Source organism: Fibrobacter sp. UWOV1 (assembly GCF_900142495.1).
Classification (GTDB): domain Bacteria; phylum Fibrobacterota; class Fibrobacteria; order Fibrobacterales; family Fibrobacteraceae; genus Fibrobacter.
This window is the reverse complement of record NZ_FRBA01000005.1, coordinates 115,344-173,014: the sequence shown is the minus strand read 5'-3', so window position 1 is coordinate 173,014 and position 57,671 is coordinate 115,344. Positions and strand designations below refer to the sequence as shown.

44 protein-coding genes (2 of these 44 cut by a window edge) are annotated in these 57,671 nt (G+C 52.0%); 33 read left to right on the top strand and 11 right to left on the bottom strand.

Annotation, left to right across the window (positions count from 1 at the left end; genetic code table 11):
* Positions 1 to 483, bottom strand: the 5' portion of a protein-coding gene (locus tag BUC02_RS08950; protein ID WP_073321548.1) for a LysR family transcriptional regulator. It extends 423 nt beyond the left edge of the window; 483 of the gene's 906 nt are visible here — the first part of the coding sequence; the start codon lies at positions 481 to 483; its stop codon lies beyond the left edge, outside the window.
* A 218-nt stretch (positions 484 to 701) separates the two neighbouring features.
* Here BUC02_RS08950 and metE point away from each other — a divergent pair, with 218 nt between their 5' ends.
* The 3 genes from metE (at position 702) to BUC02_RS08935 (ending at position 4,425) form a co-directional block, all read left to right on the top strand.
* Entirely contained in the window at positions 702 to 2,966 is a 2,265-nt protein-coding gene (gene metE, locus BUC02_RS08945; RefSeq protein WP_073321545.1) for a 5-methyltetrahydropteroyltriglutamate--homocysteine S-methyltransferase, read from the top strand.
* A 94-nt stretch (positions 2,967 to 3,060) separates the two neighbouring features.
* A complete protein-coding gene (locus tag BUC02_RS08940; RefSeq protein WP_073321542.1) occupies positions 3,061 to 4,044 on the top strand; it encodes a hypothetical protein in 984 nt (327 codons plus the stop codon).
* Positions 4,045 to 4,101: 57 nt separating this feature from the next.
* Positions 4,102 to 4,425: a hypothetical protein gene (locus BUC02_RS08935; protein ID WP_139261085.1), complete on the top strand. Its 324-nt coding sequence runs from the start codon at positions 4,102 to 4,104 to the stop codon at positions 4,423 to 4,425.
* Between the two features lie 59 nt (positions 4,426 to 4,484).
* On the opposite strand, the gene folD is transcribed toward BUC02_RS08935, so the two are convergent.
* Together folD and BUC02_RS08925 are read right to left on the bottom strand one after the other, a co-directional pair.
* A complete protein-coding gene (gene folD, locus BUC02_RS08930) occupies positions 4,485 to 5,324 on the bottom strand; it encodes a bifunctional methylenetetrahydrofolate dehydrogenase/methenyltetrahydrofolate cyclohydrolase FolD (protein WP_073321536.1) in 840 nt (279 codons plus the stop codon).
* Positions 5,325 to 5,472: 148 nt separating this feature from the next.
* Complete coding sequence (locus BUC02_RS08925; RefSeq protein WP_073321533.1) at positions 5,473 to 5,694, bottom strand: hypothetical protein; 222 nt, start codon at positions 5,692 to 5,694, stop codon at positions 5,473 to 5,475.
* A gap of 318 nt (positions 5,695 to 6,012) precedes the next feature.
* On the opposite strand from BUC02_RS08925, the gene BUC02_RS08920 reads away from it, so the two are divergent.
* The 4 genes from BUC02_RS08920 to BUC02_RS08905 all read left to right on the top strand — a co-directional run bounded on the left by BUC02_RS08920 (position 6,013) and on the right by BUC02_RS08905 (position 10,919).
* Positions 6,013 to 7,086 (top strand): FKBP-type peptidyl-prolyl cis-trans isomerase, encoded by a 1,074-nt coding sequence (locus tag BUC02_RS08920; RefSeq protein WP_073321531.1) that lies wholly within the window; start codon positions 6,013 to 6,015, stop codon positions 7,084 to 7,086.
* 158 nt (positions 7,087 to 7,244) lie between these two features.
* The gene (locus tag BUC02_RS08915; RefSeq protein WP_073321528.1) at positions 7,245 to 7,748 is read left to right on the top strand and encodes an RNA polymerase sigma factor; all 504 of its coding nucleotides are present in this window, start codon (positions 7,245 to 7,247) and stop codon (positions 7,746 to 7,748) included.
* Positions 7,745 to 8,539, top strand: a complete 795-nt coding sequence (locus BUC02_RS08910) for a hypothetical protein (RefSeq protein WP_073321525.1) — start codon at positions 7,745 to 7,747, stop codon at positions 8,537 to 8,539. Before BUC02_RS08915 ends, BUC02_RS08910 begins: the two co-directional genes overlap by 4 nt.
* A 10-nt stretch (positions 8,540 to 8,549) precedes the next feature.
* Positions 8,550 to 10,919, top strand: a complete 2,370-nt coding sequence (locus BUC02_RS08905; RefSeq protein WP_073321522.1) for a caspase family protein — start codon at positions 8,550 to 8,552, stop codon at positions 10,917 to 10,919.
* Positions 10,920 to 10,927: 8 nt separating this feature from the next.
* Here BUC02_RS08905 and BUC02_RS08900 read toward each other — a convergent pair whose 3' ends face one another.
* Positions 10,928 to 11,272, bottom strand: a complete 345-nt coding sequence (locus tag BUC02_RS08900; protein ID WP_073321519.1) for an Hpt domain-containing protein — start codon at positions 11,270 to 11,272, stop codon at positions 10,928 to 10,930.
* Positions 11,269 to 12,972: a putative bifunctional diguanylate cyclase/phosphodiesterase gene (locus BUC02_RS08895; RefSeq protein ID WP_073321516.1), complete on the bottom strand. Its 1,704-nt coding sequence runs from the start codon at positions 12,970 to 12,972 to the stop codon at positions 11,269 to 11,271. The genes BUC02_RS08900 and BUC02_RS08895 overlap by 4 nt, the downstream gene beginning before the upstream one ends.
* 124 nt (positions 12,973 to 13,096) lie before the next feature.
* On the opposite strand from BUC02_RS08895, the gene BUC02_RS08890 reads away from it, so the two are divergent.
* The 6 genes from BUC02_RS08890 (at position 13,097) to BUC02_RS08865 (ending at position 25,275) form a co-directional block, all read left to right on the top strand.
* Positions 13,097 to 13,372, top strand: a complete 276-nt coding sequence (locus BUC02_RS08890; protein WP_073321513.1) for a response regulator — start codon at positions 13,097 to 13,099, stop codon at positions 13,370 to 13,372.
* A gap of 4 nt (positions 13,373 to 13,376) precedes the next feature.
* Complete coding sequence (locus BUC02_RS08885; protein WP_073321510.1) at positions 13,377 to 16,301, top strand: amino acid permease; 2,925 nt, start codon at positions 13,377 to 13,379, stop codon at positions 16,299 to 16,301.
* 20 nt (positions 16,302 to 16,321) lie between these two features.
* The gene (locus tag BUC02_RS08880) at positions 16,322 to 19,408 is read left to right on the top strand and encodes a response regulator (protein ID WP_073321506.1); all 3,087 of its coding nucleotides are present in this window, start codon (positions 16,322 to 16,324) and stop codon (positions 19,406 to 19,408) included.
* Positions 19,409 to 19,566: 158 nt separating this feature from the next.
* Positions 19,567 to 22,041 (top strand): TonB-dependent receptor plug domain-containing protein, encoded by a 2,475-nt coding sequence (locus BUC02_RS08875; RefSeq protein ID WP_254794170.1) that lies wholly within the window; start codon positions 19,567 to 19,569, stop codon positions 22,039 to 22,041.
* A 56-nt stretch (positions 22,042 to 22,097) separates the two neighbouring features.
* Complete coding sequence (locus BUC02_RS08870; protein ID WP_073321499.1) at positions 22,098 to 23,507, top strand: sodium-dependent transporter; 1,410 nt, start codon at positions 22,098 to 22,100, stop codon at positions 23,505 to 23,507.
* Positions 23,508 to 23,631: 124 nt separating this feature from the next.
* Complete coding sequence (locus BUC02_RS08865; RefSeq protein WP_139261084.1) at positions 23,632 to 25,275, top strand: hypothetical protein; 1,644 nt, start codon at positions 23,632 to 23,634, stop codon at positions 25,273 to 25,275.
* Here BUC02_RS08865 and BUC02_RS08860 read toward each other — a convergent pair whose 3' ends face one another.
* Positions 25,276 to 26,412 carry a S66 peptidase family protein gene (locus BUC02_RS08860; protein WP_073321492.1) on the bottom strand — a complete coding sequence of 379 codons (1,137 nt, stop codon included), beginning with the start codon at positions 26,410 to 26,412 and terminating at the stop codon, positions 25,276 to 25,278.
* A gap of 186 nt (positions 26,413 to 26,598) precedes the next feature.
* Here BUC02_RS08860 and BUC02_RS08855 point away from each other — a divergent pair, with 186 nt between their 5' ends.
* The 16 genes from BUC02_RS08855 (at position 26,599) to BUC02_RS08780 (ending at position 48,615) form a co-directional block, all read left to right on the top strand.
* Positions 26,599 to 27,435, top strand: a complete 837-nt coding sequence (locus BUC02_RS08855) for a DUF3450 family protein (protein WP_073321489.1) — start codon at positions 26,599 to 26,601, stop codon at positions 27,433 to 27,435.
* Positions 27,435 to 29,048, top strand: a complete 1,614-nt coding sequence (locus BUC02_RS08850; RefSeq protein WP_254794169.1) for a MotA/TolQ/ExbB proton channel family protein — start codon at positions 27,435 to 27,437, stop codon at positions 29,046 to 29,048. Before BUC02_RS08855 ends, BUC02_RS08850 begins: the two co-directional genes overlap by 1 nt.
* A gap of 53 nt (positions 29,049 to 29,101) precedes the next feature.
* A complete protein-coding gene (locus tag BUC02_RS08845) occupies positions 29,102 to 29,785 on the top strand; it encodes a MotA/TolQ/ExbB proton channel family protein (RefSeq protein ID WP_073321486.1) in 684 nt (227 codons plus the stop codon).
* 59 nt (positions 29,786 to 29,844) lie between these two features.
* A complete protein-coding gene (locus BUC02_RS08840; RefSeq protein ID WP_072798016.1) occupies positions 29,845 to 30,249 on the top strand; it encodes an ExbD/TolR family protein in 405 nt (134 codons plus the stop codon).
* A gap of 182 nt (positions 30,250 to 30,431) precedes the next feature.
* Complete coding sequence (locus BUC02_RS08835; RefSeq protein WP_254794167.1) at positions 30,432 to 31,013, top strand: energy transducer TonB; 582 nt, start codon at positions 30,432 to 30,434, stop codon at positions 31,011 to 31,013.
* 145 nt (positions 31,014 to 31,158) lie between these two features.
* Complete coding sequence (locus BUC02_RS08830; RefSeq protein WP_371340981.1) at positions 31,159 to 32,226, top strand: tetratricopeptide repeat protein; 1,068 nt, start codon at positions 31,159 to 31,161, stop codon at positions 32,224 to 32,226.
* Positions 32,227 to 32,314: 88 nt separating this feature from the next.
* On the top strand, positions 32,315 to 33,211 hold the full coding sequence (locus BUC02_RS08825; RefSeq protein WP_212668291.1) for an HD-GYP domain-containing protein: 897 nt from the start codon (positions 32,315 to 32,317) through the stop codon (positions 33,209 to 33,211).
* Positions 33,212 to 33,237: 26 nt separating this feature from the next.
* Complete coding sequence (locus tag BUC02_RS08820; RefSeq protein WP_073321480.1) at positions 33,238 to 34,149, top strand: MBL fold metallo-hydrolase; 912 nt, start codon at positions 33,238 to 33,240, stop codon at positions 34,147 to 34,149.
* A gap of 21 nt (positions 34,150 to 34,170) precedes the next feature.
* Positions 34,171 to 35,337, top strand: a complete 1,167-nt coding sequence (locus BUC02_RS08815) for a deoxyguanosinetriphosphate triphosphohydrolase family protein (RefSeq protein WP_073321477.1) — start codon at positions 34,171 to 34,173, stop codon at positions 35,335 to 35,337.
* A gap of 93 nt (positions 35,338 to 35,430) precedes the next feature.
* Positions 35,431 to 36,447: a hypothetical protein gene (locus BUC02_RS08810; protein WP_073321474.1), complete on the top strand. Its 1,017-nt coding sequence runs from the start codon at positions 35,431 to 35,433 to the stop codon at positions 36,445 to 36,447.
* 23 nt (positions 36,448 to 36,470) lie between these two features.
* Complete coding sequence (locus tag BUC02_RS08805; protein WP_073321471.1) at positions 36,471 to 39,995, top strand: exodeoxyribonuclease V subunit gamma; 3,525 nt, start codon at positions 36,471 to 36,473, stop codon at positions 39,993 to 39,995.
* Positions 39,982 to 43,560, top strand: a complete 3,579-nt coding sequence (locus BUC02_RS08800) for a UvrD-helicase domain-containing protein (protein WP_083564523.1) — start codon at positions 39,982 to 39,984, stop codon at positions 43,558 to 43,560. The genes BUC02_RS08805 and BUC02_RS08800 overlap by 14 nt, the downstream gene beginning before the upstream one ends.
* Positions 43,557 to 45,524: an AAA family ATPase gene (locus BUC02_RS08795; RefSeq protein WP_073321456.1), complete on the top strand. Its 1,968-nt coding sequence runs from the start codon at positions 43,557 to 43,559 to the stop codon at positions 45,522 to 45,524. The genes BUC02_RS08800 and BUC02_RS08795 overlap by 4 nt, the downstream gene beginning before the upstream one ends.
* Before the next feature lie 194 nt (positions 45,525 to 45,718).
* Entirely contained in the window at positions 45,719 to 46,582 is an 864-nt protein-coding gene (locus tag BUC02_RS08790) for a TIGR02147 family protein (RefSeq protein WP_254794164.1), read from the top strand.
* Positions 46,582 to 47,820 carry a hypothetical protein gene (locus BUC02_RS08785; protein ID WP_073321453.1) on the top strand — a complete coding sequence of 413 codons (1,239 nt, stop codon included), beginning with the start codon at positions 46,582 to 46,584 and terminating at the stop codon, positions 47,818 to 47,820. Before BUC02_RS08790 ends, BUC02_RS08785 begins: the two co-directional genes overlap by 1 nt.
* Before the next feature lie 24 nt (positions 47,821 to 47,844).
* The gene (locus tag BUC02_RS08780; RefSeq protein ID WP_073321450.1) at positions 47,845 to 48,615 is read left to right on the top strand and encodes a methyltransferase domain-containing protein; all 771 of its coding nucleotides are present in this window, start codon (positions 47,845 to 47,847) and stop codon (positions 48,613 to 48,615) included.
* Here the strand turns inward: BUC02_RS08780 and BUC02_RS16190 are convergent.
* Entirely contained in the window at positions 48,599 to 49,807 is a 1,209-nt protein-coding gene (locus BUC02_RS16190) for a hypothetical protein (RefSeq protein WP_073321447.1), read from the bottom strand. The two genes, BUC02_RS08780 and BUC02_RS16190, sit on opposite strands and share 17 nt — an antisense overlap.
* A 234-nt stretch (positions 49,808 to 50,041) precedes the next feature.
* Here BUC02_RS16190 and rpmH point away from each other — a divergent pair, with 234 nt between their 5' ends.
* From rpmH to BUC02_RS08755, 4 genes are read left to right on the top strand one after another with little or no spacing between them, the layout of a single operon-like run.
* A complete protein-coding gene (rpmH, locus tag BUC02_RS08770; RefSeq protein ID WP_072979488.1) occupies positions 50,042 to 50,197 on the top strand; it encodes a 50S ribosomal protein L34 in 156 nt (51 codons plus the stop codon).
* 18 nt (positions 50,198 to 50,215) lie between these two features.
* On the top strand, positions 50,216 to 50,566 hold the full coding sequence (locus BUC02_RS08765) for a ribonuclease P protein component (protein WP_233144200.1): 351 nt from the start codon (positions 50,216 to 50,218) through the stop codon (positions 50,564 to 50,566).
* Positions 50,544 to 50,801, top strand: a complete 258-nt coding sequence (gene yidD / locus BUC02_RS08760; RefSeq protein ID WP_073321444.1) for a membrane protein insertion efficiency factor YidD — start codon at positions 50,544 to 50,546, stop codon at positions 50,799 to 50,801. The genes BUC02_RS08765 and yidD overlap by 23 nt, the downstream gene beginning before the upstream one ends.
* Positions 50,798 to 52,663 carry a YidC/Oxa1 family insertase periplasmic-domain containing protein gene (locus tag BUC02_RS08755; RefSeq protein ID WP_073321441.1) on the top strand — a complete coding sequence of 622 codons (1,866 nt, stop codon included), beginning with the start codon at positions 50,798 to 50,800 and terminating at the stop codon, positions 52,661 to 52,663. The genes yidD and BUC02_RS08755 overlap by 4 nt, the downstream gene beginning before the upstream one ends.
* Before the next feature lie 66 nt (positions 52,664 to 52,729).
* Here BUC02_RS08755 and BUC02_RS08750 read toward each other — a convergent pair whose 3' ends face one another.
* The 4 genes from BUC02_RS08750 to BUC02_RS15685 form a co-directional block, all read right to left on the bottom strand.
* Positions 52,730 to 53,662 carry a rhamnan synthesis F family protein gene (locus BUC02_RS08750; protein WP_073321439.1) on the bottom strand — a complete coding sequence of 311 codons (933 nt, stop codon included), beginning with the start codon at positions 53,660 to 53,662 and terminating at the stop codon, positions 52,730 to 52,732.
* Positions 53,663 to 53,766: 104 nt separating this feature from the next.
* Positions 53,767 to 56,169 (bottom strand): ribonuclease R family protein, encoded by a 2,403-nt coding sequence (locus tag BUC02_RS08745; protein WP_073321437.1) that lies wholly within the window; start codon positions 56,167 to 56,169, stop codon positions 53,767 to 53,769.
* Position 56,170: 1 nt separating this feature from the next.
* Entirely contained in the window at positions 56,171 to 56,914 is a 744-nt protein-coding gene (locus tag BUC02_RS08740; protein WP_073321435.1) for a lysophospholipid acyltransferase family protein, read from the bottom strand.
* A 741-nt stretch (positions 56,915 to 57,655) separates the two neighbouring features.
* Positions 57,656 to 57,671: the end of an FISUMP domain-containing protein gene (locus tag BUC02_RS15685; protein ID WP_083564520.1), read on the bottom strand. The gene runs 1,100 nt beyond the window's last position; the window shows 16 of its 1,116 coding nt (coding positions 1,101-1,116); the start codon falls outside the window, past its right edge — the gene reads right to left on this strand; it ends in the stop codon at positions 57,656 to 57,658.

The following is a 57,671-nucleotide window of genomic DNA, read 5'->3' as shown; positions in this document are numbered from 1 at the left end:
GTTCTTTTGAATAAGTTTTTTGATGACTTTTTCGTTCTTGTCGCTCAAATAAAGTACGCCAATTTCGCTTTTTAGCTTCGCAATATCGTCAATAATTTCGTTAGTTTGGGTTTCCCGGAGCGTGAAATCGTAGCTCGGACCGCCGAATTTTCGAATGACGTCGACGAATGCGTTGACCGCAAAAGAGTAGTGCTGGCAGCTCACGGAAAAGATGGTGTTACCGCCTTTGCCTCCCTTGTAGCGGTCTTCCATGAGGGTTGCTTGTTCCAAGACTTGCCTTGCGTAAGAAAGAAATTCGTCGCCCTCGTTAGTGATCGTGACGCCTTTATTGGAGCGGTTGAAGATGGTAACGCCCATTTCTTCTTCGAGCTCATGAATGGCTGCCGTAAGGCTCGGTTGTGATATGAACACCCGCTTAGATGCTTCGGTGATATTGCGTGTGTCGGCGATGGCGATAGCGTATTTAAGTTGTTGTAAAGTCATGGTAATTCGGATTTCAGATTTCGGAATTCGGAGTTGTGGAATAAAATAGAAAATCGTTGATAGAAATTTTTTATGACTGGTTATAAGAATTTCTTTTGTTCACTCCATAGGAAAAATCTATGGTGAATGCGAAAAAAATAGTATTTTACCGATGGTGAAAAAGGAGATATATTTGGCGGCGTAATCGAAAAACAAACAAAAAAGGTAGGTTAAACACTATGAGTAATAAAAAAACATCTGTAATCGGTTTCCCGCGTATTGGTAAGGCCCGCGAACTCAAGTTTGCAAGCGAAAAGTTCTTCAAGGGCGAAATCTCCGAAGCGGAGCTCCAGAACGTCGCCAAAGAAATCCGTCAGTACGGTTGGGCAAAACAGAAGGCCGCCGGCATTGACTTTATTCCCTCGAACGATTTCTCGTTCTACGATAACGTTCTCGATACCGCATTCTTGTTCGGCATTGTTCCGGAACGTTATAAAAACCTCGACTTGAGCGTACTCGAAAAGTATTTCGCAGCCGCTCACGGTTACCAGGGTGAAAAGGGCGACGTGAAGGCCCTCCCCATGAAGAAGTGGTTCAACACAAACTACCACTACATTGTTCCGGAAATTGATGACGCCTCTGAATTTAAGGTAGACGATTCCAAGCCGGTGCAGGAATATAACGAAGCGAAGGCTGCTGGAATCCAGACCGTGCCGACTTTGATTGGCGCTTACACGTTCCTCCGCTTGGCCCGCTACAACGGCCAAAAGAAGGCCAAGGATTTTGTAGCCTCTGCAGTCGCTGCTTACGCGAAGGTCGCCGAATTGCTCGCCGCTGCCGGTGCCGAATGGATCAGCTTCGCCGAACCCGCTTTGGTGTTTGACGTGACCGCCGAAGAAAAGGAACTTTTTAAATCTATTTATGTGGAACTTATCAAGAAGGTGCGTGCTGCAGGCCTCAAGGTTGCATTGCAGACTTACTTTGGCGATATCCGCGATGTGTACCAGGATGTGGTCGCCCTCGGTTTCGATGCCATCGGTCTTGATTTTGTGGAAGGCCTCAAGTCGCTGGAACTCGTCAAGTCCGGTTTCCCGAAGAACACGCTCTTGCTCGCCGGTATCGTGAACGGCAAGAATATCTGGCGTGCCGATTACGCGCAGAAGAATGCTCTGCTCGCCGAAATCGTGAGTGCTGTCGGTGCCGAAAACGTGGTGGTCGGAACTTCTTGCTCGCTGTTGCATGTGCCGTATACGGTTGCTGCCGAACAGAAACTCCCCGCCGAAACGCTCCGTCACTTTGCCTTTGCCGAAGAAAAGCTTGCGGAACTGGCTGAAATCGCAAGCGGTGACGTTAACGCCCTCGAAAAGAACAAGGCCTTGTTTGCAACTCCGCGTGTGCAGGCAAACGCCAAGGTGCAGGCAGAACTGGGCGCCCTCACCGCCGCTGATTTCGAACGCAAACCGAGCCGCCTCAAGCGCCGCGAAGTGCAGAAGGCTGAATTCAAACTGCCCGCATTCCCCACGACTACCATCGGTTCTTTCCCGCAGACGGCTGAAGTCCGCGCGAACCGCGCCGCATTCCGCAAGGGTGAAATTTCCAAGGAACAGTATGTGGAATTCAACCGCAAGAAGATTGCCGAATGCATCAAGCTGCAAGAAGAAATCGGCCTCGACGTGATTGTGCATGGTGAATTCGAACGCAACGACATGGTGGAATATTTCGGCTCGAAGATTGACGGATTCGTGTTTACGCAGAATGCCTGGGTGCAGAGCTACGGCACCCGCTGCGTGAAGCCGCCTGTAGTTTGGGGCGACGTGAGCCGCAGTGCTCCGATTACCGTTGAATGGTCTGTATACGCTCAGAGCTGCACCAAGAAGCCGGTGAAGGGCATGCTTACGGGTCCGGTAACGATTCTCAACTGGTCGTTCCCGCGTGAAGACGTTTCGCTGAAGGTGCAGGCACAGGAAATCGGCTTTGCTATCCGCGACGAAGTCCTTGACCTCGAAAAGAACGGCATTCGCATTATCCAGATTGACGAAGCCGCTCTCCGCGAAAAGTTGCCGCTCCGCAAGAGTGACTGGCACAAGGAATACCTCGACTGGGCAATTCCGGCATTTCGCCTAGTGCACGCGAAGGTCAAGCCCGAAACGCAGATTCACACGCACATGTGCTATAGCGAATTCAACGACATCGTGCGCGATATCGACAACATGGATGCCGACGTAATCACCTTCGAAGCGAGCCGTTCCGACCTCAAGTTGCTTGACGCCCTGAACGAAGCCAAGTTCGAGACGCAGGTGGGCCCGGGCGTGTATGACATTCACTCTCCGCGCGTTCCCTCGGAACAGGAAATTGTGGACGCACTCCACAAGATTATCGCGAAGGTCCCGCGGCAGAATGTGTGGGTGAACCCCGATTGCGGCCTCAAAACCCGCGGCGAAACCGAAACCACGGCAAGCCTCAAGAACCTTGTGGCAGCCGCAAAGAAATTGCGCGCCGAATAAGCCGTAAGGAACATTTCTGGATTGATGCGTCTCACGTTTTTGGCGTGAGGCGTTTTTTATTGCACTTCCGCTGAAATTATTATACATTAAGGGTATGGATATCGCATCGAGTACATACCGCCGCATTTTTGTGCTGGGTTCTGGATTCAGCAAGTCGTTTTGTCCGCAAATGCCCACGCTGCGCGACTTGAACGAACTGATTCCTTTTGGAATTTCAGACGAGTTCCCGCACCTGCGTGATTACTGCAGGCGGTTTCTGGAACTTTGCAATAACCAGGCGGAATACCTGAATATCGAAACGCTTTCGACTTCAATTCTGTCGGCGCAGATTTTCCCCGGTGTGCGCGAAAGTCTTTACCATTCGAGCCTGCGTTTTGAACTGTTGCGTTTTATTGCGGGCTCGATTCGTCATGACCATGCGGTAGATTCCCAGTCGGCGGCCATTCTCCGCAAGTTCTTGGCGGGCTGCGTGAATTGCCCGAGCGAGGGCGTGCGCGATACCTTGCTGCTCAGCTTTAATTACGACACGCTGATTGAAAATATTATTGCTGCTGATTCTGAAATGGGTGCGAACGTGGCGGTGGATTACGGGGTGCGTATTGACCCGGCTGACCGCAGTGCGGTTCGTGCGCCGCGGACTCATTCGATTGATTTGCTCAAGCTGCATGGCTCGCTGAACTGGTACCCGGTCAAGGGCGCTTCTGATCCGCTTGATTTAAAGAATGTGTGCCAGGTGGAACCTTGCGACCGCAGTTTTCCGATTTACCGCGAAGATACCCCGATTTATATTCCGATGGCGCACGCTAAGGAATCTTTCTTGCGCGGGAGCCTGTTTAATTTGTTGTGGAGTAAGGCCGATTACTATCTCAAGAATGCCGAAGAGATTTTCTTCTTGGGCTATGGATTCCCGAAGTCCGACATGAACAATCTGGAATTCTTGTTGCGCCATCGTGACCGCTTCAAGAAGGTCGTAGTGTTCGAACGCGAAGGCCACCCTGATTTGGAACGCCTGCGGGCGCTGTTGGGCGATACCCTGGTGCAGTCCATGGATGCCAAGGAATTCTTGACTAAGTTCTAGGGGCGCGTAATTCGCGTTGCCGAGGTCTTGCTATATTTTGCACCGAAGGGTGCAAAAATGAAACTTTTTGGATTGGCCATATTTATGCTTGCGGGCATTGCATGTGCCCAATTGGTGCAAAAGAAGGCTCCTACGGCAGCCGATAGCATTGATCTTGGCGACAAGAAAGGCCCGATTGTCTATTCGGACCCTAAAGAAAACGAAAAGTCTGCCATAAAAGATGCGACTGTCGAAATGGACAGTCGCAAGATTTCAAACGATTCTACCGTCGGGACGTTGATAGGTGTCGGCGCTGAATTCGTAGGCGACATCATGAAAGGCATGCTTTCGCCCAATTCTGCTGAAACCGACGCCGTCGAGTTAGAACGAACCAGAAGGTAACCAAAACTGATGTGGAATGTGAAATGTTTAATTACTCATCTCACATTTCTCATTCTTAATTATCCCAAATACTTCTCGCCGGATTCTACGCTCTGGTAGATGAGCGTGTTGATGGTCATGGGGCCTACGCCGCCCGGAACCGGAGTGTAGGCGCTGGCCACGTCTTCGAGACCTTTTTCGATATCGCCTACGCCACCCGGATGGTAACCGGCATCGACCACGACGGCGCCCTGCTTGATCCATTCCTTCTTGATAAATTCGGGCTTGCCGACCGCACCGACCAAAATGTCCGCCTGCTTCACGTATTCGGGCAGGTTTTCGGTCTTGCTGTGGCAAATGGTTACGGTGCAGTCTGCGTTCAAAAGCATCATGGCCATGGGCTTTCCAAGAATGGCGCTGCGGCCTACAACCACGGCGTGCTTGCCCTTGAGCGGGATGTTGTAAGCCTTCAGGAGGCGCATAATGCCAGCCGGCGTTGCGCAACCGTAGGCGGGTTCGCCCATAGCCATGCGGCCAAAGCCGAGGCAGGTCACGCCGTCCACGTCCTTGCGGGCGTCAATCGCTTCGAAAGCGGCGCGTTCGTCGATGTGACGCGGAACCGGGTGCTGCAGCAGAATGCCGTGCACGTCGTTGTTGTCGTTGAGTTCCTGAATCTTGTCGAGGAGTTCCTGCGTGGTGGTGTTCTTCGGGAGCACCACGCGGATGCTTTCCATGCCCACGCGGGCGCAGGCGTTGCCCTTCATCTTCACGTAAGTGGCGCTTGCCGGATCGTCACCCACCAAAATCGTTGCAAGGATCGGGGTCTTGCCCGTCTTTTCCTTGAGCTTTGCCACGCGGGCGCTGAGTTCTTCTTCAGTGGTCTTGGCAAGTGCCTTGCCGTCGAGGATGAGTGCTGCCATAAGTGTCTCCGGGGCGCAAAGTGCGCGATTGTTTGCCCCAAAGATAGAAAAGAGTCTGGGGTTAGTCATTAGTTTTGCGCCAAAGAAAAAAATAAAGCCCCGCGGAAGGCGAGGCTACAAAATTTGAAAAATGTAAGGTTCGTAAATCTTAGAACATGTCCTTGAGGGACGGGACCAAGGAGCAAACAATCACCCACGGGTAGGAAAGCGAACCCTTAAGCCAACCAGTCTTGGCAGGGCTCGGAACTGCACGAGCAGTGTTCGAGCTGACCATGCTATCGAGCTCGCTACGAACGCTCTCGATGGAGCTTTCGAAAGCCTGCTTGTTAGCGGAGGCCGAATTTATGAAATTTTCGAAACGGTAGTTCATACAATTTCCTTATATTTCTCACTCTTATGTGTAAATTTAGTAACAAAAATCTGTTTTAGCAACCCCTTTGTAAACCCCCGTTTACGGCAATTGTGTAAGCAAAGTTATTGTCTATTTGGATAAAAGTGTCTAAATTTTGCTAAAAACGCCGATTTTTGCTTAAAGATTTTTCTAAAAAGTCGGAATTTTGTACATTTTAGGGCGAAAAGATTGTTCTAAAAAGTGTTCACGACGCGTTCTTTAAAGTCTTTTCTATTTTTGGATGTGTTGGATATCACTGGAATTTGCGATGTAACTCGCTATAGATCAAGGAATTATATGAAGATAAACCATGTTTTTTCGGCTTCTTTGGCACTTTGCTCGGTGCTGGTTGCTTGCGGTGGCGGTCAAAAACCCGCTGTGGATCCCGAGGCTCAGACTGATTCTGCTGCTGCCCCCAAGTCTGCTTTGCCGGATTTGAATAACCCCACCGACCGTTACAGCTATGCGCTGGGTATGGACTTGGGCAAGGCAATTGCGAACGTGAACGTGCCGTTGAACATGGATGTGCTCATGGGCGCTATCAAGGACCAGGTGGATTCTACTCGCCCGGTGCAGATGGCCGATTCTACTGCGGAATCCGCCTTGCAGGATTTGCTTTTGCAGATGCAGAAGAAAAAGGAATCCGACGAAAAGGCCCAGGCCCAGAAGGCGCTTGATGAACAGACGAAGTTCCTTGCCGAAAATGCCAAGGATACGACTGTCAAGAAGACTCCGAAGGGCGTGCAGTATAAGGTGATTAAGGCCGGTGCAGGCATTAGCCCCAAGATGAGCGACAAGGTGCAGGTGCACTATATTGGAGCGCTCCTCGACGGAACGGAATTCGACAATAGCGTCAAGCGCGGTGAACCGCTAGAATTCCCGGTGAGTGCCGTGATAGAAGGCTGGCAGGACTTGCTGCAGGTCATGAAGGAAGGCGACAAGGTGAAGGCCTGGATTCCGAGTGCCCTTGCCTATGGCGAAGCGGGCGTGCCTCCGATGATTCCGGCGAATGCGATGCTTGTGTTCGAGGTGGAACTCTTGAAGGTTTATGCCGAAGTGCCTGCGGTTGACAGCACTGCTGTGCCCGCCGCCCCTGCTGCCGCTCCGAAGGCTGAAACGAAGCCTGCGGAACCAGCCAAGGCCGAAGCCAAGCCGGCAGAAAAGAAGGCCGAGGCTAAGCCCGCTGCTGAAAAGAAGCCGGAAACCAAGCCTGCAGAAAAGAAGGCCGAGGCTAAGCCCGCTGCTGAAAAGAAGCCGGAAACCAAGCCTGCAGAGAAAAAGGCAGAAGCAAAGCCTGCCGAAGCTGCAAAACCCGCTGCCAAGCCGGAAACGAAACCCGCCGAGGCGGCAAAACCCGCTCCTAAGAAATAGTTTCTGCTAAATAATTATACGTTTATTGCCCCGCGCAAGCGGGGCTTACTTTATTACAACCACTGCCTACCGCCTACTTCCTACTGTCTACTTTCTACTTCCTACTATTTTTTTAAATTTGCGGTGACACTTTTAATATTCTCCAGTGTTACAATGGTATGAACGGGAAAAATCTCCTTGACCGCATGGCTTTTTCGAAACTGTACGAGGCATATGCCCCGATGGTTTACAGACGCTGTGTGTTTTTGCTCAAGGACGATGCCGAAGCGAAGGATATGGTGCAAAACGTGTTTTTGCGCGTATACGAACGCATGGATACCTTGGATCTTTCGCAGCCGTCGAGCTTGTTGTGGAATACGGCGACCAGGCTCTGCCTGAATCGCATTCGCGACAAAAAGCGCCGCGGGCTAGATGTGGATTCGAGCGAACTCTTGCTCACCATCGCCTGCGCCGAAGAAGATGACGGAATCGAGGCCAGGGGCCTTTTGGCAAAGATTTTCTCGAAGGAGCAGGAATCGACCCGCACGATTGCGACGCTACATTATGTAGACGGCATGACGCTCGAAGAAACTGCTGAAACTGTTGGACTTTCGGTGAGTGGCGTGCGCAAGCGTTTGCGTACCCTGCAAGCCAAGATCAAGAATCTGGAGGTTGAAAGATGACATCTGTCAATAAAATTTCCGATTTCAAGCTGGAACGCTATCTGCTCGGGGAACTCTCCGAAAAAGAAATGCGTGAACTCCAGGAACGCGAATTGAGCGACGAAATCTTTGCCGCCCGCGTGGCTGAAATGCGCCTGCAGGGCAAGCGCTTTGTGGCGGAAAATCCGTTTGTGGCCCTGGAAGAACGCATCGATGCTGTTGGTGGCGTGGATTGCCATGTCGCTGACGCTCCTCGCAATGACGTAGGTGGGCGTAATACCTTGTGGCTCAAGGTGGCTGCCGCGTTGGTGATTGCGCTGGGCGTGTTTTCTATGGTGCTTTTGAATCGTAATGTCGAAACCTTCGATAGAAAGGACGCTGCGATGCAAGTTGCCATGGCCGATGTAGATGACGGCACGCGAATCAAGGGAATGCAGGCTTCTTTGGAAGTCTGGAAAAAGACGGGTGACAGCGCCGTGCAAATGGTGAACCTGGGCGATGCCCACGAAGGCGACGAAATCCAGTTGCGTTACCGTGTTCCGCAAAAGTGCTTCGGCATGCTTTTTAGCATGGACGGCAACGGAACCATTACCATGCACATGGGCGAAGGCAACAAGGCCATTGAACTGGAACCCGGCAAAATGACGACGCTTCCATTTGCCTACAAGCTTGATAACGCTCCGAAATTCGAAAAGTTCTTCTTGCTCACATCGCAGAATTCTTTTGAAATTGACGGCAACGATATTGACAAGAGCCTGAAGCAGGCAGGTGTAGAAAACGTTTCGTTTACGCTCCGCAAAGTTGGGAAATAAGGGGGAGAAAATGAAAAAGATTTTGGGTAAAATTTTATTCTGCGATTTTTTGTCAGGCTCGGCCATTTTCTGCCTAGTGTGCCTGGTGGCGATTTTGGCGGCTGCAAGCAATGCCCATGCCGCTGCGAATTCTGGCGAGATTGCGATTAACCGTTACGTGTTCGCGGTGAGTGCGAATAACGGCGGTAAGGGCCGCCCGGTGCTGCGCTATGCCGAAAGCGATGCCCGCGCATTTGCCAATGTACTTTCGCAGATGGGTGGCGTGCCCAAGCAGAATGTGTATCGAGTGACAGAACCGAGTGTAGCGACCTTGCAAAGCCAGCTGGAATCTCTCGATAAAAAGCTTGCCACTGCAAAGTCTGCAAAAGGCGCCGACGCCAGTTCCCGCGAAGAAGTGCTGGTGTATTACAGTGGTCACGCCGACGAAAAGGGACTTCGCCTCGGTGAAGAAATTTATAGTTGGAAAGAATTCCGCAGGCGTGTGGATGCCTTGAATGCCGACGTGAAGATTGCCGTGATCGATGCTTGCGGCTCGGGTGCTATCACTCGCGCGAAGGGCGGTGTCGCTGTGCCTGCGTTCATGGTCGACAAGAGCAGCGACATGAAAGGCTACGCCTTTATCACCAGCAGCACTCAAGATGAATCTAGCCAGGAAAGTGACAAGCTCAAGGGTTCCTTCTTTACGCATTCGCTGGTGAGCGGCCTTCGCGGCGCAGGCGATGCAAGCGGGGACGGCAAGGTGACGCTTTCTGAAGCTTACCAGTTTGCCTTCAATGAAACTCTCCAGAAGACCGAAGCCACCATGGGTGGCGCCCAGCACCCCAGCCGCGACATGAACTTGGCGGGCACCGGTGACGTGGTGATGACGGATTTGCGCAGCACGAGCGCAGGCCTTGATTTGGACGAAGATGTAGACGGTCACTTGTTCATTCGCGACGAAAAGGGTGAACTTGTCGCCGAACTTTACAAGAAGTCCGGTCGCGCCATGAGCCTCGGGTTCCCTGCCGGCAAGTACAGCGTACGCTTGGAACGCCCTGCCGAATATAAGGATGCATCGATCACGCTTTATGACAACAACCGTGCGCGTCTCGGCAAAAAGCAGTTCACGGCGGTCGCTGTCGAAAAGACGGCTCTTCGCGGCGAAATCAAGAGCGAACGTTCTTGCGCTAATGGCGATACGGCAAAATGCTCCCTAGATTCGCTTGACCGCAACGGAGTTTCTCGCACGACGTTTGGTTTTTACGATCGCGACAATGACCCGCGCAAGGGCGTGCAATTGGGCCTCTTTGCCACCAAGACGAAAGACTACATGGTCGGTTCGCAGGTGAGCCTGTTCGTGAACAGCGCCGACAAGGATATGCGTGGCCTTCAGGTAACGGGCCTCTTGAATATCGCGAACGAAAATATCGACGGTGCGCAGATTTCGGGTACCGTGAACTATGCCGAAAGTGTCGATGGTCTGCAGCTGTCCTATATCAACTGGGCGTCTGAAAAATCCGAAGCGGCGCAAATCGGTTTTGTGAATGCCGCTCTCGATACCATGCGCTATTTACAACTGGGTTTTGTAAACGCTTCTGAATACAGCGGAACTCATGTTGGCTTTGTGAACGCGAGTGTTGGCTCCAAGGTACAGGTGGGCTTTGTCGATGCCGCTAAGAATGCCGATGTTCAAGTGGGCTTTGTCAATGTGGCAAAAGACAACGACGTTCAAGTCGGCTTTACGAACGTGGCGGTCAATTCCCGTGTAGGCGTGGGCTTTGTAAATGTGTCGGCTTGGGAGGGCGGCACGCAGGTGGGTTACGTGAATGTCGCTACCAAGTCCGAGGGTCGCCAGGTAGGTTTTGTGAACGTGTGCGGGCAATGCGAAAAGACTCCGGTGGGCTTTATTAGCGTGGTCGGTAACGGTGTATGGTCTGCTACCACCTCCTTGAACGAAATGGGAGCTCTGGATCTTTCACTCCACTTGGGTACGGCTTATTTCTACACGGCATTCCAAGTGGCCCGCCCCTTCGAAAAGGGTAACGGATTCAAGCACTTTGAAGACCGCTACGAAAGCGGCTACGGTATCGGTACGCAGTTCGGCAAGTACGGTAACCACTTTGAATTGGAATACATGCTCCTGAACGCCCACGAAGCTGTCTCGTTCAGCGACGATACGAATGAAAATTACCACCACCGCCTGCGTTTAGGCTTTGTGCACAAGCTGTTCCCGGGTGTCGGCCTTGCGGTAGGCGGTACGCTGAATGTGGTGACGCTTGGCTATGCGGACAAGCTCTGGCCGAAGCCTTGGAACAACTACCACGACGACTTTGGTAGTGAAAAGCATAAAGGCCGTTTCTGGCCCGGATTCTACTCGGGCATTACTGTGGGTAGGTTCTAAAAGAAAAATTATTCCGCGCAAAGTCTACCGAGCTCATCCTTCTTTTCGAGGATGGTATCGAGCTGGCTTTTGTAATCCATGTCGGTATTGTTGCGGAGCAATTCGGTAATTTCTGCAACCGGCGTATAAATCGGCGTGAGCGAGAGGTTGCCGAGGACACCCTTTAGCGCATGGGCTGCCTCGAAGGCGGCTTTCAGGTCTTTCGCGGCAATGGAATCCTTGAGCTTGTCGAAGTTGCCCTCGCCGGGAATGGTCGCCACGAGTTTCAGGTACAGCGCCTCGTTCCCGAAGCAGCGTGCAAGCCCCTCGGCGGTATTTGCCCCAAAAGCGTTCAGTTTTTCGATGGTAATCATGCGCCCCTCCGGCGTTCAAGTTCCTTTTCGATGAAGGGTACAAAGTCCTTCGGCGGGACCGGCTTCGAGAAGAAGTATCCCTGGATAATCTGGCAGCCCATTCCCTTGAGGGTATCGAGCTGCGACTGCGTTTCTACGCCTTCCGCTACGGCAGGAATCTTGAGGAATTTCGCGATGCCCACCACGAGTTCCACGAGCTTCAGGTTGCGTTCGTCCTTTTCCATGTTGCGCACGAACGACATGTCGATTTTCAGGATGTCGATGGGGAGCGTTGTGATCATATTCAGCGAAGAATATCCGGCGCCGAAATCGTCCATCTCGATGCGGAATCCCTTCTTGCGCAAGTTCTTGATGACTTCGATAAGGCGCTCCATGTTCTCGCAGTAGGCGCTCTCGGTCACTTCGAGCATGTATTCTTCCGGGGAAAGGCCGTTTTCTTCGAGAAGGCGCATAAGTTTCGTTTCCAGTTCCGGATCCAGAATGTCGATGCGGGACACGTTCACGGAAACAGGCACCGTTACGCCGAATTCGTCCTTCCATTTGCGAATTTGCTTTGCCACTTCGTTCCAGACAAAGTTGTCTACTTTTTGTATAAGCCCGTTCCCTTCGAACAGCGGAATAAAGTCGCCCGGACTGATGAATCCGAGTGTCGGGTGTATCCAGCGGATAAGGGCTTCGGCGCTGGTGAGTCGCGGAATGTCACCTTCGATGTTAAACTTGGGCTGGTAATAGACAACCAGGTTCTTGTTGTCTATGGCGCTTTGCAAGTCGCGGATGAGTGTTTCCTCGAACATGTAGCGGGAATGCATCTCGTTGTTGTAGCGGGTAAACGCCTGGGTCAGGTCGCCACGGTTCTTGTCGCAGGCGGCTTTTGCGCGGTCAAACCAGGCCTCGATTTCCACGTTGCGGTCTACGTTTTCCCAGAGGCCAAAGCGCACGCGGATGTGGTTCACCTCGAAAAATTCTGTAAGGATTCCCTGGACTATGTTGCGGATGTTGTCGTAATTTTCCTGGTGCGTCGCAAAGATGTAGAAGGTGTCTGCGTCTGCACGGCAGGCGATGGCGTTCATGGGGGCGAGTTCATTCTTGAGCGCGCTACCGATTTCTGCAAGCAGGCGGTCGCCAAAGTCCCTTCCGCAGAACTCGTTCACCAAATGGAACTGCTCGATGTCGAAGACGATTGCGTCGCGCGGGATGTCCCTGCTCCACAGTTCTATCTGGCGGATGTATTCAAAGAAGTAGTCCTTGGTGTAGAGGCCGGAAATATGATCGCGCTCCGTCTGGCGGATAATGTCCTGGTCTTCGAAGAGTTCGATGATTCTTTCGCAGCGGGCGAGCACCACTTCGGGCATGTCGAAGGGTTTGGCGATAAAGTCGGCGGCGCCCAGCTTGAGGCTGCGGACTTCGGATTCCTTTTCGGAGGTCATCACGATGACCGGGATGCGCTTGAGTGTTTCGGTGGTTTCTCTTTTTTTCAGGAATTCAAACCCGTCCATCACGGGCATGAGCAGGTCGAGCAGGATAAGCGAGAACCGCTTGTCTTGCCTGGAGAGTGCTGCGAGGGCTTCCTTGGCGTTGTCGGCGTATTCGACCTCGTAGTTCACAGAAAGGATGTTACCCAGAATTTCTCGGTTTACCACCTCGTCGTCTACGATTAGGACATGTCTCTTGACGGTAGTGATCTGGCGTAGTTTTTTCATTGGAGAAAACTCCTTTTATCCGTGAATAAATATATGTAAAAAGAAATAAAAAGGTATCGGATTGTGCGACAAAGCAATTTTTTTAGATATCTTTAAAACAGAATTACTAGAATACGAGGTCCCCATGTTCGGTCGACACCTTCCCCTGAGCGAACAGGCTTTGCAAGTTATCGAGCAGATCGGCGAAGATATGCCGGGTGGCTTTTTTATTTACAAGGCGACTGCGGCCATCAGGGCCATGACGACCTATGCAAGGAGAATCCCCATCGTGGCGATGACCGCGAACGCCTTTGCAGACGACATCCGCAAGGCGAAGGAAGTCGGCATGAACGACCATATCTCCAAACCGCTGGACTTTAAGGAACTTGCAAAAATTTTGCAGAAGTGGATAAGGGTGTAGCGTTATGTTGTCTGAAAAACGCAAAAAATTGTCCGTTTTGAGTGCGTGGGCGCTCTCCTTCGGTTGTGCCGTAGGCTGGGGTGCATTCGTGATGCCCGCGACAACGCTCCTGCCGATTGCGGGCCCCCTGGGAACAGTTATCGCCCTTGTGCTTGGCGCCGTGCTGATGGGTGTTGTCGCCTACAATTTCCACATCATGATGAACCGCATTCCCGGCACGGGGAGCGTATTCTCCTTTACCAAGCAGCTTTTCGGCTACGACCATTCCTTTCTTTGCACCTGGGCTACGGCCCTTGCGTACCTGGCGGTATTGTGGGCCAATATGTCGGCTTTTGTGCTGTTTATCCGTTTCTTGTTCGGACCCGTACTGCAAAGGGGCTTCAGTTATACCATCATGGGCTACGAGGTCTGGGCAGGCGAGCTGTTTACCACGCTTGCAATTATACTTCTGTTCGGGTTCATCAGTTGCAGGAACACCAACGTGCTGCGCCTGGTGAATACGGTGCTTGCCCTCATATTCTTTGGCGGTGTGGTCAGCCTGTTTGCAATTATTGCCTGCAAGGGCGGGATTGATTTCTCGGATATGGGCCCGGCCTTTGCGACGGCGGGAGTCGCGAGGGACCATTCCCCCCTGATGCAGATCGTGAACGTGCTGGTGCTTGCCCCCTGGGCTTTTGTAGGCTTTGGCGTGGTGAGCTTTGCCTCTTCCACCTATGACTTCAAGCCAAAATACGGTTTCGCCATCATGGTGGCGGCTCTTGCAACCGGAGCGATCGTCTACGCCCTCATAGCTCTTCTTTCGGTTTCGGCAAACCCTGCTGGATCCGGCAATTGGGAAACCTATTTTACCAACCTGAAGAACCTCAAGGGCATTGAATCAGTCCCGGTATTCCACGCCGTTTTCAAGACCCTCGGTAACGGCGGCATTGTGCTGCTTGCCATCACCGTCATGGCGGCCATTTCCACAAGCCTTCTTGGACTTTACCGTTCGCTCGGGCGCATGTTCATGAGCCTTGCCAACGATTCCGTGATGCCGGCTTGGTTCGGGCATATCAACCGTCACGGCGCCACCAACTACGGCATTATCTACGTGATGCTCCTTTCCTGCATTATTCCGTTCTTCGGGAGAACGGCCATCGGCTGGATTGTGGACATCACCTCCATCAGTGCATCTATCATTTACCTGTATGTTTCTGCGGGAATAGTGAAAATTGCCCGCAGTGAAACCGGCAGACAAAAGACAGTGCTGAACTTTACCGGAATCCTGGGTGTCGTAATATCCGCCTTCTTCTTTTTCTTCCCGCTTACGCCGACGCTTTGGAACATGAACACCATCGCTACGGAATCCTTCATGATTCTGATGGCGTGGAGCATTGTGGGGTTCGTCGTTTACAGGGCCGTGTTCATGCGCGACCAGGAGAACCGTTTCGGTAAGTCGGCCATCATGTGGGTGACCATGCTGTTCATATTGCTGTTCTCGGCGGTGATGTGGGAACGCCAGGTCACCAACGACGAGGCCGAGAAAGTCATTGTGCATATCAGCGAGTTCCATACGGATCTGCATAAAAAGATGCATATTCCCATGACCGAAGCCCAGGTGGTACAGGAAAAGGACTTCATGGAAGAGCAGATGGACCTTGTCCGTGATTCCCAGCTGAAGAACAATTTGGTAGAAACGCTCTTCATTATCCTGTGCATTTTCATCGTGGTGAACATCTACCGCACGCAGCAGCAACGTGAACAGAAACTGGACCACGAAAAGCATATTGCCGAGGAATCCAACAGGGCAAAGACCATTTTCCTTTCGAACATGAGCCACGACCTGCGCACGCCCATGAATGCCATTATCGGCTACACCAACCTGGCGCGCAAACCGGAGGCGACCCCCGAGCAAATCCAGAAATACCTGACCAAGATCGATTCTTCGAACATGTACCTGATGGCCCTCATCAACGACATGCTCGAAATGAGCCGCATCGAAATCGGGAAGATGGAACTGGAAGAGCGGCCCACCGACCTGCGCAAAATGATGGACGAAATCCGCGATATGTTCGAGGCGCAGATGGTGGGCAAGAACATCGCCTTTGCCGTGAAATACGACGGCCTCAGGAACCCGGTGGTGCTCTGCGATAGGAACCGCATGAACCGCGTGATTCTGAACCTGGTCAGCAACGCATTCAAGTTTACTTCGGAAGGCGGGCACGTTTCCGTGACTCTCGCCGAAAAGGAATGCATCGAAGAGGGCAAGGCCGCGTTCGAAATCCGCGTCAAGGACGACGGTATCGGTATTTCGCCCGAGTTTGCAGACCGCGTGTTCGATGCCTTTGAGCGGGAACGCGTCTCGACTATCAGCGGCGTGCAGGGTACGGGCCTCGGGCTTGCCATTGCAAAGAACGTGGTGTCGTTGATGGGCGGGACAATCAAGTTTGAATCGACAGTCGGCAAGGGGACGGAATTCTTCGTGAATGTGGTACTGAAGACGGCCGCAGGCACGGATGTTCCCGAAGGCGGCGAGCGCAATATCTCCATCGCAGCCAAGGCGGATTTCACGAACATGCGCCTATTGCTGGTAGAAGACATGGAAGTGAACCGCGAGCTTGCAAAAATCATTCTCGAAAGTCTCGGGTTCAAGGTCGAGATGGCGGTAAACGGCAAGCAGGCGGTCGAGATGGTGGAGAAGAACCCTGCCGGTTACTACAACGGGATTATCATGGATATCCAGATGCCCGTGATGGACGGCTGCGAGGCGAGTCGCCAGATTCGATCGCTCTCCGATAAGAAGAAGGCGGAAGTTCCCATTATCGCCATGACCGCGAATGCCTTTGGCGATGACCTCAAGAAGTCGAAAGAAGCAGGAATGAACGCGCACTTGGCAAAGCCCATCGATGTCGGCATGCTCACGGAAACACTTGCGCAGTGGGTGCGGTAAAGCTTTAACAGGACAATGTTATGGAAACGAAAAAAAGAATCGGAATTGTCGGTGTCGCTACTATCGTGGCTCCCATCATCGTTATCATCCTTGTGCTGGGGACAATCTTCACGGGTCGCCATGCGAGCGGGGATACGGAAAAGGCCGTGCGCAACGTGACGCTCCTCTTTATGAACGAACTCGCGAACCGCCGCGAACAGGTGGTGGCGTCGAAATTGAACGGCTACATCAACGACCTGGATGTGGCGGTGGGCCTGCTTTCAAAAGAAGACCTCGCTAGTACCGCAAGCTTGCAGAGCTACCAGCTCCGCATGAAGCAACTGTACGGTCTAGAAAAGTTCGCCTTCGTGGACACTACGGGTCTCATCTACACATCCCGCGGTACGCGTACCGACATTGATCTCTATAATTTCGATTACAGGACCCTGGCAAAATCCGAAATTTCATTAAAGAAAAACAGTGAAGAAAAGAAGACTGTTGTCATTGCCGTGCCTGTGGACCGTCTTGCCTTTAATGGTCGGGTTTTGGTCGTGTGCTTCATGGAAATCGACATGAACCGCATGCTGGAAGGTATTTCGCTGGAATCCGACCGGCAGGGAATTACATTTTGCAACATCTACTCGAAGGCAGGCAATTCGCTTACGAACCTGATGCTAGGTGGGCTTGCGAGCGGCGACAATCTGCTTGCCGCCATGGAAAAAGCCAGCTTCGAAAAGGGGTTCTCCATGGAAAAGATGCGCTCCGACTTCGCGAACCACGAGGCGGGCGTCGTTTCCTTCGAGTATAACGGCATCCGTGAAACCATGTACTATGTTCCCATCCATTCTACGGACTGGATGCTGACCTACCTTATCCGCGAAAGCGTCATCTCTGAACAGATCGGTTCCATTTCGGAAGACATTTTGGAACGCAGCCTTCTGCTATCCGGAATTATCGCGCTAGTGCTCTTGATCGTGTTCCTGTTCCTCTTCATGCAAATCAGGCGTACCTCTCAACTCAAGTTAGAAAAAGAGGTGGCCGATGCCGAAAGCCGCATCAAGCAGGAAAAACTGGAAGAACAGCTTGCGCTCCAGCAGAAGTTGGTGGAAGAAGAACGCAAGAGGAACGAACAGCGTAACATGATTACCGCGCTGGCCTCGGATTACCGCAGCGTCTACTATCTGAACCTGGATACCGGAATGGCAATATGCTACCGCAAGGACGGCACCGTTCCGGCACCTTTCAAGGAAGGGGACGAAATCGGCTACCTGGAAAGTTTCAAAACCTATGCCGAAAAGTTTGTCGCACCGGAATCTCGCGAAAAGTTCCTCGCCTTTATACAGCCCGAAAACGTGCGCGCGGGTGTCGCGAAGAACAAGATCTATACCTTGCGCTACCTGGCAAACCATGGCGGCAAGGAAAGTTACGAAATGCTGCGCATGGCGGGCGTGCACAATGCCGGCGACGCCCCGGATGCACCGCTCCGCATTGTAGGTTTCGGATTTTCCGATATCGACGAGGAAATGCGCGATTCCCTTGCCAAGAACCAGGCGCTTTCCGATGCGCTCAAGACGGCAGAAGAGGCGAGCAAGGCGAAGACCATATTCCTCTCCAACATGAGCCACGAAATCCGCACGCCCATGAACGCGATTATCGGCCTCGACAGCCTTGCGCTGCACGAACCCGAGATTTCGTCGAAGACGCGCGGCTACCTGGAAAAGATCGGCTCCTCCGCAGAACACCTGCTGAGCCTCATCAACGAGATTCTGGACATGAGCCGCATCGAGAGTGGCCGTACCAAGATCAACAGCGAGGAGTTCTCGTTCCCCAAGCTTTTGGAGCAGGTGAACACCATCATCGATGACCAGAGCCGCACCAAGGGCCTGAACTATTCGTGCCATGTGGCGGGCAGTCTGGACGACCACTACGTCGGCGACGTCACCAAGATTCGCCAGATTCTCATCAACATCCTGGGCAATGCGGTCAAGTTCACCCCGAAGGGCGGAAACATCGACCTCAACGTGGAAAAGATTGCTGCGTTCGACAACAAGTCCACGCTCGTCTTCAAGATTAGCGATACCGGTATCGGCATCAGCAAGGAATTCCTGCCCAAGATTTTCGACACGTTCACCCAGGAAAACGCCACCACGGCTTTCAAGTACGGCAGCAGTGGCCTCGGCATGGCGATTACCAAGGGTATCGTCGACATGATGAACGGCAAGATCGATGTGGAAAGCGAAAAGGGCAAGGGGACCACGTTCTGCGTGACGCTCACCCTCAACGACAGCATGCGCAAGCAGGCGACCGACGACGAAATCGAAATCCACCCGAGCGAAATGAGCGTGCTGGTGGTGGACGACGACGAGATTGCCCTGGGGCACGCGAAACTCGTGCTCGGCAAGGCGGGAATCCTCACCGACACGGTGCTTACGGGCAAGGAAGCGGTGGAGATGGCAAAACTCCGCCACGCGAGACGCGAGCCCTACAACCTGATTGTGGTTGACTGGCAGATGCCCGAGATGAACGGCATTGAGACGGCGCGCGAAATCCGCAAGGTGACCGGCGACGAGTCCGCCATTATCATATTGACGGCCTACAACTGGGACGACATCCTGGACGAGGCCCTGGCAGCCGGCGTGGACTGCTTCATTTCTAAGCCCTTGTTCTCGGGAATCCTGCTGGACGAATTCAAGAACGCCCTCCGGCGCAAGAAAGAACACACCTCGCTTGCGAAGAACAAGGCGGAACTTGCCGGAAAGCGGGTTCTCCTTGCCGAAGACATGGATGTCAACGCGCAGATCATGATGGAAGTGCTGAAGATGCGGGACTTGCAGGTGGAACTGGCCGTAAACGGTCGCAAGGCCCTGGAAATGTTCCGCGACCATCCCGAAAGTTATTACGATGCCATCCTTATGGATGTGCGCATGCCCGAAATGGACGGTCTGGAAGCGACAGCCGCCATCCGCAAGCTGGATCGCGATGACGCCAAGAAGGTTCCCATTATTGCGCTCACGGCAAACGCCTTTGACGAAGATGTGCAGCGGAGCCTGCAGGTGGGCATGAATGCGCACCTGAGCAAGCCGGTAGAACCCGACGTACTCTTTGAGACGCTCGAGGAATTGCTGTAATCCATATTTTTTTAGGTGAAGGTAACACATTTCGTTCCCTCGGGTGTTACAATGGCAAATAGGGCCTCCTATTTGCTATTTTTGAGAGAACGCGAGCTATTTTGAAACGTTATATTGAAATTTTTGCTTTGTTGCTGGCTATGTTGAGTGTAGCCGCCGTGGCACAAGAACCTGTGCCCGATTCGCTTGCACCCCAGGGAATCACTTTTAACGGAATCGTGCAGGATTCCTCCTTTGCCGCGGGTGAAAAACTCAATGTCGAAATCCTGGAGTCGGGCGAGGCGCTGCAAACCACCGTGGGCGCGCCTTTTAGCGTGGTGCTCCCCGAAGATACGCTCTGGAACATTTGTGTTACGAATTCCGATACGGCGGGCGCCGAAAAAGAAAAATGCTACGAACTCAAGTACATTGGCGCTGAACGCAGTTTCTCGCAAGCGCTTGGCGAGGCTTTTGCAGAACCCGATTCTATAGTAGAAGGGGAAGGCCTTCCCCTCGCTGCTGCCGCTGACACGGCATCCGCTACCCCTTCTAGCGGGGGCGGGGACGCCCCGCAACGCCCCGACTCGCTTGCAAAAGATACTTTGGCAGAAGATTCCGCGAATAAAGACGTCAATGTGGATGCGCTCCTTGCAGGCGGCGACAACGCCAAGGTGACCGAACTCAAGAAAGTCGTGGTGCAGTTGCGCCGTCGCCCCAAGCGTAAGCCCGGCGAATCTGTAGTGTCGGCTAAGTCCATCAAGCGTATGCCCAGCCTCGCCGAAGCCGACGTTATCAAGAGCATCCAGGCGCTCCCGGGCGTGGTCGCCAGCTCCGATTTTAGCTCCAAGATTTATGTGCGCGGTGGCGCCGCCGACCAGAACCTCTTCCTGTTCGACAACGCTGTTGTTTATTCGCCGGTGCATTTCTTCGGGCTGTTCAGTACCTTCCTGGTCGAAGGCATCGATGACGTGCAATTCTACAAGAGTGGATTCCCGGCGCAGTACGGTAACCGTTTGAGTTCCGTGCTCAAGATGGATGGCCGCGCAGGTGGTCAGGATACCGTTGACGAATGGTTCAGCAAGTCCAGTATCAAGATCAGTACGTTTGCGGCGCAGGTTCATACTGAAGGCCACAAGGGGCCTGTTCGCTGGGTTCTCGCGGGCCGTACCACTTACATCGGTTACATGCTCGACTTGATGAACGCCCTTGACGTTATTGACTTGTCGTTGGATTATGAATTTACCGACTTGCAGGGAACGCTCATGTACGACTTTAGCGACGACACCCGCATGAAATTCAGTTATTATGTCGGTAAAGACCGCTTGAGTTTTGATCCGCTCTATATGGACTGGGGCAACGTGGCGATTCCGCTCGGATTTTACCACCGCTTTAATGGCGACTGGGACTACAACGCGACCCTTGCCTTCAGCGAATTTTATCAGACCATGAAAGTGAGCGACCTCATGTCGATTGAGATGTACCTTTATACATTCGCAGGCAAGCAGTGGGTCAATTACCGCGGCATTCCGAACCATACGCTCACTGCGGGTTACGAACTGGAATACGACTACGAACGTTATGGCGAACAAATGTCTACGCTTAGTATTGCCGATATTCAAAAACCGTTCCACCATGTGGGTTACCTGCAAGATGCCTGGAAACTTGCGCCCGATTACTTGTTGCAATATGGCTTGCGCTTTAATTACCAGACGGCCGCAGAACATTTTGGCGTAGAACCCCGTGCGTCGCTCAGTGTCAATATCGATGACGACAAGACGGTGGAATTCTATGGTGGCTACTACCTGCAGTATTTGAACTCGATTGTCTATACCGACCAGGAAACGCTAAACGAATTCTACTATCCGGCGACTACGACTACCAAGGGCAAGCACATCAAGCCGGCTTCTTCTTGGCTGTTTGCGGCCGAATACAGCCAGCGTGGCATTATGGAAGACTACGACGCCACCGTGGGTGTTTACTACAAGACTCAAAGTAACTTGAATACGTTTGTGGCAGTCCTCGACAGTAACGAAGAAACGGCTTCGGACGACTTTGTGGTGGCAGATGGATTCGGTACGGCGGAAGGCTATTCTTTCGGTTACGAACTTTCGCTCCGTAAAGATAAGGGCTGGTGGTTTGGCGGTATAAACTGGAGCCAGAGCATTAGTGTCATGAAGGTGGACGATGGTACCAAGCCCTATTTCCCGAGTTGGCACCAGCCCTACGCCCTCAAGATGGATCTGGGTATCAACTGGCGCGGCCCGGAAGATGCGTTGACCGTACACCCGACACAGAAAGATATGTATGTGAGGTCTTCTGTGATTATGAAATATTCGGCGGGCATGCCCATTAGCGAATACAAGGGTTACTACATCTCGGAACACCTCGGTCATCAGGAATATTCCGACGAAACGGTCGTGGTGCCGGGAAGCCGCAATGGCGCCCGTCAGACAGATTATTTCCGTATCGATGTGAAGGCGATTGACATCGGCCGCGAAGGCAAGTGGAACTTTAGTTGGACGATTATCAACTTGACCGATCATGAAAACATGTTCTTTACATTCTACGATACGGGCAAGAATCCCCCCGAAAAAACGGAGATTACACAGTTCCCGTTCTTGCCGATTATGCTCAGTTACGAGTATTATTTCTAGAATTTTGTATAACGTGGTGACAAGGATTGCGGAAATTTTCTATAGTTCCTGTTACTATGGAACGCGAAACCTTTAAATCAAGACTCGGATTTATCCTCATTGCCGCCGGTTGCGCCATTGGCCTGGGCAACGTGTGGCGATTCCCTTACATTGCCGGCCAGTACGGCGGAGCGGCCTTTGTGCTCCCGTACCTCGGCTTCCTGCTTTTCCTGGGCCTGCCCATCTTGATGGCTGAACTCGCCCTGGGTCGTGGAGGCCGAAGCGGTATCGCCCGCGCCTTCGACAACCTGGAACAGCCGGGTACCAAGTGGCACTGGGCCAAGTTCCCGCTGATTTCGGCCAACTATATATTAATGGCCTTCTACTCGGTGGTTACTGGCTGGATGTTCTATTACTTCTACAAGATGGTGACCGATCCCAAGTTCCTCTTGGGCACTCCTGATGAGATTGCGTCCGGCTTCGGCGAAATGCTTTCGAATCCGGGCCTCATGATTTTCTGGATGACGGTTGCCATTGTCATTGGCCTCTTTATCGTGTCGCTTGGCCTTCAGAAGGGTGTGGAACGCATCACCAAGATCATGATGATCTGCTTGCTTGTCATTATGGTGATTCTTGCGATTCGCGCCGTGACGCTCCCCGGCTCTACGGCTGGCCTCGAATTCTACCTGTTGCCGTCTTTGGAACGCCTTACGCAATCGGGCAAGGGTCTGGGCGAGGCTATCTTTGCCGCCTTTGCACACGCCTTCTTTACCTTGAGCCTCGGTATCGGTAGCATGGCTATTTTCGGTAGCTACATCGGAAAGAATCATTCCCTGGCAAAAGAAGCCACGAGCGTCTGTATTCTTGATACCGTCGTCGCCTTGGTCGCGGGCGTCATTGTGATTCCCAGCTGCTTTGCCTTCAACCAGTCTCCTGGTCAGGGCCCGGGCCTTATCTTCGTGACGCTTTCTAACGTGTTCGCCATGATGCCTGCCGGTAGATTCTTCGGTGCCGCATTCTTCCTGTTCATGTCGTTTGCGGCCATGTCTACCTTGATTGCCGTTTTCGAAAACCTGGTGTCGTTCTGGATGGACCTCAAGGGATTCAAGCGCCGCAAGGTCGCCTATTGGAACATCTTGATCGTATTCCTGCTTTCGCTCCCCTGTGCCCTCGGCTTCAACATGCTTTCGAGCTTTGAACCGTTCGGCCCCGGCAGCTGCGTTCTGGACCTCGAAGACTTTATCGTGAGCAACACCATGCTCCCGGCTGGTGGCATGTTCATCGCCATCTTCTGCTCTAGCCGCTATGGTTGGGGTCAGGAAAAGTTCTTTGCCGAAATGAATGCCGGTAAGGGTTACAAGATCCCTTACAATGCCGCCTTCAGAATCTACTTCAAGTGGATTTTGCCGGCTCTCGTTTCGATCCTCTTGATTCAGGGATACCTTTCCAAGTTTGCACCGGAACTCTGTGCAAAAATCTTTGGATAAGTCAATTCGATGCGACGAAGAACCGCTCCCTAAAAAGGGGCGGTTTTTTTTGTGAAAATTACTTGCGGTGGGTAACACTTTTTAGGGGTTTGGGTGTTCTAATTATGTAAATTTGAAGGACCCGATGAAGAATAAACTTGCAATCTGTTGCTCTTTGCTTTTGACCGCATTGTTCCTTGCGGCCTGTAGCGACTTTCATGGCCCCTGGGATTACTATCCTGAAAAGCGCGACGTGTACACGGGTATTTTCACTTACGGCACCATTGTGGCTGACGAAAATCCCGAAATCTGTTTTTCGAAAATCTATGAACTCGACGAAACGTCTTCTAAGGATTTTGCCTTTTATGATAGCGCCTACGTGACGGTGAAGGGCTATTTTAAAAGGACTACCAACGACGAAGATGTTGATACGACAATTGTTTTGTGGGCCTATAGAGACAAGCCGAATTGTTTTTCTTCGGATTACATGGGCGTGGTGGGCAAGTCCTACACCATGGATGCGTACTTTGAATGGGATAGTTCAGGCCATAAGGCTAAATCCAGGTACACGGCCGAGGCGACTATTCCGACTCCTGTAAGGATCAAGGGGTTGAATGTTCCTTTGCAAAATGGGGACTACGAGTGGCTCCCTTATGACGAAAAGAATCCTGAATTTAGAGTTAAGTTTCTGGAATTTCCGATGGATATGGAATTTGTCAAGTGTGCGGTGGATTTTGATCGCGAAGTAGCGGGTGCCATTTCGATTTTGCGTTACGGTATCAAGAATGCGGAATCGCAGAAGACCACTATTAATAACATGCTTAAAGGCTTTACAAGCGAAGATGACGAAGGGTATCGCGGTATTGCGATGCACGATCCGCTTGAAAGACGTGAGAATTTGGGCTTTTCCATGAACCGCTGGGTTGGCGGTTACAACATGCTCGATACGCTTTACCTGATGAACATGATGATGCCTTTGGGCGAAATCTATGTGGATTTCTATTCCACCGATGCGGCCTATGTCGATTACGAAACGAAGGTGACGGAGTCGTTCAATGATTCGCGTGTTGTTCCGGAATCAAACATCAAGAACGGTATGGGCGTGTTTAGCGGTATGTCCAAGACAACTATTAGCTTGTATGTGGAAGGCAACGGTGTTAGCATGAGTCATATTGCTTTAAGCAATTGCGATAATGCCAGTGGTGACAACTCCGATAGCTGGGATTCGAGAGGGTGCAGGTTGTATCAGGATGTTGCCTGCGCTTCTTTAGACTATGAATATGATGGTTATTATGACGATTTGATATCGCTGAATGAACGTGCGTATAAGGAATATAGGGATTCAGTCCATAACCGGCATCTAAAGACTTGCTATGCCTCGCACGTGAAGGCCGCCATGATGCTCGATACGACCAAGTGGTCGCTGTTCTTGCCCGACACGATTGGCGAAGGTGAAAAGTTTATGGCCTATTCCGATGGACTCAAGCGTTACTGCGTGGCGAGCAACTTTGAAAACAATAAAATTGCCGACTGTTACGGATTGTATCAGCAGTGTATCGAAAGTCCGGAAAAAAACAGCTGCAAGGAATATTTGTGGTTGTGGTGTGCAGACCGTGGCTGGCCCGATATGGAACAGTGCAAGAGTGCGCTTGTTAGCCGCTATTATTTGCAAGAGCAAAAGTCCAGCATTCTCCAGCGCAAAGTTCAGAATGTTTGCAATTATTATCACCCCGCTATTTGTGACAACTGGTGCGAAAAGCAGAAAGACGGCCACATGAAATGCCAGTAATTATTCAATATTGAAGGTCTTACCCGAAAGCATCAGGCGAATCGCATTCGAAAGGGTAGTCTTGTTTGTGAGTTTGTCTGTATCGACGTCTTTGTTTTTGCCGCCGATGTCAAAGGCGAGTGTGGCGCCTTTGTCGGTTACGTTCATCTCAACCTTTGCACCCATGACGAGCGGCAGGTTTACGTCGTCGTGACCGGCGGGGAACCCACACATGACAGGAATGTCGTATTTCTTGAGGTAGCTTGAAAGCATGGCTTCGGTGCTTTCGTAGTCGAGATCGGTGCCGGAATCTACGAATTCGCCGAGAATCACGCCACGTACATTTTCCATGACACCGTGCAACTCGATGGAATGGAACATGCGGTCGATGTTACGCAGGTTCTCGCCGATTTCTTCCATGAACAAGATGATTCCGTCGTTCTGGAAAACGTCGATGTCGCTTGCGCCGATGAGCGGTACGAAGGTGGTCATGTTGCCGCCCACGAGAATGCCTTCGGCTTTGCCCTTCTGGTTATACTTGTGCTTGGGGACTTTGTAAGTCGGCACTTCGCCCTTGAGCAAGTCGCGTAGGAGTGTGCTGTTGTCGTCTTTGCCTGCGGTTTTGGCGATGCTGGAACTCATGGTGCCGTGAATGCTCATGACGCCAGCCTTGGTCTGCATGGCGTGTAGCGTGGTGATGTCGCTATAGCCAATAAGCCACTTGGGATTTTTTTTCACGAGTTTCGGGTCAATGAGGTCGACCAGTTGAATGGTGCCGTAGCCGCCGCGGTTTGCAAGGATTGCCTTGATGCTTGTGTCCTTGAGGGCGGCGATAAAGTCATCGGCGCGTTCTTCGGCGGTGCCAGCGTATTTGCCAGCATCGAGTTTGTCTACATTCTTGCCGATAACGGGCGTGAATCCCCAGTCCTTGATGACGTCGGCGGTCTTTTGAATGTTGGAATCGGGAGTGGTGTACGAGGGCGAAATCAAGGCGATTTTGTCGCCTTTCTTGAGGAAGGCCGGCGCGTCGCATTCGGCGAGCGGAGCCGTTTTTTCGCCGGGCCATTCTATGGGGTCAGTAGAGCCGTGGTCGCTACAGGCGGAAAGGAAACATAGGGCAACAATAGCACTGAAAGTGCAAATTTTTTTAATATCCATAATCACCTTCTTAATTTTGTAAACATAAATATACCTTGAAGGCCGGTTCATGTCAATTAAAAAGGGGCGGAATGGGGCGCCGGATGGGGCCAAACGCTAAAGTTTTTTTGATATATCGGTAACACTTTTGTTTTGGCCGGGTGTTTTAATTATGTAATTTTGATGTCTCACTTATTGCGGAAAGTTATGAAACGACTGAAATTATTACCGTTGACGCTTGTCGTGATGCTCCTTTCGGGAGTGGCGTTTGCCGACCGCGACGCCGAAATTCGCGATTTGAAGCTGGAAAAAGACAAGCTGAATTCCGAAATCCAGAAATTGAACCGCCAGATTGCCTCGACCGATTCGATGCTCAAGGCGGACGATTCCCGCTACAAGACGTTGCAGGCCCGCTACAAGGCTGACACGGAACGCCGTCGTAGCGAAATCGATACCTTGAATGCGAAAATCAAGAACGTGGCCGCCGAACTCCAGACAGAGCGTGGCAAGCAGGCCCGCGCCAAGAACAAGAGCGACAATGTGGCCGCCAAGCGCAAGGCCCTGCGCGAAGAACTCGCTGGCATCAGCAAGCGATTAGAGGCGCAAGTCGCGCAGACGCTCCCGTGGGAACGCGAAAGCAGGCTTGACCGCGTCAAATCGCTTACCCGCGATATCGAAAGCGGTAACGCCAGCGAAGAAGAAGCCTTTTCTCGCCTGAAGTCGCTTATTGCCGAAGAAACCAAGTTCGGTGACGAGGTGGCAATCATCAACAGCCCGCTGACCCGTAAAGACGGTGAACTCATTAATGCGTCGATTCTGCGCATTGGTAACCAGTGGATGGTTTACAGCGACGACAACGGTACCGTTTTCGGAACGCTTGTGCGCAAGATAGTGGACGGCAAGATTGTTTACGAATGGAACGAAGACTTGAATCTGGAAGAACGTGCTGCGGTAAAACTCGCGCTCGACGTGAAGCAGGCGAAAAAGCCGCCTCAGGTCGTGAAACTGCCCGTAAGCCTTTCTGTGGTGGGGAGTGAAAGATAATGTTTAATGTGAAAATGTGTAATGGTGTCATCCTGAGCGAAGCCCGTCAGGGCGCAGTCGAAGGATCTAGAGCATTTTTGTTTGCGTCAATCCTGTTCCTCTCGGCATCTTCTGCATTTGCGTGGCCGTGGTCGGGTTCGGGCGAAAGCAAGGCCTCTGCCGAAGACCAGGCACGAATCAAGGATTCCCTGCAGACCGAAGAAGTTCGCAACTTGCAGCGCGAAGTAGAAGCTTTGACCCGCATTCGTCTGCAGAAGGCTGATTCGCTAGAAAAGCTTGAAGCCGAACACTGGCGCAAGCGTTATGCCGAATCCCAGTTGACCGAAGAACATCAGGCCGCCTCGCGCGAACTGGATGCCCGCTATTCCAAGCTCTCGACCGATCTTGGCCGCGTGAGCGAAGAAGTGGCGGCCAGCAAGAGCCTGACCGAAGAAGCCGAAGAGCGTGCGCAGTCCGAAGAATCGGCCTACGAGGCATTGAATACGCAGGTGAAACTTTCGATCGACAAGACGCTTGGCGATGCCATGGGCGATTACCCGGTGGGCATGAATGGCCGCCTGATTCGCCTGAAGCAAGCTTCTAACGAAGCCGAAAAGGCGACGCCGAATACGATTGGTGCGGTGCAGAGCTACATGGACGATTTGCTGATTCGCCATGAGCTGACTTATACGCAGTTCTATGGCCGCGAAACTTCGCAGGTGGGGAGCCGCCCCGATGTGAACGTGAACCGCTTGCGCCTGGGTACCGTGTTCCTCGGCGAAGTCGCGCAAGATAACGGCGACGTGCAGGCATTGCTGCGCTCTGGCGCCTTGCAGGGCAAGGTGTTTGAATGGAATGCGGCGCTCCCGCCCGAAATGGCTGGAAACGTGAAGCAGGCTGTGGTGCAGGCAGGTTCTGCTGGCGAAACTGCTTCGCCGACGGTCGTGATTCCGCTGGATGTGCTCCAGAATAAGGCAATCAAGAATGCGATTACCGATACCAAGGAACTCACGATGACTGAACAGTTCAAGGAATTCTTCAAGAAGGGCGGTATCGTGATGTACCCGCTCATGCTGGTGGCGATCTTTGCGTTGCTCCTTTGCCTGGAACGTTTCTTGGTGCTGACTTTCCGCGGACATTTGGGCCGCCGCTTCCTCAAAAAGTTGAATGCACTCGTGAAGGAATCCCGTTACGAAGATGCCGCAAACCTTTGCCTGAAAAAGGAAACAAGCCTTTCGCTGGTGCTGTTTGCAGTGCTGAACCGTGCCCGCGACAAGCGTGAAGATGCCGAACGCTCGCTGCAAGAAGCGATGTTGCGTGAACAGCCGAAATTGGAACGTCGCATGGGTCTGTTGGCGGCCATGGGGACGATTGCCCCGCTGCTTGGCTTGCTCGGAACGGTGACCGGTATCATTACGCTCTTTACCGTGATTACCGAAGTCGGTACGAACGACGCCCGCGTCTTGGCTGGCGGTATTTCCGAAGCCCTGGTGACTACGGAAACGGGCCTTGTGATTGCCATTCCGGTGATGATTTTACACGGCCTTTTGAGCGAAAAGATAGAAAAGGTCACGAGCGAAATGTATGTGCAGAGCACCTCGCTGTTGAACAGGATTTTCGGGAAGAAGGATTAAACGTCATTGCGGACGAAACAGTAAACGTCATTGCGAGCGAAGCGAAGCAATCTATGAGCAATACGCATTACATATTCCTGGAATCTCTGCAGAACACTTACCAGGCGGGTGGCGTGGTCATGCTCCCGATTCTCTTGGCAGGCGTTATCGGATTCTACTTTCTGTTTTCGAGCTGGTTCCGTATCGGGAGTGATTTCTTCCGTGCCGACATTCACAGGGTCATCAAGCGCATGCGTCTTGACTTGAACGGCGGTAACGAAGAATACGAAAAGAATGCCGAACCCCCGAGCGTCGAGAAGGCATTACGCAGGCTCCGCAAGCGTGGCGGACTTTTGGGCCGCGAATTGAGCTATGCGATTGATGTGGCAAAGAAAAATCCCGAAGGATTCCGCGACTACATGCAAGTGCGCATGATGAAAACGGTACGCTACATGGAACAAGGAAACCACATTGTGTCTGTGATGGCCACGGCTGCGCCGCTCCTGGGGCTTCTTGGAACCGTGACGGGCATGGTCTCGACTTTTGAGGTGATTACGCTTTACGGAAACCAGAACCCAGTGCTCATGGCCGATGGCATTTCCGAAGCGTTGATTTCGACGCAGAGTGGCTTGCTTGTCGCATTCCCGCTTACGCTCTTGAAACAGCGCCTGGATGAACGTGTTGAAATTTTGCGCCAGAAGATGGAACTCGGCGCGACTGTGATAGAGAATTATTTTGTGGAGAGTAAGTGCCCGTGATTCGTCATTGCGAGGCTTCGGAAGAAGCCGTGGCAATCCAGGAATGAAGGAATTGTATTATGGAATTCAACTTACCGAGAAGAAAGCAGAAAGACATGGGCATCGAAATGGGCCCGCTGATGGATATCGTGTTCATCTTGCTCATTTTCTTTGTGGTGACGTCTTCGTTTACGCGTGAAACGGGTGTTGACGTGACTAAGCCGCAGGCACAGTCTGCAAGCCAACTCGAAAAGGAAAACTTGCTGATTGCCATTACCCGCGAAGGCACGATTCACATGAACGAACGCCAGGTGGATTTGGCGAGCTTGCAGGATATCTTGAAGCAGTCGCTTGCAAAGGCTCCGGATCGCGAGGCGGTCGTGATTGCGGATAAGGGCGCCGAAACGGGTGTGCTTGTGCAGGTGATTGACATGTGCAACTTGGCTGGAGTCAAGAAGGTTTCGATTGCGGCGCAGGCGGAGTGACACGTAGTGTCATCCTGAGCTATACGAAACTTAGAACTTTAGTTCTGTAGTTGAGTTAGGTTCGCAGGAGCACGCGGAGCGCGTCGAAGGATCTAAGTAAGATTTTTTTTGATTGTATGTTTAGATATTTGAAAAAAATATTCAAGCGTTTTAGCATTTTGCTTGCGGCGGTTCTCGCGAGTATGCTTCTCGTGTTCTCGGTGACGATGGCGAACTTGTTCCTGACGGGCAAGGTGTTTCACGAAAAGAAATACAACAAGACCGAAATAGCCATCAAGAAAGTAGACGAAGTCGAGAAAAAGGTGGAAAAGAAAAAGCCCGCACGCAAGCCGAATCGCATGAAGTCGAATTCCCGCTCGCCCAAGGCGGGCCCGCGCTTTGCGATGAACTTGGGAGCTGCCTCAGGTAACGGTGGCGCAGCCGTCAGCCGCGACTTGGTGGCCGATTTCCGTGGCGGCGCGCTCTCGACGGAAAAAGGCGATGTGGACAAGAAACCCGAAAGCCGCAGCATGGCGAATTTCCAGGTGCCGCCCAAGATTCGCGACAACGAAATCGATGCGACGCTCCGACTCAGTTTTTGCGTGGATGTCAGCGGCAAGGCTTACGACATCAAGGTCCTGGAAGAATCTCCTGCTGGCTCTGGGCTTGCGCAGGCCGGTCGAGAGGCTCTTGGGCGCATGACGTTTAGCCCTGCCGAAAAGGCGGGCAAGGCGGTGCCCTTCTGTGGCATGGAACAACCGTTCGAAGTGAAGTTTAGGGACTGATGCGATGTGTAGTGTGTAATGTGGAATGGAAAGTAATGTATGGTGTCATCCTGAGCGGAGTCACGAAGTGACGTAGTCGAAGGATCCAATGGAATTTATGAATTTGTTCAAATTGATAAATATTTTTTATGAATTGAGACGAGGCTTGCGTGGGCATCTCACTGCCTATAATTCTCGTAGTCTCGTTGCCCGCGGTTCCTTGCTAGTCGCCTTACTCTTCGCAATACCTGCTTTCGCGGCGCAGTCCGCGTATGATTTGATGGAACGTGCGAATGCCCTTTACCGCGACGGAAAATTCAAGCAGGCCATTATGCTTTACCGCAAGGCTGAATCTCGCGGCGCGGACCCCGTCGCGACCAGTTTCAACATCGCGAACAGCTATTACCAGCTAGAAAAGTTGCCCGAGGCCGCCGCCACTTACCGCAAGGCGATTGATTTTTCGAATGGAGCATTTTCGCCCGCGCTCTTCAACATGGCGAGCGTGTATTTTCGACTCAAGCAGTATCCGGAATGCGTGGCGGCGTATCACCGCGCGTTGAAACTGGAACCGGAAAATGTTTCCGGTTGGCTTTACTTAGGCGAAGCCTACAGTAAAACCGGCGACGCGGTCGGCGCCCTGCGTGCCATCGAAAAGGCATACCAGCTCGACAAAGAAGACATCAGCATCGTGTACCAGCTTTCCGAAGCGAATATTTCGCTTAACGATTTTGAACGCGCCGTTGCCGTGATCCGCGAAGGCTATGCCGCCCACCCCGAAGAAATCGACTTCCTGGTTTATCTAGGTGACGTTTACCGTCTGAACAAACAGTACGAAGAAAGTGCTGCCGCCTACCGCGAAGCGTTGGGGGTGCGCCCCGATGACCCGGCGACCATGTACAAACTCGCCGATGTTCTTGCCGAAGACAACAAGCCCTTTGTCGCGATGGATGTGCTCAACAATCTCACGCAAATCAAGCCCGACTTTAGCGATGCCGCCATCTTCCTCGGGAACCTAGCCTACGACGCCAAATTCCTTGACCGCGCCGAATCCGCCTACGAGCTTGCCGCAAAGCAGGGTAACGCCGAAGCCGTATTCGGCTACAAGAACATGGCCTACGATGCCCACGCTCAAAAGCGCGACGACGAAGCCTTGCGCTTGTTGCGCGCTGCCCAGAGCTACTTCCCGGACGATGTCACCCTGCAGGCCGACATTCTGGAATTAGAGCGAAAATAAATGGCTAGCCCTAAAAAGGGGCTTTTTTCAAAGGCAATATTTTAAAATGCCTCCATTTTAAGCGGGAAAATTATATTTTCTACTTGAAATGACCCAAGACCATTTCATTACAGTTGCAATCCTTTGGGGATCGATTCTGATGGTGATAAACATCGTCAGGTATTTTCGATTCCTTAAAAATTCGCACGACGTCCTTTCTGCGGGTAGCCGTCGTGACCGCATCTGGAAAACGATTGCTGCTGTCCTGTTGATATTTTTCTTGTTGGGGTACTTGTTCAGTGCTTTCATTGGCGATCCCGACCTGGTGATGGCGTTGATTCTTTTGGGCGGCAGCGTTTTCGTGGCAATCGTACTCACGCTGATGTTCAACTTGATCGAAACGGCCAAGTCCAGAAGTATTGACATTGCGGAAGTGCTTGTGGGCGTTATCGATGCGCGTGACCCGAACTTGAACGGTCATAGTCGCCATGTGCAGCGGCTGACGATGCTTTTTTACGAATACTTGCCGAAATCAATAACGTACAAAATCAATCCCGTAAGCCTAGAATATGCGGCGCTAATGCATGATGTGGGAAAACTGGGTGTCCCGGAGGCTATCTTGAACAAGCCCGCAAAACTGGATCCGGACGAATGGATCGTCATGAAGCAGCATCCGAAAGTGGGCGTGAAAATTCTCGAGCCGCTACAGACTTTTGCGCATATCAAGAACTGGATTCTTTATCACCACGAACGTATCGACGGGCACGGTTATTATGACCAACCCGGTGACCAGATTCCGCTGCCGGCAAGAATTATTTCAATTGCAGACACCTATTCTGCCATTACGATGCGCCGTTCCTATAAGGCGCCCAAGACGCACGAAGATGCCATCCAGATTATCAAGGATGTGGCGGGAACTCAGCTGGATGCGGAACTCGTGAAGTATTTCCTCACGATTCCGCGTGAAAAACTGATCAAGTGCATTCCTGAACAAGTGAAATATTAACAACATGGCTTTAAACAGGAGTCCTTATGAAAAAGCGTTTTCTCCCTCTCTTTGCCTTGATGGCGTCATTTGTCGCTTTCGGCTGCAGCGACACCAAAAACCAAGTTGCCGAAAAAAATGCTGAACAGGCAAAGCCTGCTGCGGAATCGGCAGAAAATGCGGCCCCTGCAGAAGCAGCGAATGTCGTTCAGGTGGCAAAGACTATCACGCTTGCGAACGGAGCGAAAGTCACCTGGATTCAGGACAATCAGGGCGAAAAGCTAAACCCCCGCAGCCTCTTTAGCGACGCGAGCGATTCGCTGTTTGCAAGTTTGAACTTGCCCGACGGCATTCCCGCCTCGGTGAGCACGTTCCTGCTGCAGATCGATGGCAAGAACATCTTGTTTGATGCGGGCCTCGGCGCCTTCGGTGGCCAGACTTTGGATCGCTTCGCCGCTTTGGACGTAACTCCTGACAAAATCGATTTGATTTACTTGACGCATTTCCATGTGGACCACATCGCAGGCATGATTGCAAAAGACTCTGCTGGCAAAGACGTGAGGGTTTTCAATAATGCGACGGTTTATGCGGGCAAAGTGGAATACGATGCCTGGATGAACGATATTCCTAAAAATGATTTGCAGAAGGTGATTATGGGCATCTATAAAGATAGCCTGCACTTGTTCGCTTTTGGCGACACGTTGCCGCAGGGGGTGATTGCGCTTGACGCCGTGGGCCACACGCCCGGCCATACTGCGTTCCAGTTTAGCAACCTGCTCGTGATTGGCGACTTGATGCATGGTTATGCGCTGCAGAAGGATTACCCCGAAATCAATTCCAACTATGATATGGATAAGGAAAAATCCATCGAGAGTCGCAAGCGCCTAATGCAATACGCCCGCGACAATAAACTTACCATGGCCGGCATGCACCTGCCGCCGCCGGGATTTGCGGAATAGTTTTGAAATCAAGGATTTTCTATGCAATGGAATGCTGAAACAAGGGAGCGGATAGAAGCGCGGTTGAACAGTAAAGAGAACTCGCTTGCGCCTTACGCTTGCAAGTCTGCACAGGCGATTCGTTTTCACGAGTCGCAGGCTGATGTGCGTCCTAACTTTTTTCACGATTCCGACAAGATTATTCATTCTTATTGCTACAGCCGCTACATCGACAAGACGCAGGTCTTTTACCTGGTCGAAAATGACCACATTACGCACCGCGTGCTGCACGTGCAGCTGGTGGCGAAGATTGCAAGGACTATCGGGCGTTTTTTGAACTTGAACGAAGACTTGATCGAAGCAATCTCGCTAGGACACGATGTCGGCCACACGCCTTTCGGTCATGACGGCGAGCGAATCATTTCGGCATTTTTGCAGGAACAGGGTGAAGGAATTTTCGAGCACAACGTTCAAAGTTTCCGCTTGTTCCACGACCTTGAAGCCTACGGAAAAGGCCTGAACCTTACCGCACAAGTGCTTGACGGAATTATCTGCCACAACGGCGAAATCTTGAAGAATGAATACGGCTGCGACCGTAGCAAGACTCCGGAAAAGTTGCTGACGGAATACCGCGAAAGCCTCAAGGGAACTTTTAAATCGAAAGATATGGTGCCGATGACGCTCGAAGGCTGCGTCATGCGCATCTCGGACGTGATTGCGTATGTTGGCCGCGATATCGAAGATGCCATCATCTTGAAACTGGTGGAACGCGAAAGCTTGCCCCGCGAAGTCACGGAAGTGCTTGGCAACAAGAACGGCGAAATTGTCGACACGCTTATCAAGGACCTGGTCAACAGTAGTATTGACAAGGAAACTCTCAATTTCTCGCCGGAAGTTTTTGAGGCGCTGAACCGCCTGAAAGATTGGAACTACAAGAACATTTACCTGAACCCGAAAAAGTCAACGCAAGACACAAAAATCAAGACGATGTTCCGAACCGTTCTGGAAGAATGCCTCGAGGAACTCGGCTCCGACAAAAAAGTCACCGGAATCAATCACTGGTTCAATTCCATGAGTGCCGAATACAAGGCGTCTACTTCAAAGCTGCGTGCCGTTGCCGACTATGTTGCGGGCATGACCGATGACTACCTGATGAACGCCTACAAGGAAATCGTTCTTCCCAAATCGTTCGGGATTAATTTTGCCTAATTTTAACTATTTTTGTGTAAAATTACAAAGTGTCATTTTATGACACTATTTAAATCTATATTTACATTGTAACCTTCAACAAGGAGGCCTACAATGGCAAATGATATCTTTTACGTCAGTATCAAAACATCCAAGGCGGTGAATGCTTACGCCTTTACCCGCAGCGAAACCGGAATCTTGGATTATGCTGGAGCTGCAACGCCTTCGGCCGATGAACTTTCGCGCATGCAGTGCGTTGAGGGAAGTGCCTATTTTACGCCTTCGTGGTATACCTACTTGCCTGAAGTATTGCAGGCAGAGATTTCGGTGTACATTCCCGTAGACATCGAGAACCTGGATGCAAACCAGTATTCCTTCTTGTTGCATGTCGGGGCGCTGTTGCTTGCGGTTGAAGTGCGCGATAGTCTTTTGGTGGCGGAACTTTTGCATAGGCGTTCGATGGTGTTTGCAAACTTTACGCCGATTCTGCTGCATATCTTGAAGCCAGTGGCTCCCGAGTCGCTTTTTGCCTGGATCTACGGGGGATTCCATGGCGATGGAAACTTCTTGCAAATTTATGCGAATGATGCACCTGTTTCTACTGGCGAAACCGATACGGCGACGATTCTTTATGCGGCTGCTCGCGAGGCCCTGAAACCGGAACCCAGCAAGGAAACGGCAGAGGGTATGTTCATTCGCTATTTCAAGGGTGACGGAAATCGCAAGTTCAATTTCACCATGGGAATCGTGGGGGCGGCAAATCACCCCTGGGTCGATAGCATCGAAAAATTCGAAAAGATTTCTGGGGCAGCGACAGGATTCTATTTTGCGGACGATCCTGAAAAGGCTGGCAAGAAACGTAGCGAAATTTTTGAATCGCTCAAGGTGAAGGTGCAGGCAGAACCTTACAATCCACATGACCACAATGCCGTCAGTGTATTTATCGACGATTTGGAATCGGTGCTGAAGGGAGCCCGCAGCAAATGCAAGGCGGGGTATCTGCGGTCGACGGGGGCTGCCATTCTTCGCCATGCGCGTCCGAACTTGTACAGCTACGAATCTTCGCTTTGGCGCATCGGCGGTAATCCCGACTATTTCGAGAATGCTATTATTGTTCGGCTGAAATTCTAGCGGATATTTTTTAGATTGCAGTTATGTTGCACCTGAAATTTGCATTGAACCTCGAAAATCTCGCCGACGAAATGATCGACGAGATTTCTCGGTGTTGGAAAAATCCTTTCGAGGCTCCGATTGTCATTTTCCCGGACCCGAAACTGGAACAGTGGTTCCGCCTGCGCTGGGTGCAAAAGAAAGGGGTGCTTGCAAACCTGAACAAGAGTACCATCGACAGGTTCCTTTTCGGTATTTTGGTGGGCGAAAACGGCCGCCTTAAAAAGCTTTCTTCCGACATGCTTGCAAACGTCATAATTGCATACTTGCAGCAAGAAACGGACGGAAAGCTTAATTACGAGCTTTTGGGCGAAAGCGTCAAGGCATATCTCGAAAACGACGGTGTGATTGACGAAAACCGGCTTTTCGATTTTGCGAACGTGATGGCGGGGCTCTTTTTGGAATACGAAACGAGCCGCCCGAGTGGTTTTATTTCGGATTCCGAAACCGGCGACAGTGCCAAGGGAATTTTGGACTGCTGGAAACAGGGAAACTTGCGTGATTTCTTTATCACGCGCGACGGTTCGGCAGCTGCAAACGAGGAATGGCAGCGAAAACTTTATTCGGCCTTGTTCCATGCTGGTGACAAGGGAAAATCGCTCTTGACGCAGGTGTTTGAAAAGTCTGCCGAAAAGAGTGGCGAAAATGTCACCTACCTGACGCTTCCGTATTTGTACGAAGCCTGCAAAACTGAAAACGGCAAGGTCAAATTCAATTACGATAGCGATCTCCCGGTCTTTATTTTTGGCCTTTCGGGCATGGGACAGTTCTACCGCGTCATCTTGCAGGAGTTTGCAAACCAGCACGAAATTTACGCCTATATTCAAAACCCCTGCATGGCGTTCTGGGAAGATTGCAGCGGCAGGCAGAAACCACTCGAAAGCATGAAACTTGCGCTCCCGCGTCTTGCGGCAGATCCTGCCGACGAAAGCGAATCAATAGACGAAGACGAAAACGAGCTTTTGCGCTATTGGGGCAAGGCTGGTCGCGACAGCATCAAGCTCTGGAGTATCGCAACCGATTACAACTTTATATTCGATGGCGATTCCATTGTCGACCGTAATAAGGAAATGCCTTGCGACACCCTGCTGCATCAGGTGCAGTGGATGGTGGCCCATCGTAAGAATGTCTTCTGCGAAAATACGGATGTCCTCGATAAGATTCCGTTTGAAAAAGACGCTTCTTTCGGCGTGACAACGGCGCCTTCGAAAATTCGCGAAGTGGAAGCGCTCCATTCCCGCATTTGCAAGTTGCTTTCAGAAAAAGATGTCTTCGGAAACCCGAAAGCGACGATTGCCGATATCCTCGTGGTTTCCCCGAATATCGACGATTACCGTACGGCGATTTTTCAGGTGTTTGATCAGACCCGTGATGGGTTCCATGTTCCGTTTAACATTGTCGATTCTGCCGCCCGCGATTCACTGACGGCGAATGCGCTTTCGATTCTTTTTGCGATTCACGAAAAGGAAACGCTTTCGAGGCCCGACTTTTTTGCCCTGGTGCGTAACCCCGTGGTGCAAAATGTCCGCAGGATTCATGCTGACGAAGTTTCCAATTGGGAATCCTGGGCGTCGAATATGAATGTTTACCGCGACCGCATCGTCGACGACAACGGCGAAACCCGTCGCGAAGAATCCTGGGTGACGGCGACCCGGCGGCTTTTGCTTTCACGTTTTTCTTATGGCGGCGTAGAAACCGATTCTGGCGAAATTCAGCCCTACAGCGATATCAGCAGCTCTGACAGCAGTTCACTTTACCGATTTGTAGATGCCATTGATTCGCTTGAAAATTGGATGAACGTGGATTCGGACCTTTCGGCCATTTATCAGTTTTTGGATTCCTGGCTTTGCATGGGGAACCCTCCCAAGGAACTTGCGGGCGAAAGCGTCATTTACCACGCGGTTACTTCGGCACGTGAAAATTTGGAATACCAGTACCTTGCCGGTAGCGAGGCGATTTCGTTCAAGATTATTTCGCAGACTCTGATGTATGCGGCACGTGGTTCGGAATACAGTTGCGGAAACCTGTTTATTAACGGTCTTACTTTCATGAAATTCGCGCCGAACCGCATTGTTCCGACAAAGTACCTGTTCTTTATGGGTGCCGATGCGGCGAACTTTCCGGGGGTACGGAATACGAATACGCTTGACTTGCGCAAGTCATGCCGCCCCTGGCCTGGCGACGATTCGGTCGTTAGCAGGAACCGCTACGCTTTCCTCTGCCAGCTCATGAGTACTGCCGAGGGATTCTTCATAAGCTATGTGAATAAGGACCTGCAAAAAGACGAGGACTTTTACCCGTCGTCGATTGTTAACGACATTCGCGGATTCCTGAGGAATGCGGCGAAGGCTGCTGGCGTGACGGATGTTTCGACTCTCAAGAACTTGTGGCCCGACGACAATATCCCGCTGGATGAAACGCGCCCGTGGGAAATGCTATTTACCCAGCGCGAGATTCGTAATAAGAAGGCGCATCTGGAATTCGGCAATGACCGCGATGTGGTCAACTTTACACCCGACCCCGAAAATGGCGAAGACCCGCGCCTCCCCGAACAGGTGAGTGTCTATCAGTTCAAGGAGTTTCTCAAGGATCCTTTCGTGTTCCGCGTCGGCCAGATGATGCAAATCGAAGACGAAAAGGAAGACCCCGAAAAGACGGAATTCGAGCCTGTCCTTGTTGACAAGTTGCAAGAGACGATTTTGCGCCGCATGCTGCTTGCCCAAATGTTGGGTGTCTTTGAAAACGATCATTTGACCACATGGGATGACATCCGCACTTATGCCCTTTCCAAGGGGCTTTTGCCCAAGGGGGCTTTCAGCGAACGCATCTGGAATGACATCCTTGATGAAACAAAGTGCTGGGCCAACTTGATTGCCGGTTTGTATCGTAAGCCTGATTTTCGGTATGGCCGAAAGACCGTCGAACTCAAGATGAATGGCTGGACACTGCTAGGGACTATTCCCCTGTATGTGCAGAACGACAGGTGCATTCACCTGATTGATACGGCGGGTGTTGAAATCCACCAGTACCATTTTTTGACGGGTTATGTCCAGGCGCTTGCACTCATTTGCGAGGCGGGGCAGAAAAACGAACCTGTTCCTGAAATTTTCATCGACTGCTATTCCAAAAAGATATGGCAAGCGAAGCCTGTCCGGCGGACTCCCGTCGAAGCGGAACAGCTGCTTGAAAAGATTTACCGCAAAATGTTTGCGGTGCAGATGGATACGAGCGGAAAGTGGGAACGCTACAGCAAGGTTCTCCCGATTGACATGGTGTCCGAAAACAAAGTTGAATCTTACGACGATTACATCAAGGCGTTCAATGACGAAAACCATTCGCCTTGGAAATATTTCGCAGGCGCCAAGTTGTTCGATATCAAGAAGGTCAGCGGGTTCCCCGAAAAATACTTTATGGATCTCTGGAACAAGGAATGTCAGGACCTCAAGGAATTGACTCCCGATTTGTGGACTTCCGATGTGATAGGAGGGACCGTCGATGACCCAGATTAAGCTTTTTAACATTGATGATTTTCATCTCGGCAATAACCTCTACATCGATGCTTCGGCAGGAACGGGCAAGACATACACCATCCAGCAGTTGGTGGCAAAACTGGTGCGTGGCGAAAATGGCCGCGCAGGTATTCCGCTTTCGAAAATTTTGATTGTCACTTACACCGACAAGGCGACCGGTGAACTTCGCGACCGTATCCGCCAAAAGATGGAAGACTGCCTCGCCGAAGAAAATCTGGAATGCTACCGCGAAGCCTTGCAGAATATCCATACGGCACCGATTTTTACCATCCATTCCTTTTGCCAGAAGGTGTTGCACGATTTTGCTTACGAGGCGGGTTCTTCCTTTAACTTGGAAGTCGTTTCGGACGACGGCATCGAAAACCTGATTCAGCGACTGATTCGTGATAAGTGGTCTTTCGAAACGGAATTCATGAACATGCTGAATTCTTCGAAATTCAAGATGAACTTGTTCGTCAAGAATTTTGTGAATGCGGCCAAGTTTATGTTGCAGAATCGCGAGGCAAAAAAATTTGAACCCGACTACAGCACTCTTGAAGGAATTTTGCAGTGGGCTCCTGGAGCGCGTAACGCGTGGAATGTATTGCTCAAGAACAAGGGCGAAACTTACGAAGAAGTCCTCAAGACGAAAACGAATCTTCTAAAACTGTCGGATTTTATCGCTGCCATAAAGGCTTACAAGGGTGACGATAAGCTTTTCCCGAGAACGTTTACGAAAAAATGGCGAGGCGTCTGGGAAAGCGACGAATTGAATGCGGCGGTCGATTTTTTCTTTGACCTCAAGGATATGGATTTGCAGAAGGCCGCCCTAGAGGTGTTCCAGAAATTCATTTTCGACCATGTGAAAGACCTAGTGGAACTTTGGCAAAAAGAAAAGCGCGAAGGCAAAGCGCAGTCGTTCAGCGACATGATCAATGATGTCCACGAATCGGTTTTAAATGGTAGCGGCGAACTGGTGCAGAAACTGCGCGAAACGTATCGCTACGCCATCATCGACGAATTCCAGGATACGAACCAGTTACAGTGGGATATCTTCAAGACGATTTTCTTGGAGTCCCCTGATAACAACATCGTCGTCGTGGGCGATCCGAAGCAGTCTATCTTTTCGTTCCAAGGGGCCGATGTGGGTGTTTATCGCCACGCCATTGCCGAAATCGGCGAGAAGAATGGGCGCAGGCTTTCGACAAACTACCGTTCTAGCGACGATATCATCGAGGCCTGCAACGAACTGTTCCTGGGCGATTTCCTTGAAAATGGCGACTTCTCGAAATCGGATGTCCCGGTGGACAAGCTGAAAAAGCAGCCTCCTGTTTTGAATGGCGAAAAGACGGCACCCTTGTGGATTTCGAACGTGTCGGACGAATACGAGTTTGCAGAATTCGCGGTGCGTAAACTCGTCGAATGTTGTGCTCCCAGTGCAGGTGATCCTTCCAAGACATCGCTGCGGGTTTTCGACAAGGACAAAAAAGAACTGCGGAATGTGCGCTTCTCGGATTTTGCCATTCTTTCGCGTACCCGAAGCGAGATGACAGCCTTGGAAAGCGCCATGGCGCAGGTGGGTATTCCTTATACCCGCTACAAGGATACGAATCTTTTTTACGGCAAGGAATGCGCCCATTGGATTTCGCTGTTGAAGGCTTTGGATGCCCCGGATTTTTCCAGTTGGAATCGCAAGTTCCTGAACGAGGCCTTGATTACGGACTTTTTCAGGGTTCCCCTGGAACGCGTTGAGGATGAATCGTTCATTTATCCGACTGGCGACATCATGAAGCTTTTTGTTGGTTGGCGTCAGTTGGTGGCGAAAGGCCGCTGGGCGGAACTTCAGGAAAGCATTTATCAGGAAACGGAAATCGACAAGTATCTGAGTACGCCCGCAACGTTGCAGCAGTTGGCGAAAGTCAAGCAAATCGGGACTTACATTTTTGACTACCTGTACAATAATCAGGTCTCGCTGGAAGAAGTTATCAAGCACCTGCAAGGGCTTGCGAATTCTTCGGAAGATGTCGATGACGCCGATGGAAACCTAGTCGCGAAGGGGAGCGATTTTGATGCCGTGAACCTCATGACAATCCACGCTTCTAAGGGCCTCGCTTTCCCGGTTGCGATTATTACTGGCGGGCTTCGCGGGGATAATTACCGCAAGGAACGTGAACCGTTCTCTTTCGATTACGAAGGGCAAAAATACATCGGCTTTGATGCCGGAGTTTCTAGCGAGACGAGTAAAAGAGAGAACCATGCGGAATGGCGCAGGCTCATTTACGTGGCATATACCCGCGCTGAATCATTGATGATTGTTCCGCAGTATAAAATCTGGTTCGAAGATGATGGTAAAACGGTTAAGCCGAATAAACCTTTTGCCTTCTTGGCGAATGCCATTGCGCGACTTTCCGAAACGGATTTTGCGCGCACCTGTCAGGACGATTCCCATGCTGATTCCTATGCGACGGCAAGCGCTTCGCAACTTAAGAAAATGGTGGCCCAGATTTTGCGCAACACAAAAGATGAAAAACCCGACGATAGCAGGTTGCCCGATTTCGAATCGTTGCAGAACAAGGTGAATGACGCCTGCATTTACCAGTATTCCTATTCAAGCCTGGCTTCTAAAAAGCGCGTGCTTGAAAATCGCGAAGATTTTTACGACAACGGAGAAATTTCTGTCGATGGGAATCGCGCAAACCGTGAAGACTTTATCGAGGCGGGCAGCGGAACTAACAGCATCTTGATAGATGATGCATCTGCGTTGGTGCAACCCTGCGCAAATTACGACAAGAATGCACCTGTCGCAGGTGTCGCGAATTATCCCCGCGGCGCGAATCTGGGCGATGCCTTGCACAAGGTTTTTGAAAATCTGGATTTTGAAACCGTTGGAAATTTGCCTGACGAAAATGCGGCTCGCGAAGACGCAACCCTGCGCAATCTGATCGCCGAAACTTATCAAGGCAATTCGATTCATATTCAGGAACACCCTGAATGGAACGACTTGACGGTGGGCTTTATCTGGAATACCATGAATGCGGAACTCCCCGAAATTCACGGGAGCATTGCTACCGGAAAAACATTCCGCCTCAAGGATTTGCCTGCCGCTACGCGCCGTGCCGAAATGGGGTTTCATCTAGATAGCCACGGCAAAGAATCGTCTTGGATGAATTGCCTGTGCAAAGGATTTATCGACTTGATGTTTGTCCGCAAGGGCGACGACGGCGAAGATTACTATTCGATTCTGGACTGGAAATCTGACGTGATGGACGATGCCGATTACAGCGACAAGGACGCCCTTTCGCAAAAGATCGAAGAGGAATATTCTATCCAGCGCGTACTTTACAGTTATTTGCTGATTAAGTGGCTTAAACAATTTTATGGAGAAGACGAACCGCAGATTTTTGAAAAGCATTTCGGCGGCATCTACTATGCACTTGCCCGCGGCACTAACGCCGGGACCTGCAACGGCATTTATTGCCAAACATGGAAGAGCTACAGTGACCTTGAAAAGAGCTACCGCAATGTCGCTGCCCTGATGAAGCGTAGCACGAAGGAGTCCGCATGAGTGTTGTAAACGTCAATGGTTCGGTCGCGGAATACTTCTCCCTGCTTCGTGAAATGCGTGGGATTTCTCCCATCGCCGAAAAGATGCTGAATCTGCTCTGCGCATTGCAACAGAAACCGCAACTGTCTTTCGAGGCGCAAAAGGTTCTGCTCATTTACCTCACCTTATTGGAAGACGGCAACACCCGCATTCCCCTCGATGCCGAAAGGCTCTATGCTAAATGGGAGCAGAAGTGGAACGGTCTCGTGGTTCAGGCGGAAAGCCGCGACGCCTTAAAAAGCTTCAAGCGTACGGAACCGTACCTGGCCGCAGATACATTCAAACCGCTTATCATGAGTGGGGTGCGAGATATTGCCGCGGGCAAGTACACGCAAATTATAGGTGACAATGCGACGCCGTTGCGCTTACAGCAAACGCCCCGATGCGCTTATCTGATTTCGGCGAAGCATCTCGAAGACAAGAACCACATCGAAAACATTTTCAAGTCGGGCTTCTTCAAGGAATCTTTGCTTGATGGCGCCGCCGTGCAACTGGCCAAGGATTTTGTACAGGGGTTGCTTCGTGAAGGTTCGCCGATTCATTTCGATGACCGTCAGGCCGAAGTCATCGCTCGCGGTGTATCGCAGAATTTGATTGTCACGGGCGGGCCCGGCACCGGAAAGACGACCGTTATCGGGTTCTTGCTCTGGAAACTTTTTGCAAGCGATGTGGACTACTTGAATTGGGATTTGTACATGGCTGCTCCGAGCGGTAAGGCGGCCGATCGCCTCGCCGAAAGCATGGACGATACCTTGCGCGAAATTTCGGAATCGGTGCGTAGTGAAAATCCTCGTTTTGTAGAAAAGCTCGTCAAGGCATCGGGCTATACCTTGCATAGGCTTTTGAAATACAGTGTTGCGAAGGGCGGTTTCACTTTCAATTCCGGCAATCCGCTTCCCGAAAAGGCGATTTACATCATCGACGAAGCGAGCATGATTGACGTTTCGTTATTTGCCGCTTTTTTGCAGGCGCTCCCGCCCAGCGGAAACTTCAAACTGTTCATTTTGGGCGATCCGAATCAGTTGCCCTCGGTTGATGCAGGCGCCGTACTCGGCAACATTCTGGAATTCGACTACAATTTCGTCGTCAAGCTGATTCGTTCCAACCGATTCAACGACGAGTCTAGAATCGGCGTGCTGGCGGGTAAAATCCAGCGCGGCGAAGAAGTCTCTTTCGAGGCCGCCCCCTTTAATGCTCGCGCGACTTATTGGGAAGAACGCGATAGCGTTCACCTGATAGACCTCGACCAAGGTCAAACGCTTTCTCGTCGGGAGGAACTCCGCACCGTCGAAAATCTAGTCCGCAAGTGGAGCCTGAAATTCTACGCCCCGCTTATGGACCTTGCAGAAAAAGTCGATCCGGATATTCCTTCGGAATGCGTGACGCCCGAACAGCGGTCCATTTGCGAAAAGCTTTGGAATGCGGCGAACCAGGCGAGAATCCTTTCGGCAGAAAGGCGCGGCAACCGCGGTGTCGAAACGCTGAACCAGATTGTCGCCGAAACGCTCACCCCAAATTCGTCAACACGGTTCGTAGGGCAAATCCTGATTTTCAATCGCAACCAGAATGAATTTAAGTTGTATAATGGCGACACGGGAATCGTGGTTAAATCGAATCGCCATGAGCAGTACTTCTTAATGCTTAAAAAGCAGTCCAAATTCGTCTTCTACCCGCTTTCGTATTTTGCGGAAGATTGCCTGGAGCCCTCCTTTGCCATCACCATCCACAAATCGCAGGGGTCTGGCTACCCGAATGTTATGATGTTCCTGCCGACGCGCAAGGGACATCCGCTTTTGAATCGGCAAATCCTGTATACGGGCATCACCCGCACCAAAAAGCAGTCGCTCACCATCGTCGCTACCCCCGAGACATTCAAGGCGGCCTGCGAGACGGTCATCGAACGCGACACGGGTATCGAGCTATAAGACTCGGTGTTTTTGCTTGCGGTGGCCTGTTTTCGCTGCCAAAATCCTTGAAATTAGAAAAATTCCGCGATTTTTCTAAAAAATCGCATTTTGGGGGCTTTCGGGGTGTTGAGAATTGCTGTTGTAAAAAAAGCAACGGAACTTTATAACTCTCAACGGATTGTAAACATTTTCTATCTATATTTGGGTAAATTATGGCTATGCCCGAAGTATTAGACTATTTGGAATACCGCGAGTTCCTGAAGGATTGGTTTGTCGAAACCAAGAAAGGCAGCCCCTTCACCTCGTACCGCTATCTTGGCCAGAAGACCGGAGTTGACCCGGCCTGGCTTGTGCGTGTATTCCAGAAAGAGGGGCATCTGAACGAGGGCACGCTCCCGGCATTTATCCGTATTTGCGGACTCGATGACCGCCGTGCCGAATACTTCAAGACTTTATACCGTTTCAACAAGACCAAGGCCAAGCAGACCCTTTCGGAACTGTACTACCGGCTCATGGAACTGCGTTCCATGGAGACCCGAATCTTGTCTACGCCGGAACTTTCGTATTTCGGCAGCTGGGCATGCGCCGCACTCCGCGCCCTGATTGGCATTACCAAGGACACTAGCGATATCGGCAAGCTCGGCAAGAGTTTGAATCCTGCCATTTCGCAGGACGAAGCGCGCTCTGCCCTTGGCATTTTAAAGCAGCTGGGCCTTGTGGTGCCCGATGGCAACGGCGGTTGGAACATTACCGACCAGATTATCAGTACCGGTGGCGAAGTCAAGAGCCAGGCCGTTCGCGACTTCCACAGGCATACGATCGAACTTGCGCAAGAATCGCTTGATCGTCATAAACCCGAAGAACGCGATATTTCGTCTGTGGTGTTTACTGCCGACGAATCCGACCTGCCTGAAATCCGCCATCGTATCGAAGAATTCCGTAGAGGTCTGTTGCAGTTCGCCCGCAAGAGCGAACGCGCCGACCGTGTGTATGCTTTGAATATTGCGATGTTCCCTTTGTCTGATAAAGTGGACGACCCTGATACCGGAGCCGCTCCGCAAAACAAGGGGGTGTAATGCGCAACCTCAACGAAAATTTCTATTTTTGGGATGTGTTGAAGGATACTCCCGCAAATATGGCTAAGTTCGCCGTGACCTCGATCCTTGCCCTTTCTTTCGGGCTTGGTCTTGTTGCATGTGGCGAAACCAAAACAGCCGGCGGTGGCCCGAGCGGTACCGAAGCGGGTAACGCAATTACCGCACAGATTTTGACAGCCGAAAAGTCTCCGGCGGCTCTCGCCAAGGTCCGTCTCATGGACAGCGAAGCTCTCGGCGACGAAAAGGCTTATTCTGCCGAAGCTGACAAGGACGGCAATGTGACTATCGAAGGCGTTGAAGACGGCGACTACACGCTCGAAGCGAAACTCGCTGGCGAAGCCTTGCAGATTCCGGTCCAGGTGAACGGTGCAAGTGTCGACCTCGGTAAGGACCGACTCAAGAAAACCGCAACCGTTTCGGGTAGCGTGGGTGACAAGTCCCTGAAGGGTGTTGTCAAGGTTCGCGGCTTGGAACATTCCGCCAAGGTAAAAGACGGCAACTTCACGCTCGATTCCCTACCCGAAGGCGTGCTCAGCCTGGTGTTCATTCCCGATGTCGAAGACGTCGATACCAGCAGCACTTACTTGAAGGTCCTCGCAGGCGAAAGCACTGTGTCCGGTACGTTCGCTGACGAAAGCCGAGCCCTGTTGCTCGAAGACTTCCAGGATTCCAACTACCAGAACCGCTTTATGCCGGCACGTACTTACGATGGTGGTTGGTGGTATTACGACTTTGCCGACAACGTGACCCCCGACTTCATTATCGGCGAAAACCATCTCTTTACGCTTGCGAACGAAGACGGAAACATCTCTGCTCATGTGGCCGCCCACTTCGGCGATATCGTCAAGGATTCTTCCGGAGTCGCTCACTGGCCCTGGGCAACCATGGGTGTCGAACTGGGCAAGAGCGACAAGGCACTCTGCAATGACATCTCGTCGGTGGATTCCGTCGCCTTCCGCATCAAGGGTATCGGTTCCGTGGTGTTTAACATCATTGATTCCAATCTGAAACCGGACCACCAGAAATTGATCCAGTCCGAATACGGCCTTGATAGCGTATGGGTGCGAGTGAGCGTGCCGCTGCCGGCCGACAAGGCCGCCTTCAAGTGCGTGAACCAGTTGGCGTGGGATTTCAAGACGATCGACGGCTACGCAGAAGTCTGGCTCGACGATGTCGAACTGATCGGTGGCGATCGCCTCTCCATTTGGGAGAAATAGTTATACGTCATTGCGAGGAACGGAGTGACGAAGCAATCCAATGGTAACGTAGTTCATTCGGTAAAATCAAACCAAGAAGACATCTACAAGAATTTAGAAGCCGTGGTGCGCAAGTACGCTGCCACGACTTTTTTGCGTCCGGTCGCGGACCATACCCGCGAAGCGTTTGAAAAAGCCTCGGATTTCGTGTGCTCTTTTTATGGGTCTAAGGCTACAGGGCGCTTGACAGGGCGTTTGGATCTTGTGCTGGATTCCGGCTGCGGTACCGGCGAAAGCACTCTGCACCTGGCAAGGAAATTCCCGAATGTCCCGGTCATAGGAATCGACAAGTCAGCGGTGCGGCTCTCCAAGGCCGGCAACGAGCGGCAGCTCGAAGTTTCGGCGGGTGCCTCCTGCGATGTTCCGGCGAATGCCTTCTGGGTGCGTGCGGAACTGCTGGATTTCTGGCGCCTCGCGCTCGATCGCGTGCAGGCGGGCGAGTGGAATGTCCTGCACCATGCGCTTTACTACCCGAACCCCTGGCCCAAGGAAAGCGAGGCTACTCGGCGCTTTCATTTGCACCCGATTTTTCCGGTACTCATGCGCCTGAGCCCGGTGACGGAGCTCCGCACCAATTGGGAAATCTACGCCCGCGAATACAAAGAAGCCGCCTGCATTGCAGGCGACTGTCTTTCGCTAAATCTTGATGTCGAGTGCGCGGCGTTTAATCCAGAAAATCCAGAAACCGCCTTCGAACGCAAGTATCAAACTGCTGGCCAGGAATTATACAGGACGCTGGTTAGAGTCTGTCCTTAAGCCACGTGAGGAATGCGCGGTTCTTGCGCGTGAACTTCACTTCGATTTCGGCGCCTTCCTTCACGATGAATTCCGAAAGACCGTACTTGCTGTTCGGATTGCCCCAGTCGTAAGTATAACCCAGGCGAGTCCACGGACCGGCGTCCCTGTTGCGCGATGCGCTTTCCTTGTCGAACCAGTTCTTGAACCACATGGCGTTAGCCGTCGTGTCTTCTTCGAGCGTGTTCGTGAAGGTCGTATTCATCATGTTGCTATTGATTTCGGGGAAGTATGCCGGGCGGAATACGTCAGTTACCCTTACCCAGAACACGGTAAAGTACCTGTTGTCCGATTCGGGAGACTTACCCAAGAGCTGCTTCAAACGGATATCCCAGTTGTCCACCTTGTCGTTGTTTTCGCGGAACCATTTCAGGAATTCCTTGTCGGTGTAGGCCCAAAGCACTTCGCCGTCTTTCAGGGTGGTCAATTCGCCATCCTTGAAACGGTCCGGATTGTTGTGCCACGTGACGAGAATGACCTGGGTGTTGTCGCCGCTCATGCTTGCCATGTCGGAACCTTCTTCGATGGTAACCAACGGGTAAATGTCGTCAGTACCCAGTTTCTTGGAATTTTCGCGGGCGGCCTTGTACTCTTCGCGGTAAAGCGAGTCGCGGTTCATGAAGGTTACCACGTTACCCTTGGTGTCGATCACGTCGCAGTAAGGAATGTTCGGGTAACCGGCGGCCACTTCGTTCTTTTCGAAGGATTCACTCAAAAGGTCGTCGTTGTGCGAGAACAGGTTGTCGTTTTCGAGGAACGAAATCACGATCTTGCAGAAGCCCTTGTCCGGAATCTTCACGGCGTAGGGGAAGGGTTTCTTGCCGTTGTCGGTGGTGTCAAGCGAGAGCTTGGTCTCGTCGACGCCGCAAGAGTATTCGTACTTGTACAGCGGGGCAATACCCGGCTTCATTTCGCTAATGAACAGGTTGTCTTGTTCGTGGCTCCAGCCCGGTTTCACCACGATCTTCTGGGAGCCAAGTGTCATGTACTGAGGCATCACGTCTTCGCAGTAGAAGGCGGTCTGGCGGAACACGCCGATAATGCCGGTCTTGTTTCTGTAGACATCGGGGTCTCTCGGGTTGAGCCCCCTGGCGCATCCGACGATCAGGGTGGCCACCGAAAGAGAAATTGCAAGTAGTGTTTTCTTCTTCATAGCGGTTGGAAATATAATTTTTTTTCGAATGCCGCCCCGACCTGGTTGTGCAGGCGTCGGGCGGGAGTCTTCAAAATAGATGTTGATAGATTGTTGATAAGTTGAAGGACCTGTTGGGGAAAGCTCGAAAATGTGAGTAAATCTTGCTTACGCGGGCCCTGACCCCTTGATTTATCTAGGAATTTTTCTAATTTTGAGACTCAAAAAATTTGACTTTTAATAAAGGTTACTACAATGAAAAGAACATTCCAGCCTCATAATCGTAAGCGCGCCAACAAGCATGGTTTCCGTGCCCGCATGGAAGACCGTTGGGGTCGTGCTGTTCTGAGCCGTCGTCGCGCCAAGGGTCGCAAGCGCCTCACCGTGAGCGACACCATCTACAAAAAGTAGGATTGGCTCATAGCCTCGTTGCGCTCCTATAGGCTGCCTAACCAGCCAGCTTATCGGCAAGTAGCCGTCCATGGGAAGTTCATCCGCACGCCGTCTTTCACGATGCGTTGGATAGAAAGCCCGGACGGTTTTTGTCGTTTTTGCTTTTTGGCAAAAAAGAAGAACGGTAACGCTGTTTACCGCAACAAGTGCCGTAGATTACTGCGGCCCCTGTTTTTTGAAAGGGTTCCCCATATCGCAAAGCCCGTGTGGGCGATGATCATTGTGAGCGACAATTCCGAGGTCATGTCTTCGGAACGCATGCGCGAGTCGGCGCTCAAGGTGTTCAAGAAAATGGAATGGACCGATGGCTTGGACGCACAAGGTTAACGAAGTCCTGAAAGGCGCCTTGATTGTGCCTATCCGGCTGTACCAGTTGATTCACCCCTATTTTTTTCACGGGGTATGCAGGTTCCAGCCGACATGCTCACAGTACGCGATTGAAGCGATCCAGGTGCATGGCGTGTTCAAAGGTTTCTTTCTTGCGGTTTATAGAATTTTAAGATGCAACCCGTTTTGCAAGGGCGGCTATGACCCGGTCCCGCCCAAAAAGGAAAAGAGATGAACAAGAATACTCTTATCGGATCAGTCCTTATCGCAGCCATCATGATTTGGTGGTTCTCCATGACGAGCGCAAACAACGAAGCTGCCGAAAAGGCCAAGCTCGCAAAGCAGGCTGCAGCGAAGGAAGCCGCCGCCCAGGTCGCCGATTCTGCCGAATCTCCGTCCGCAAGCGGACTCGTGCTCCCTGGTTCCACTGCCGAGATCAAGGCTGCCCCGGTTCTTGGAAATTCGGAATCCGGAATTCAGAATTCGGAATTGAAGGCAGCGGGAGATACGTCAAGTGTCGTTACAAGCGATTCTTCCTCTGCCGCCGTCGAAGCCCCGAAGGTAATCGCCCCGCGTACGGTCACGGTCGAAACCGACAAGTTCATCATGACCCTTTCTAACAAGGGCGGCAAGGTCCAGAGCGTGATCGTCAAGGCCCTGCCGGATTCCGCAAACCATTTCCCCGAACTCATTCAAGATACCGCGCTCGGCGCCCTCGACCTGAACCTCGGCGGTGCCGACCTTTCCGAAGTCATGTTCAATGTAGACGCTCCGGAATGGATCAATGTCGAAAACGATACCACGGTGCATTTCGTCTTTACCGATGCCAACGGCAACCAGCTCGTGCGTAGCTACGGCTTTACCAAGGCTGGCGTCGCTGTTCGTCAGGTGAACAAGTTCAAGGGTTTCCGCGTCGACAAGTACGAGCTCTCCTGGAAGGGCGGCATGCGTGAAACCGAAGAATTCCCGAAGGGCAAGAGCTTCGGCGGTACAAGCTACTTCTTTAGCGAAGTGATTTTCAAGAACAACGAAATCACCGAACGCGAAACATTCAACGATGCCATGACCTTCGACAACGCCAACTACTACTGGGTCGGCATGCGCCGTAAGTACGTGGCCATGTCGGTGCAGTTCGATTCTCCGGTGCCGGCACAGGTCAAGGCCAAGCACATCAACCTGGCTACCGAGGGCAACCCGGATCCGGGTACCTACAGCCTCTCCATTGCAGACGCTGTGCGCGGCGATTCCGTTGCCTACAACTTTATGGTGCTCCCGCTGGAATGGGCCGAAGTTGAATCTCTCGGCCAGGGCTACGAAAAGATCATCGTGACCGGTTCCAAGTGGTTCCCCGGTTCGAGCGTCTGGTTCGTGTGGATTTGCGCCATGCTCCTCAAGCTGCTCAAGTTCTTCTACTCCATCATTCCGAACTACGGCGTCGCCATTATCCTCGTGACCTTCATCGTGCGCGGCATTACGACCCCGTTCACCATCAAGCAGCTCAAGTCGACTTCTGCCATGAGCAAGCTCAAGCCGCAGCTCGACGAAATCAACGTGAAGTACCGCAGCGATCCGCAGAAGAAGCAGGCCGCCATCATGGAACTCTACGCCAAGAACGGCGTGAACCCGCTCGCCAGCTGCACCGGCGGCTGCCTCCCGATGATTATCCAGATGCCGATTTTCATGGGCCTCTTCTTCGTGCTCGGTCGCGCCGTCGAACTCCGCGGCATGCCGGCCTTCCTCTGGATTACCGACCTCAGCCGTAGCGACGTGATCTTCCACGGCTTCAGCATTCCGTTCCTCATGCCCGATGGCCTCGCTCTCCTCCCGTGGATCATGGTGGTCACTACCTACTTCCAGACCAAGGTGACCATGAGCGGCAACGGCGCCATGGACCCCGCTCAGGCTAAGATGATGACTTGGATGATGCCGGCCATGATGTTCCTCTTCAGCGCGGTGATGCCGTCTGGCCTTGTGCTCTACTGGATCGTGTCCAACTTCTGGAGCATCATTCAGTACAAGATTATCCGCCGCGATAACGGCAACACGCCCAAGACCGTGAATGGCAAGAAGGTCGTCGACGCCGAAATCGTGAAGTAATAGCTCTCAAGATTTATATTGGAAAAGCTCCCGATTTTTTCGGGAGCTTTTGCATAGTAACAAAATTTATTTATACTCGTCGCCGTCAAGCGGCTTGCCGAGAATCTTGTATTTTGTTTTAATGGCGGTGCGGAGCACGGGCCAGCCGATTTTGTCGAATGCGTTCTGCCAAAGTTTGTCTAATGCCTGGCTTGTAGAATTGCCAACAGGTTTCGGGAGCCATTCTTCTTTAAAGTCGGAAGCAAGTCCTGCGTCCAGAATCATCTTGTGGTAGTCGGCGTTCAAGGCGTTGTAGGCCTTTTGACGAATAAAATGGGCTTTCTCTTTAAAGCTGAAACGATGCTGCAAGAGCTTGCGCTTGATGAATCCGCCGCCTTGTGCAATCAGCTCGGGGTAGGCGAACAGGGCTCGTAAATGCGTGTTGTATAGCGATGCAGTCCTGATTTCGGCTTCGTCGAATACATTCGCCATGCCGATTTCGAGGCGGTGCACCACGTCATAGAACGTGTCTTGTTCGGGCGTTTCGAGCAGGTGCAGGTAGAATGCTCCGAGGGCTTCTTGCTTTAGGTACAAGAAGAACGATTGCAGGTGCGGGCGAACTTCGTCGTTTTGCGTAAGCGATACCACGTCGGCGGTGCTCGCTTCGGCGCGGCGGATAAAGTCGGCAAAGTTGTTCTGGAAGTAGACGATAGAATCGTTTACGAGCAGCAGGCGAGTGATGCTGTTGAATTCCACGAGGCTGCTACGGCCGTTGGCAACATCCTTCAGGAACCGGCGCCACATGCCGAAATCGAATCCGTGATTTTCGGTCAGGTAAAGCTTGATTCCGTTGTCTTCGATAAACGCTAACGTTTCTGCCGAAAGCGGACGCTTGTTCGTGAGCAGTACGACGGTAAAGTCTGTTTCCGCAAGGTGCTTTAGCGCAAACTTCACATACCCGGGAAGTGTTTCCCCGGTCTGGTAGCTGGCGTAGAGAATGATTTTACCGTTGCTGGACATAATTAGTAGACAGTAGGAAGTAGACGGTAGGTAGTAGACAGTGGTTAGTGCGAAGTGTGGAGTGTGAGGTGTATAATTACACTTCTCACATCACGCATTGCATATTACCTTCTCCTTTGGCTGCGACCGGCACCCTTGCGGGAGCCGCCCCTACGCGGCTTGCTTGCAACATGGAATCCTTCGCGGTCATCGCGGCTGTTTCGGTCGCCACCACGAGAACTTCCGCCCTTGCCGCGAGAACTGCGGCCAGAACGTTCGAAACTCGGGGCGTCAGAATCGAACCTGCCGCCGCGAGATTTTCCGCGACCGCCACGGTTCATGTGGCTGTGCGCCGAAACGAATTCCGGAACATCGTCGTCAAAGTCGTCATCGGGCTGGCTCACGTAGCCGAGGGCTTCCGCCGCGGCGGCGCGGTCAGCGCGTTCATGAACGTCGCGGTTGCGGTAGTCGTCGCGAGATTCACCCTGACGGCGGCGCTTCTTCGGTTCGCTGCTAAGCTTTTCGATAATGCTGAAGTCCGCCTGACCGCGCAGCGGGTCTACCCGCAAAAGGCGCACCAGCACCTTGTCGCCGCGCCGGAACGTACGCCCGCTCTTCTTGCCAAAAGCGAGTCCCTGGTCCGGATTGAATACGTAGAAGTCATCGCCGGCAATGTCGCGGAAACGCACCAGGCCTTCGGCAATCGGGTCTGCGATAGAAACGTAGATTCCCCATTCTTCGATGCCCGTGACGGTTGCCTCGAAGTCGTCGCCAATGTGGCTCTTCAAAATCCAGCAGCTGCACACCTTGATGGCGATGCGTTCGATTTTCTGGTTCTTGACTTCATTTGCCGAAATCAGGTCGCACACTTCAATCACGCTGTTCTTGCGCTCGGCGGTAATTTCCTTGCCCTTGCGCGCGAGTTCACGGTGGCACCACAAGTCGGCGTAACGGCGAATCGGGCTCGTAAAGTGCGCATAGTCCTGCCAGTTCAGCGCAAAGTGGCCGAAGCTGTTGCTGTCGTAATGCGCCTTCTGCATGCTGCGCAGAATGCGGTTTGTGAGCGTCTCGTCGCCTTGGGCACGTTTCACCAAATGTTCGTACAGCTTGAATGCCGTCGGGTTCAGGTTCGTGTCGCCGCTGCGGGGCTTGCCCAGGTCGCGCAACATCACCGGAGAATCCTTGAACAGGTCCGGGTACATGTAGTACAGTTCCATGATGTCCTTGGTGTCCGGCGCTTCGTGGATACGGTAAATGCCCTGGAGCTTGCGTTTCTTGAGTTCCTTTGCGCAGCAGTTGTTTGCGATGAGCATGCATTCTTCCACCCACGAATTTGATTCGTCGGTCGTGCGCGGGTAAATCTTTTCCGGTTCGCCCTTTTCGTTGAACTTGCAGCCGAATTCGGTGCTCTGAAATTCCAGCAGGCCGTCCTTGGTGCGGTTCTGCTTCAAGAGTGCGGTCACCTCGGCGAGCGCCTTGATGTCGTCGTCGCCGTTCTTCATCATTTCCATCGCCTGCTCGTAGGTAATGGACTTGGTAATCTTCACGATACTGCGGTGGAAATCCCAACTGAGCACGTTCGCGTGCTTGTCGAGTTCCATCATGCAGGTGAATGCGCAACGGTCTACACCTTGGTGCAAGCTACAAACATTGCTCGAAAGCTTGTCCGGGAGCATCGGCACGGCGGTCCACGGCAGGTACTGCGTGTAGCTCCTTTCCAAAGCTTCTTCGTCGAGTTCGCTCCCTTCGGGGACGTAGTAGCTCACGTCGGCAATGTGCACGCCCAGCCTGTAGCCCTTGGGGGTGCGTTCCACGCTAATGGCGTCGTCGTGGTCCATGGCGCCATCGGGGTCGATACAGAGAATCGTGAGCTGCCTGTAATCCACGCGGCCCTTGAAGTCCTTGCCGCACGGCTCCTTGACGCCGTCCACATACTTCTTGATAGCGGGGCTGAAGTCTTTGGGCAAGTTTGCGTCTTCCATGAACTTTGTCTTGACTTCGTCCCAGCTGATGTTCATGGCTTCGGCAGTGCGGTCTACCTTTGCGAGGTAGCTATGCTTGAGTTTCGGGTGCGGGTACAGCGTAAAGCTGATGGTTTCGCCTTCTTTGCCCGGGGCCTGCCTGCGGTGGCACATCTCGTACACCTTGCCGGTTTCGAGTTCGTGCACTTCCCATTCTTCTTCGCCCGTCTGGTGCAGAATGCCGCGCTTCACGCGGGTCTCGTTTTCCTTGCCCGTCTGGCGGCGGCTACGTGCGCCCAGGCGGCGGTTGTCTTCGGGGTACTGTTCCGCAATCTTCTTCACGCGCTTTTCGCGTTTTTCTTCGACAGTTTCGCCATCGCCCAGCTGGTATTCCTTGTGGCTGGTACGCTTCAAAAGCCCGCGGTCCACCATGTCGGCGAGCATCTGCTTAAAAGCCATCTTCTGCTTTTTGGGCAGCCCGAGTGCGCTGCGCAGGCGGCTACCGACCATCGGTTCGTCACGCAAAATGGCAATAATCTGTTCTTCGCTAGGTAAATGCTGAGCCATATTAGGCCTCCTTGTTTGCCGCGGTGGCGGCGTCGGCCTGTCTGTAAGGCAGTGCCGATGAAATCATGTTGTGAATCTCGTCGCGCAGCTGCGTGGCGGATTTGTTCTCAAAGCTTTCGGGTGTCTGGAGCGGGTGCACCACAATCTTCACGACACCCGGGGTCATTGCCCACTTGGTCTTGGAAAGCCGCTTGCCCGTATCCACAAGCGTCACCGGCAGGAGCGGAAACTTGTTTTCCTTGGCCATGCGGAAAATTCCGTTCTGGAACGGGAGCATGTGCCCGTCGTTGCTGCGGTGGCCTTCGGGGAACACCGAAATGGTCACGTTGTCTTCGAGGCGCTTTTTCACGGTGGCGCCCATGCCGAGGTTCTTGCGCGGGTTCCTGTGCACCGGAATGCAGCCGATTTTAGTCAAGACCCAGCCGAACACGGGAATCTTCCAGAGTTCCGCCTTCGCAATGAACGAGGTCATGGTAATCGAGGGCCAAATGACGTTGATGTCCAAAAAACTCTGGTGGTTGGCTATGAGCACGAACTTCTTGTGGTCCGGAATGTTCTCCTTGCCTTCGATTTCGACCTTGATTCCCGACAACTTGAACAAAACCTGGAAAAACGGGATGCATATGCGGGTGCTGTCTGCCCAGCGCCTGCAAAGCACGCCCTTGTAAAACATGAACGGAAGACCGACAACGAAAAGCCCTACTCCAATGAACAAGTAGTAGAAAATTGCACGAATAAATGCCATAAGTGTCCTAAAAATAAGGGTTTACACCCATAATGTATATTTTTTATGGGCAGTGGAACATAAAACTGAAAAAAATATGCTTATGTTGAAGGGGGAGGGGTTCTGCCCGCTGTCATGCCGGGCGTAGACCCGGCACCTCCTTTGATGCATGAAAAGGGAGAAGTCTCTCCCTCGCTTCTGCCGTGTGCGGCATCCGCTACCTTCTCGCCTAGGGGCGTTGCCCCTAAGACCCCAAATTCAAAATGCCCACGGCTCCAGAAATGAGCCGTGTGGAATGAATTGCTCACTGTCTTGCCGCACTCGATGCGGCACCTCCTTTCCCCGCCCGCGTCATGCCGATGGAAATCGGCATCAGCTTTTCATGTCCGAAAAAAAAGCGCTCCGGCTCAGCCTGCTCCGCACGCCATCAAGACCGTTCGGCTCTATCGCAAAAAAGAATAGTCGATTTCGCCTCACTCTCGCCACAGCCCCAGCTTAACGCATGGGGCTTTAAGCTCACATGGCCTCGGCCTTCGGCCGACGAATGTTCGCTCACCGACTTACTTTCCTCCGCCTCTGGGCATGCCGCTCCCGCTGTCATGCCGGGCACTGACCCGGCACCTCCTTTGATGCAAGCAAAAAAGGCCACACTGATTGTACTACGTACTAAATGCTAGGCTCGGAAATAGGCTTGCAAGCAATCCTGTTTTACTCGCCTTACGCATTTATCGAAATCACTAACTTGTTTTTTTGTTAAAATTTTTACTTAACGAATGTA

Excerpts from the sequence above, each read along its gene's own strand:
- BUC02_RS08900 (WP_073321519.1), bottom strand. The coding sequence starts at position 11,272 with ATGATTACCATCGAAAAACTGAACGCTTTTGGGGCAAATACCGCCGAG.
- BUC02_RS08805 (WP_073321471.1), top strand. The coding sequence starts at position 36,471 with ATGTTGCACCTGAAATTTGCATTGAACCTCGAAAATCTCGCCGACGAA.
- BUC02_RS08795 (WP_073321456.1), top strand. The coding sequence starts at position 43,557 with ATGAGTGTTGTAAACGTCAATGGTTCGGTCGCGGAATACTTCTCCCTG.
- yidD (WP_073321444.1), top strand. The coding sequence starts at position 50,544 with ATGGCTTGGACGCACAAGGTTAACGAAGTCCTGAAAGGCGCCTTGATT.
- BUC02_RS08895 (WP_073321516.1), bottom strand. The coding sequence starts at position 12,972 with ATGAAAAAACTACGCCAGATCACTACCGTCAAGAGACATGTCCTAATC.
- BUC02_RS08850 (WP_254794169.1), top strand. The coding sequence starts at position 27,435 with ATGTTTAATGTGAAAATGTGTAATGGTGTCATCCTGAGCGAAGCCCGT.
- BUC02_RS08755 (WP_073321441.1), top strand. The coding sequence starts at position 50,798 with ATGAACAAGAATACTCTTATCGGATCAGTCCTTATCGCAGCCATCATG.
- BUC02_RS08935 (WP_139261085.1), top strand. The coding sequence starts at position 4,102 with ATGAAACTTTTTGGATTGGCCATATTTATGCTTGCGGGCATTGCATGT.
- BUC02_RS08840 (WP_072798016.1), top strand. The coding sequence starts at position 29,845 with ATGGAATTCAACTTACCGAGAAGAAAGCAGAAAGACATGGGCATCGAA.
- BUC02_RS08870 (WP_073321499.1), top strand. The coding sequence starts at position 22,098 with ATGGAACGCGAAACCTTTAAATCAAGACTCGGATTTATCCTCATTGCC.
- BUC02_RS08940 (WP_073321542.1), top strand. The coding sequence starts at position 3,061 with ATGGATATCGCATCGAGTACATACCGCCGCATTTTTGTGCTGGGTTCT.
- BUC02_RS08905 (WP_073321522.1), top strand. The coding sequence starts at position 8,550 with ATGAAAAAGATTTTGGGTAAAATTTTATTCTGCGATTTTTTGTCAGGC.
- BUC02_RS08855 (WP_073321489.1), top strand. The coding sequence starts at position 26,599 with ATGAAACGACTGAAATTATTACCGTTGACGCTTGTCGTGATGCTCCTT.
- folD (WP_073321536.1), bottom strand. The coding sequence starts at position 5,324 with ATGGCAGCACTCATCCTCGACGGCAAGGCACTTGCCAAGACCACTGAA.
- BUC02_RS08920 (WP_073321531.1), top strand. The coding sequence starts at position 6,013 with ATGAAGATAAACCATGTTTTTTCGGCTTCTTTGGCACTTTGCTCGGTG.
- BUC02_RS08910 (WP_073321525.1), top strand. The coding sequence starts at position 7,745 with ATGACATCTGTCAATAAAATTTCCGATTTCAAGCTGGAACGCTATCTG.
- BUC02_RS08750 (WP_073321439.1), bottom strand. The coding sequence starts at position 53,662 with ATGTCCAGCAACGGTAAAATCATTCTCTACGCCAGCTACCAGACCGGG.
- BUC02_RS08835 (WP_254794167.1), top strand. The coding sequence starts at position 30,432 with ATGCTTCTCGTGTTCTCGGTGACGATGGCGAACTTGTTCCTGACGGGC.
- BUC02_RS16190 (WP_073321447.1), bottom strand. The coding sequence starts at position 49,807 with ATGAAGAAGAAAACACTACTTGCAATTTCTCTTTCGGTGGCCACCCTG.
- BUC02_RS08790 (WP_254794164.1), top strand. The coding sequence starts at position 45,719 with ATGGCTATGCCCGAAGTATTAGACTATTTGGAATACCGCGAGTTCCTG.
- BUC02_RS08885 (WP_073321510.1), top strand. The coding sequence starts at position 13,377 with ATGTTGTCTGAAAAACGCAAAAAATTGTCCGTTTTGAGTGCGTGGGCG.
- BUC02_RS08915 (WP_073321528.1), top strand. The coding sequence starts at position 7,245 with ATGAACGGGAAAAATCTCCTTGACCGCATGGCTTTTTCGAAACTGTAC.
- BUC02_RS08880 (WP_073321506.1), top strand. The coding sequence starts at position 16,322 with ATGGAAACGAAAAAAAGAATCGGAATTGTCGGTGTCGCTACTATCGTG.
- BUC02_RS08800 (WP_083564523.1), top strand. The coding sequence starts at position 39,982 with ATGACCCAGATTAAGCTTTTTAACATTGATGATTTTCATCTCGGCAAT.
- BUC02_RS08925 (WP_073321533.1), bottom strand. The coding sequence starts at position 5,694 with ATGAACTACCGTTTCGAAAATTTCATAAATTCGGCCTCCGCTAACAAG.
- rpmH (WP_072979488.1), top strand. The coding sequence starts at position 50,042 with ATGAAAAGAACATTCCAGCCTCATAATCGTAAGCGCGCCAACAAGCAT.
- BUC02_RS08810 (WP_073321474.1), top strand. The coding sequence starts at position 35,431 with ATGGCAAATGATATCTTTTACGTCAGTATCAAAACATCCAAGGCGGTG.
- BUC02_RS08845 (WP_073321486.1), top strand. The coding sequence starts at position 29,102 with ATGAGCAATACGCATTACATATTCCTGGAATCTCTGCAGAACACTTAC.
- metE (WP_073321545.1), top strand. The coding sequence starts at position 702 with ATGAGTAATAAAAAAACATCTGTAATCGGTTTCCCGCGTATTGGTAAG.
- BUC02_RS08890 (WP_073321513.1), top strand. The coding sequence starts at position 13,097 with ATGTTCGGTCGACACCTTCCCCTGAGCGAACAGGCTTTGCAAGTTATC.
- BUC02_RS08865 (WP_139261084.1), top strand. The coding sequence starts at position 23,632 with ATGAAGAATAAACTTGCAATCTGTTGCTCTTTGCTTTTGACCGCATTG.
- BUC02_RS08825 (WP_212668291.1), top strand. The coding sequence starts at position 32,315 with ATGACCCAAGACCATTTCATTACAGTTGCAATCCTTTGGGGATCGATT.
- BUC02_RS08785 (WP_073321453.1), top strand. The coding sequence starts at position 46,582 with ATGCGCAACCTCAACGAAAATTTCTATTTTTGGGATGTGTTGAAGGAT.
- BUC02_RS08740 (WP_073321435.1), bottom strand. The coding sequence starts at position 56,914 with ATGGCATTTATTCGTGCAATTTTCTACTACTTGTTCATTGGAGTAGGG.
- BUC02_RS08815 (WP_073321477.1), top strand. The coding sequence starts at position 34,171 with ATGCAATGGAATGCTGAAACAAGGGAGCGGATAGAAGCGCGGTTGAAC.
- BUC02_RS08820 (WP_073321480.1), top strand. The coding sequence starts at position 33,238 with ATGAAAAAGCGTTTTCTCCCTCTCTTTGCCTTGATGGCGTCATTTGTC.
- BUC02_RS08860 (WP_073321492.1), bottom strand. The coding sequence starts at position 26,412 with ATGGATATTAAAAAAATTTGCACTTTCAGTGCTATTGTTGCCCTATGT.
- BUC02_RS08745 (WP_073321437.1), bottom strand. The coding sequence starts at position 56,169 with ATGGCTCAGCATTTACCTAGCGAAGAACAGATTATTGCCATTTTGCGT.